The organism is Rahnella sp. Larv3_ips (assembly GCF_003697865.1).
Classification (GTDB): domain Bacteria; phylum Pseudomonadota; class Gammaproteobacteria; order Enterobacterales; family Enterobacteriaceae; genus Rahnella; species Rahnella rivi.
Window position 1 is genome coordinate 193,940 of the sequence record NZ_MJIB01000008.1, and the last position, 49,328, is coordinate 243,267.

41 protein-coding genes and 3 tRNA genes (1 of these 44 cut by a window edge) are annotated in these 49,328 nt (G+C 54.1%); 12 read left to right on the top strand and 32 right to left on the bottom strand.

The window, feature by feature from the left end:
- The 3 genes in view from ED901_RS14185 to ED901_RS14195 are tightly spaced (at most 31 nt apart) and all read right to left on the bottom strand, a layout consistent with a single transcriptional unit that may run on beyond the window.
- A protein-coding gene (locus tag ED901_RS14185) for a gamma-glutamylcyclotransferase (RefSeq protein WP_122096280.1) crosses the window boundary here: on the bottom strand, positions 1–74 show its beginning. Its footprint begins 277 nt before the window's first position; only the first 74 of its 351 coding nucleotides appear in the window; its start codon is at positions 72–74; its stop codon lies beyond the left edge, outside the window.
- Between the two features lie 31 nt (positions 75–105).
- Complete coding sequence (locus ED901_RS14190; RefSeq protein WP_122096281.1) at positions 106–3,921, bottom strand: translocation/assembly module TamB domain-containing protein; 3,816 nt, start codon at positions 3,919–3,921, stop codon at positions 106–108.
- Positions 3,918–5,597, bottom strand: a complete 1,680-nt coding sequence (locus ED901_RS14195) for an autotransporter assembly complex family protein (RefSeq protein ID WP_221298267.1) — start codon at positions 5,595–5,597, stop codon at positions 3,918–3,920. Before ED901_RS14195 ends, ED901_RS14190 begins: the two co-directional genes overlap by 4 nt.
- Positions 5,598–5,912: 315 nt before the next feature.
- On the opposite strand from ED901_RS14195, the gene msrA reads away from it, so the two are divergent.
- Both msrA and ED901_RS14205 read left to right on the top strand, forming a co-directional pair.
- On the top strand, positions 5,913–6,548 hold the full coding sequence (gene msrA, locus ED901_RS14200) for a peptide-methionine (S)-S-oxide reductase MsrA (RefSeq protein WP_056782523.1): 636 nt from the start codon (positions 5,913–5,915) through the stop codon (positions 6,546–6,548).
- A gap of 240 nt (positions 6,549–6,788) precedes the next feature.
- Positions 6,789–8,147, top strand: coding sequence for a hemolysin family protein (locus ED901_RS14205; protein ID WP_056782463.1), 1,359 nt, complete (start codon positions 6,789–6,791; stop codon positions 8,145–8,147).
- Between the two features lie 111 nt (positions 8,148–8,258).
- On the opposite strand, the gene ED901_RS14210 is transcribed toward ED901_RS14205, so the two are convergent.
- A complete protein-coding gene (locus tag ED901_RS14210) occupies positions 8,259–8,465 on the bottom strand; it encodes a DUF1107 domain-containing protein (RefSeq protein WP_056782464.1) in 207 nt (68 codons plus the stop codon).
- A gap of 311 nt (positions 8,466–8,776) precedes the next feature.
- On the opposite strand from ED901_RS14210, the gene ED901_RS14215 reads away from it, so the two are divergent.
- Positions 8,777–9,334: a YtfJ family protein gene (locus ED901_RS14215; RefSeq protein ID WP_122096283.1), complete on the top strand. Its 558-nt coding sequence runs from the start codon at positions 8,777–8,779 to the stop codon at positions 9,332–9,334.
- Between the two features lie 53 nt (positions 9,335–9,387).
- Here the strand turns inward: ED901_RS14215 and cysQ are convergent, their stop codons facing one another.
- Positions 9,388–10,134: a 3'(2'),5'-bisphosphate nucleotidase CysQ gene (gene cysQ, locus ED901_RS14220; RefSeq protein WP_056782466.1), complete on the bottom strand. Its 747-nt coding sequence runs from the start codon at positions 10,132–10,134 to the stop codon at positions 9,388–9,390.
- Between the two features lie 198 nt (positions 10,135–10,332).
- On the opposite strand from cysQ, the gene ED901_RS14225 reads away from it, so the two are divergent.
- Together ED901_RS14225 and ytfE are read left to right on the top strand one after the other, a co-directional pair.
- Positions 10,333–12,282, top strand: a complete 1,950-nt coding sequence (locus tag ED901_RS14225) for a bifunctional 2',3'-cyclic-nucleotide 2'-phosphodiesterase/3'-nucleotidase (RefSeq protein WP_122096284.1) — start codon at positions 10,333–10,335, stop codon at positions 12,280–12,282.
- Positions 12,283–12,403: 121 nt separating this feature from the next.
- The gene (gene ytfE / locus ED901_RS14230) at positions 12,404–13,069 is read left to right on the top strand and encodes an iron-sulfur cluster repair protein YtfE (protein ID WP_056782468.1); all 666 of its coding nucleotides are present in this window, start codon (positions 12,404–12,406) and stop codon (positions 13,067–13,069) included.
- A gap of 64 nt (positions 13,070–13,133) precedes the next feature.
- Here the strand turns inward: ytfE and fklB are convergent, their stop codons facing one another.
- The gene (gene fklB / locus ED901_RS14235; protein WP_056782469.1) at positions 13,134–13,754 is read right to left on the bottom strand and encodes an FKBP-type peptidyl-prolyl cis-trans isomerase; all 621 of its coding nucleotides are present in this window, start codon (positions 13,752–13,754) and stop codon (positions 13,134–13,136) included.
- Positions 13,755–14,009: 255 nt separating this feature from the next.
- On the opposite strand from fklB, the gene ED901_RS14240 reads away from it, so the two are divergent.
- Positions 14,010–14,720 carry a LysM-like peptidoglycan-binding domain-containing protein gene (locus ED901_RS14240; RefSeq protein WP_056782470.1) on the top strand — a complete coding sequence of 237 codons (711 nt, stop codon included), beginning with the start codon at positions 14,010–14,012 and terminating at the stop codon, positions 14,718–14,720.
- Between the two features lie 130 nt (positions 14,721–14,850).
- Here ED901_RS14240 and rplI read toward each other — a convergent pair whose 3' ends face one another.
- The 5 genes from rplI to yjfP form a co-directional block, all read right to left on the bottom strand.
- On the bottom strand, positions 14,851–15,303 hold the full coding sequence (rplI, locus tag ED901_RS14245; protein ID WP_013573778.1) for a 50S ribosomal protein L9: 453 nt from the start codon (positions 15,301–15,303) through the stop codon (positions 14,851–14,853).
- A gap of 39 nt (positions 15,304–15,342) precedes the next feature.
- Complete coding sequence (gene rpsR / locus ED901_RS14250; protein ID WP_004392491.1) at positions 15,343–15,570, bottom strand: 30S ribosomal protein S18; 228 nt, start codon at positions 15,568–15,570, stop codon at positions 15,343–15,345.
- A 4-nt stretch (positions 15,571–15,574) separates the two neighbouring features.
- Positions 15,575–15,892 (bottom strand): primosomal replication protein N, encoded by a 318-nt coding sequence (gene priB, locus ED901_RS14255; RefSeq protein ID WP_072158217.1) that lies wholly within the window; start codon positions 15,890–15,892, stop codon positions 15,575–15,577.
- 5 nt (positions 15,893–15,897) lie between these two features.
- The gene (rpsF, locus tag ED901_RS14260) at positions 15,898–16,290 is read right to left on the bottom strand and encodes a 30S ribosomal protein S6 (protein ID WP_013573776.1); all 393 of its coding nucleotides are present in this window, start codon (positions 16,288–16,290) and stop codon (positions 15,898–15,900) included.
- 151 nt (positions 16,291–16,441) lie between these two features.
- A complete protein-coding gene (gene yjfP, locus ED901_RS14265; RefSeq protein WP_122096285.1) occupies positions 16,442–17,191 on the bottom strand; it encodes an esterase in 750 nt (249 codons plus the stop codon).
- 278 nt (positions 17,192–17,469) lie between these two features.
- Between yjfP and ED901_RS14270 the strand changes: the two genes are divergently transcribed.
- Both ED901_RS14270 and bsmA read left to right on the top strand, forming a co-directional pair.
- The gene (locus tag ED901_RS14270; protein ID WP_122096286.1) at positions 17,470–19,419 is read left to right on the top strand and encodes a methyl-accepting chemotaxis protein; all 1,950 of its coding nucleotides are present in this window, start codon (positions 17,470–17,472) and stop codon (positions 19,417–19,419) included.
- A 95-nt stretch (positions 19,420–19,514) separates the two neighbouring features.
- Positions 19,515–19,826 (top strand): biofilm peroxide resistance protein BsmA, encoded by a 312-nt coding sequence (gene bsmA, locus ED901_RS14275; protein WP_056782474.1) that lies wholly within the window; start codon positions 19,515–19,517, stop codon positions 19,824–19,826.
- A gap of 16 nt (positions 19,827–19,842) precedes the next feature.
- Here the strand turns inward: bsmA and ED901_RS14280 are convergent, their stop codons facing one another.
- The 15 genes from ED901_RS14280 to nnr all read right to left on the bottom strand — a co-directional run bounded on the left by ED901_RS14280 (position 19,843) and on the right by nnr (position 38,226).
- Positions 19,843–21,474, bottom strand: a complete 1,632-nt coding sequence (locus tag ED901_RS14280) for an isovaleryl-CoA dehydrogenase (protein WP_122096287.1) — start codon at positions 21,472–21,474, stop codon at positions 19,843–19,845.
- 134 nt (positions 21,475–21,608) lie between these two features.
- Positions 21,609–22,352: a 23S rRNA (guanosine(2251)-2'-O)-methyltransferase RlmB gene (gene rlmB, locus ED901_RS14285; RefSeq protein WP_056782476.1), complete on the bottom strand. Its 744-nt coding sequence runs from the start codon at positions 22,350–22,352 to the stop codon at positions 21,609–21,611.
- 131 nt (positions 22,353–22,483) lie between these two features.
- Complete coding sequence (gene rnr, locus ED901_RS14290) at positions 22,484–24,982, bottom strand: ribonuclease R (RefSeq protein ID WP_122096288.1); 2,499 nt, start codon at positions 24,980–24,982, stop codon at positions 22,484–22,486.
- A 41-nt stretch (positions 24,983–25,023) separates the two neighbouring features.
- Positions 25,024–25,449 carry a nitric oxide-sensing transcriptional repressor NsrR gene (nsrR, locus tag ED901_RS14295; protein WP_056782478.1) on the bottom strand — a complete coding sequence of 142 codons (426 nt, stop codon included), beginning with the start codon at positions 25,447–25,449 and terminating at the stop codon, positions 25,024–25,026.
- Positions 25,450–25,677: 228 nt separating this feature from the next.
- Positions 25,678–26,976, bottom strand: a complete 1,299-nt coding sequence (locus tag ED901_RS14300) for an adenylosuccinate synthase (RefSeq protein ID WP_056782479.1) — start codon at positions 26,974–26,976, stop codon at positions 25,678–25,680.
- 144 nt (positions 26,977–27,120) lie between these two features.
- A complete protein-coding gene (locus ED901_RS14305; RefSeq protein WP_122096289.1) occupies positions 27,121–27,327 on the bottom strand; it encodes a DUF2065 domain-containing protein in 207 nt (68 codons plus the stop codon).
- A 95-nt stretch (positions 27,328–27,422) separates the two neighbouring features.
- Positions 27,423–28,421 (bottom strand): protease modulator HflC, encoded by a 999-nt coding sequence (gene hflC, locus ED901_RS14310; protein WP_056782481.1) that lies wholly within the window; start codon positions 28,419–28,421, stop codon positions 27,423–27,425.
- A gap of 2 nt (positions 28,422–28,423) precedes the next feature.
- Entirely contained in the window at positions 28,424–29,713 is a 1,290-nt protein-coding gene (gene hflK / locus ED901_RS14315) for an FtsH protease activity modulator HflK (protein ID WP_122096290.1), read from the bottom strand.
- 33 nt (positions 29,714–29,746) lie between these two features.
- Positions 29,747–31,051: a ribosome rescue GTPase HflX gene (gene hflX, locus ED901_RS14320; protein ID WP_056782483.1), complete on the bottom strand. Its 1,305-nt coding sequence runs from the start codon at positions 31,049–31,051 to the stop codon at positions 29,747–29,749.
- A 98-nt stretch (positions 31,052–31,149) separates the two neighbouring features.
- Positions 31,150–31,461, bottom strand: a complete 312-nt coding sequence (hfq, locus tag ED901_RS14325; RefSeq protein WP_056782484.1) for an RNA chaperone Hfq — start codon at positions 31,459–31,461, stop codon at positions 31,150–31,152.
- A 114-nt stretch (positions 31,462–31,575) separates the two neighbouring features.
- The gene (gene miaA, locus ED901_RS14330) at positions 31,576–32,517 is read right to left on the bottom strand and encodes a tRNA (adenosine(37)-N6)-dimethylallyltransferase MiaA (RefSeq protein WP_122096291.1); all 942 of its coding nucleotides are present in this window, start codon (positions 32,515–32,517) and stop codon (positions 31,576–31,578) included.
- Positions 32,510–34,429 (bottom strand): DNA mismatch repair endonuclease MutL, encoded by a 1,920-nt coding sequence (gene mutL, locus ED901_RS14335; protein ID WP_122096292.1) that lies wholly within the window; start codon positions 34,427–34,429, stop codon positions 32,510–32,512. Before mutL ends, miaA begins: the two co-directional genes overlap by 8 nt.
- Positions 34,430–34,465: 36 nt before the next feature.
- Positions 34,466–36,226, bottom strand: coding sequence for an N-acetylmuramoyl-L-alanine amidase AmiB (gene amiB / locus ED901_RS14340; RefSeq protein ID WP_122096293.1), 1,761 nt, complete (start codon positions 36,224–36,226; stop codon positions 34,466–34,468).
- Between the two features lie 7 nt (positions 36,227–36,233).
- Positions 36,234–36,701, bottom strand: a complete 468-nt coding sequence (tsaE, locus tag ED901_RS14345) for a tRNA (adenosine(37)-N6)-threonylcarbamoyltransferase complex ATPase subunit type 1 TsaE (protein WP_056782488.1) — start codon at positions 36,699–36,701, stop codon at positions 36,234–36,236.
- Entirely contained in the window at positions 36,688–38,226 is a 1,539-nt protein-coding gene (nnr, locus tag ED901_RS14350; protein ID WP_122096294.1) for a bifunctional ADP-dependent NAD(P)H-hydrate dehydratase/NAD(P)H-hydrate epimerase, read from the bottom strand. The genes tsaE and nnr overlap by 14 nt, the downstream gene beginning before the upstream one ends.
- Here nnr and queG point away from each other — a divergent pair.
- The gene (gene queG / locus ED901_RS14355; protein WP_122096295.1) at positions 38,225–39,382 is read left to right on the top strand and encodes a tRNA epoxyqueuosine(34) reductase QueG; all 1,158 of its coding nucleotides are present in this window, start codon (positions 38,225–38,227) and stop codon (positions 39,380–39,382) included. The two genes, nnr and queG, sit on opposite strands and share 2 nt — an antisense overlap.
- Before the next feature lie 313 nt (positions 39,383–39,695).
- Here the strand turns inward: queG and ED901_RS14360 are convergent.
- The 4 genes from ED901_RS14360 to orn form a co-directional block, all read right to left on the bottom strand.
- A tRNA-Gly gene (locus tag ED901_RS14360) sits at positions 39,696–39,771 on the bottom strand.
- A 50-nt stretch (positions 39,772–39,821) separates the two neighbouring features.
- Positions 39,822–39,897, bottom strand: a tRNA-Gly gene (locus ED901_RS14365).
- 59 nt (positions 39,898–39,956) lie between these two features.
- A tRNA-Gly gene (locus ED901_RS14370) sits at positions 39,957–40,032 on the bottom strand.
- A gap of 194 nt (positions 40,033–40,226) precedes the next feature.
- The gene (orn, locus tag ED901_RS14375) at positions 40,227–40,772 is read right to left on the bottom strand and encodes an oligoribonuclease (RefSeq protein WP_056782491.1); all 546 of its coding nucleotides are present in this window, start codon (positions 40,770–40,772) and stop codon (positions 40,227–40,229) included.
- 124 nt (positions 40,773–40,896) lie between these two features.
- Between orn and rsgA the strand changes: the two genes are divergently transcribed.
- The 3 genes from rsgA to mscM all read left to right on the top strand — a co-directional run bounded on the left by rsgA (position 40,897) and on the right by mscM (position 46,540).
- On the top strand, positions 40,897–41,934 hold the full coding sequence (gene rsgA / locus ED901_RS14380) for a small ribosomal subunit biogenesis GTPase RsgA (RefSeq protein ID WP_056782492.1): 1,038 nt from the start codon (positions 40,897–40,899) through the stop codon (positions 41,932–41,934).
- Positions 41,935–42,135: 201 nt separating this feature from the next.
- Positions 42,136–43,125, top strand: a complete 990-nt coding sequence (asd, locus tag ED901_RS14385; protein WP_056782524.1) for an archaetidylserine decarboxylase — start codon at positions 42,136–42,138, stop codon at positions 43,123–43,125.
- 46 nt (positions 43,126–43,171) lie between these two features.
- Positions 43,172–46,540 carry a miniconductance mechanosensitive channel MscM gene (gene mscM, locus ED901_RS14390; RefSeq protein WP_122096296.1) on the top strand — a complete coding sequence of 1,123 codons (3,369 nt, stop codon included), beginning with the start codon at positions 43,172–43,174 and terminating at the stop codon, positions 46,538–46,540.
- Positions 46,541–46,583: 43 nt separating this feature from the next.
- Here the strand turns inward: mscM and ED901_RS14395 are convergent, their stop codons facing one another.
- Entirely contained in the window at positions 46,584–47,942 is a 1,359-nt protein-coding gene (locus tag ED901_RS14395; protein WP_122096297.1) for an 8-oxoguanine deaminase, read from the bottom strand.
- A 94-nt stretch (positions 47,943–48,036) separates the two neighbouring features.
- Positions 48,037–49,328, bottom strand: a 1,292-nt coding sequence (locus ED901_RS14400) for a nucleobase:cation symporter-2 family protein (RefSeq protein WP_162997874.1), incomplete at its 5' end; no start/stop codon positions are given.

The following is a 49,328-nucleotide window of genomic DNA, read 5'->3' on the forward strand; positions in this document are numbered from 1 at the left end:
AGCCATTGAGCGTTAGTCATCCAATGACTGTTGCCTTGCTTGCGTCGCAGACTACCGTAAACAATTATTCGCATGTTTATATTCGTATAGTAAAAGTCACATGAATTAAAACTCAAACTGATAGAGCAAATCCAAGGCCTGATCGATGCCCGATACCGCCTGCAGATAGAGCTTCGGCATCAACCTGTAGCGTAAAGTGAGTGTTGCCAGTGAGTCGAAGATCCCGACACCATATTTCACCTGTAAACCCGGTAAAACATAACCACTGACCACCACCTGGGAACTGTCTCCCACGCCCTGAGTATCCAGTGCCAGATTGCTGACACCAAACGCCTCGCCGATTTTACCCACAAGTTTACCACTTTGCGCAACCCCCAACCCGATAAGAGCTGAGGTCATTGCGCCGCTGTCACCGCCAGAATTGTCTAATCCCTGCCCGCGAAGCAGGTAGGACAAGGCTTCCTGCTGTGACATCGCCGGATCTGAGAATATCTCAAGTTTCGGTGCATCGGCCTCGCCGGTCACCCGTAAACCGGCCACAACGTCGTTTTCTGTCGCTTCCGGATTACGAATCGCTTCCAGATTCAGCAGTGGCTGATCCGCCGGACCGGAGAACAGTAACTGGCCTTTACGCACAATTAAGTCCTGCCCGTACGCATGGAACCGGCCCGAAGGAATATTAATCTGCCCATTCAGCCCCAGACCGCGACTGTCCTGCGCCACTTTCAACGCCCCTTCAAGCCGGGCTTTCAGGCCGAACGCATCCAGACGCACATCTTTGCCGATATTCACCATCAGATTGCTGTTGATCGGAATTGACGCTGACACAGGTTCAATCGGCTGACGCTGATCGTTGAGCATCACCTCATCTGATGAAACCCCGACCGCGCTTTCCGGCAACTCCTGCACCGTGATGCGTGCCCAGGGAATATCCACCGAACCGTTCAGCGAGAACAGCTGCGGCGTGGCATCAAACACCAGATCCGGCGAGACGTCGAGACGCACCATCGGCGGTACCGACACCCGCACGCGATCGCCGCGTGCGGCAATGCGGGCGCGCCAGGCGTTCAGCTCGCTCCAGTCGGCGTTGCCGTTAAGCTCCAGCTGGCCGTGCGCCGTTTTAATCACCCCTTCCATCAGCGATGACATGCCGTTGAAATTGATATTGATGTTCGCGTCGGTGATATCAAACGGCATGAACTGACCGTCGAAATCGACGCCGCTCAACGCCAGTTTGCCAAACACCTGCGGTTTCTGTGCGTCGCCTCCCAGTCGCAGATTCGCGTTCAGGATGCCGGACGCCTTTTCTCCGTCCATCAGGGCTGGCTGCAACAGCGCCATTGAGATGCGGGTAATATTGACGTTGCCGGTCAGATTACGTTTTCCCTGCGGATCGGCAATCTGAATACTGCCGTCCAGCTGGCCGTTATTGGCAATCTTGATCAGCCAGTCCAGCGTCGCCCGGCCATTATTAAGACCGGCATTCAGGTTCAGCGTGTCAAACGCCACCGGCAACGGACTACCCTGCACCAGTTGCTGTACTTTCACGCCCTTGCCCACCAGCGAGACGCTGGCCTGAGGCAATCCGCCCTCTGCTTTCCAGCTCACATCGGCCTTACCGGTGAAAACGCCGCTGAGCTGCGTGTCATCGGTCAGGAAGGGTTTAACCATCGCCAGATCAAAGCGGTTAAGCACCACGCTGGCCTGTCCGCTGGCACCGGCATCAATGGTTTTCGGCACGCAAAGACTGGCGTTCGGGTTCTGCCAGCAATGCGGCCCCACGGTGATTCGTTGCTCTTTGTTGAAATACTCCAGTGCGATCGTCCTGTTGAGACGCCATTCACCGACCGGCGTATCGAACAACGTGTTATCGACGGTGCCCTTCCATTCCTCGGTCGCGCGGTCGAAACTGCCTTTCAGCGCCAGACGCCCGGAAACGGGTTTACCCTCGACTTTCAGCGTCATCTGATGCTGTTTTTCGTTACCCTTGGCGTCCAGACTGATATCGGAGATATCCAGCGCGTCCTGTTTCAGTTGCTGCACGCGCACCGCCAGATTGCCCTGAATCTGATCGGTGGAGCTGACATCGCCTTTGACGTCAACGCGGCGGACGGTCAGTGCCTGCCATTTCAGCCCCGTTGCGGTCAGATCCGCCAGCAGCTTCGGCGCTTTCAGATCGCCGCGCAGTTGCAGCATCCCTTTCGCCACGCCGCCCAGCCCCGGCAAGGCGCCGTCCAGATGTGGCGCATCCACTTTGGCATCCAGATCCCAGGTATCGCTGAGCTTACCTTTCACATCCAGATTGTTGCGCCCCAGTTCGAGGTGAAGCTGTGGAATATCCCACTGACCGTAACTGTTTCCGCGCACATTGCCCTGCGCTTTGACGGCGTTTTGTTTCACGTTACCGCTCAGATCCAGCACCGGTACCTGCACCTGCCATGTGCCGCCATACAGGCTGCCGCGCGTGGTGATTTTACCCTGCAACTTCGCCGGCCAGTCCGGATACTGTTTAGCAGTATTAATGCCGGTCAGCGTCAGTTGGCTGTTCCAGCTGATGGCTTTACTCCAGTCCACCACGCCGGTCAGATCGGTATTGCCTTGCAGCGCTGCCAGACGCAACAGCGTCAGGTTGAACTGCTCAACGTTACCTTTGCCGTCAAGGGTCAGCGTGGCGGGCGGGATCTGATCGCCTTTGAAATCAGAACGCAGCGACAGTGCGTAATCGGTCGCTTTTCCGCTGACGTTAAATGTAAAGCCTTTCACCTGATACTGCGGCGTACCGGTCAGCGGCCACTGCAAAGCGTCACTGGTCAGTTTCAGGTTAAGGGGTAAGCCGGCTTCCGCCAGCTGGGTTTGCAACGCCAGCTGCGCACGTACAGGCCCGGAGAGATTGAGGCCAACGTCGAGTTTGTCACGCAAACCGCCTGCGACCTTCAGTTTGACCTTCTCGCCTTTAAGCGGATCGACATTCATGGCGGTGTTGATGGTCATGTCCACCGGCCAGTTTTGATTCAGCGTCGCCTGCCCGGTCCCGTCCAGCGTGCCCTGCGGCGAGCGGATCTGTAATTTATCTAACCTGACAACCTGATCCTGCGTACTGGCCTTTAATTCGAAACGGGTGATCAGCATATCGGTATCACCGGTCAGACGCAGGTTTTCCCCGACAATCTGCTGAATATCGAGGTCAACCGGCAGCCGGTAATCGGGTAACTCAGGCAGCAGGGGTTTCGCAAACAGTTCCTGAAGCGTCTCACTCAGCGGTTTTTCCGGCACGAAGACCGCAGGTTCCGCCGGTTTACCGGTGGCTTTTTCCACCGCTTTGTCCTGCGCGGCCTGCACCACCTCCGGCAACGGATTGACCGGTGTTTTCGGCAACGCGATCAGTAATCCGCCAATGTTTGTTGGCATCAGCTGAATCGCACGGCCTTCCCAGTGCGCACCGGTCCGAAATGACGCCAGAGAAATGGCACGGTCATCAAGGGTTACATTGATATTTTCCAGGGTCAGGACGCGCAGCGTGATGGGATATGGCGTACTGAGATTGGTCAGCGGCTCGCTGTTTTCTGGTTCAGGCTGCGGCTGAGCAGGCGTCATTTCTTTGGTGTTCACCACCACGTTGACGTCTTTTACCCGCAGCGCATTCACGCACAACGCACTGTTTTTCAGGCAGGAGAAATCGAGGGAAAGATGAAACTCCCCGGCTTTCACATCCACACCCGGCATTTCGTAATGCACGCCTTTCAGCGTCAGGTCGCGCCATCCGCCTTCGGTACTGGCGATGTTCAGCCCCGGCACGAACCGGTTGGCGCCGTTGATCATCAGATGAAGACCGGTTTGCGTACCGATCAGGAAGGCCACCAGGCCAATCAGCAGCACCAGGAAGATCAGCGTTCCCAGGCAGATTTTCTTAAATAAACTCATAATTCCGGACCCAGGCCGATGTAAAACTGCAATCCATGCTCATCTTTATCGCCAACCGGCGCGGCGACGTCTAATTTCACCGGACCGATCGGTGAAGCCCAGCGCACACCCACACCCGCGCCGGTTTTGAAATCGTTTTTCGTGATGTCATTTACCGCTTCGCCGGAATCGACAAAGACCGCTCCCCACCATTTTCCGGTGACGTTGTACTGATATTCCAGCGAGCCAGTGCCCAGATAGGAGGCACCGGTCAGTTTGCCTTCATCATCGCGCGGAGAGATTGATTTGTATTTGTAGCCGCGAATACTGCGATCGCCACCGGCAAAGAAGCGCAGCGATGGCGGTACGCGTTCGAAATCGTTGGTTTCGATCCAGCCCAGATTGCCGCGCATAACGAAGCGGTGTTTCTCTTCCAGCGTACGGATCCAGACGTTTTGCGCCTGAACCACGGCGAAATCGACGTCGGAACCCCAGGTAGTGTCCGAGACATCCAGAGAATAACGCTGAGAGTCGCCCCAGGTCGGCATCAGGCCGCCGCGCTGACGCGTACGGTTGAGGCTGACGCCCGGATAAATCAGCATCGTGGTGTTGGTGACACTGCCCTGCGTAAAGTGGTCAAGGCTCCAGCGCAGATTTACCGCGTGTTGCCAGCCGCTGGAAAGATCCCAGTAGCGCGCCAGATTCACCGTGGTGGAGTCCGAATTGGTGTCGTTGAGGTCTTCACGTTTGAAGCCGCCCTGAACCAGATAATATTGTTCGAGAGGTGACTTCAGCAGCGGAATTTTATAGCTGAGATCTAAAGACTGTTCCGGGCCGGACAGCGTGGTCGAGGTTTCAAAGCTCTGGCCGCGATCGTTCACCCACGGTTTTTTCCAGTTGGCCGTCACACGCGGCCCGATATCCGTCGAATAGCCGACACCCGTCTCGATGGTGTTTTCGGTGCGCGGCGAGACTAAGGCGTTCAGCGGTAATGTTTTACTGGCTTTAGCATCGGTGAAATCCGGAGAAACCACGACGGAATTAAACCAGCCCGTGGCAGACAGGCGGCGGTTCAGCTCGGCCAGCTGGGCGGAGGTGTAATAATCCCCTTTGTGGAAAGGCACCAGATTTTGCAGGTAATCATCACGGATTTGCGAGCCCTGATAATGCACATCTCCAAAGCGGTAACGCTGGCCGCTGTCGAACTGGATATCCCAGAACGCTTTATGCTCATCTTCGATGACGCCCAGCTGGCTTTTCAGCATGTTGGCATCAAAGTACCCTTTGCGCAGTGCCACACCGGTAAGGGAACTTTTAAAATGCTCGTAGGTTCCGTGGTTCAGAATGGTGCCCACGGCGGGAACCTGAGTTTTCTTCAGTTGTTCGAATTCATTATCTTTATCCGCCTGGCCGGTGATCACCACGGTGGTGCCCGCGATTTTAACCGGTGTGCCCGGCGTCACTTTGGCAATCAGCACCGGACGTCCCGGCGGGGGCGTCTCACGGTAGTCGAAATCAATCGTCGGGGAATAATAGCCCAGTGGCCGCAGCCCCTGTTCAATCGCGGCACTGACGCGCGCACGGAACCGCCCGTTTGCGCCGACTTCATCACTTTCTATTGACGATAAACGCACGCGGACGTTTTTTTCCAGATCGCCATCCAGGCCTTCCAGCTGCAAACGCACTTTCGCTGCCATGGAAAGTGAGGGGGCGAGCAGTACACATAACAAACCCAGTTCACGATATCGTGGCACACGCACTCCTGCTAATTTTGCTGTCCTGTTAAAATATCAGATGCCCGCCGGAGAAAATCCGCCCATCTTTGGCAGATTCCTCTTTCTAATGTCTGATGAAGGCAGTTTAGTGCCAATCTTCTGAAAATGTTCAACGACGGCGCAACGTTCCTCGTATTGTGTGCAAAGACGCAATCAGATACAACTAAGAGTGACCCGTTGGTCACTAATGTCTGTTACTAATTTTGTTCACTAATGCAACAAATGGAGTCTCCTGTGGTGCAACTTTCCGACAAAACGCATGTGGTTAATCAAGAAGATGCGTTGACTGGCAGAACAACCCCGATGCCTGTGGCAACCACTCACGCCGTGAATGGTCATTCGATGACATATGTTCCTGACAATATGGAAGTCGCTCTTTTTGCGATGGGATGCTTCTGGGGTGTGGAGCGTTTGTTCTGGCAACTGGAAGGGGTTCACAGCACGGCGGCCGGTTACAGTGGCGGTTTTACGCCTAACCCGACCTACCGCGAAGTCTGCACCGGCCAGACCGGCCATGCGGAAGTGGTGCGCGTGGTCTTCGATCCTTCCGTTATCAGCTATGCGAAGCTGTTGCAGATCTTCTGGGAGAATCACGATCCGGCACAGGGCATGCGTCAGGGGGGTGATATCGGCACTCAGTATCGTTCGGCGTTGTATGTGCTGAGCGCGGCGCAGCAGGATCAGGCACTGGCCAGTCTGGCGAGTTTCCAGCAGGCGATGGACGAAGCGAACGACAAACGCACCATCACGACAGAAATCAGCGAAGCCCTGCCGTTCTATTACGCCGAAGACGATCATCAGCAATACCTGTTTAAAAACCCGGAAGGCTACTGCGGTTTAGGCGGTATCGGCGTCTGTCTGCCACCGCAATAATGCGGGATTTTTAAGCGCTGGCGGCAGTCTCAGTGCTGCTGCTATACTATGCGGGTCACAAATGTGGCCTATTAAAACTATTTCTGGCAATTATCTTTGTTTTTTCATCCTTAATGCTTCTTTCTTCTGAACCGACTTTTAATCTGTTAGTAAAACGATGTTGAGTTAAGCAATAAATAAGCAACAAAAATAATACGTGCCTTTCCCTGCTGGTTCATACCGGTGTTAAACGGATAGATTATGTTAAACAGTATCTTACTGATTCTCTTACTCATCGCGATCAGTGCCTTTTTCTCGCTTTCTGAGATATCGCTGGCCGCGTCCCGAAAGATAAAACTCAAACAGTTGGCAGACGAAGGAAACGTCAATGCCTCCCGCGTCATGAAACTGCAGGAAACCCCTGGCCTGTTCTTCACCGTGGTACAAATTGGCCTGAATGCCGTTGCCATCCTCGGTGGTATTGTCGGCGATGCCGCTTTCTCCCCTGCGTTCCAGTCCTTTTTCATTCGCTTTATGTCGCCGGAAATGGCGGATCAAATCAGCTTTATCTGTTCCTTCGTCCTGGTCACCAGTCTGTTTATTCTGTTCGCTGACCTCACTCCGAAGCGCATCGGTATGATTTCACCTGAGTCGGTTGCGGTCCGTATAGTCAACCCGATGCGTTTCTGCCTGCTGGTGTGCCGCCCGATGGTGTGGTTCTTCAACGGCATGGCGAACATGATTTTCCGCCTGTTTAAACTGCCAATGGTGCGTAACGACGACATCACCTCTGACGATATTTATGCGGTGGTGGAAGCCGGCGCACTGGCCGGTGTGTTACGTAAACAGGAGCACGAGCTGATTGAAAACGTGTTCGAGCTGGAATCGCGTACCGTTCCCTCTTCCATGACCTCGCGTGAAAGCGTCATCTTCTTCGATCTGCGCGAAAGCGAAGAAAGCATCAAAGAAAAAATCTCGACGCATCCGCACTCCAAATTCCTGGTCTGCGACGGCCATATCGATCAGGTGGTGGGTTACGTCGATTCCAAAGACTTACTGAACCGTGTGCTGGGTAATCAGAGTTTAATGCTGAGCAGCGGCGTGCAGATCCGCAACGCGCTGATCGTGCCTGACACACTGACGCTGTCGGAAGCGCTGGAAAGCTTTAAAGCCGCCGGTGAAGACTTCGCGGTGATCCTCAATGAATACGCCCTGGTGGTCGGCATCATCACGCTCAATGACGTGATGACCACGCTGATGGGCGATCTGGTCGGCCAGGGTATGGAAGAGCAGATTGTGGCCCGTGACGAGCACTCGTGGCTGATTGAAGGCGGTACGCCAATCGAAGACGTGATGCGCGTGCTGCACATTGAAGCATTTCCGCAGGCAGGTAATTACGAAACCATCGGTGGTTTCATGATGTTTATGCTGCGTAAAATTCCTAAGCGTACGGACTTTGTGAAATTCTCAGGCTACAAATTTGAAGTGGTCGATATCGACAGCTACAAGATTGATCAGCTGCTGGTGACACGTATTGTCGATCAGCCCGTGACTCCGTTGCTGCCGAAAACGCCGCAGGAGATCAAAGACGAGAAGAAAGCGCAGGCGCAGTCTTCATAAAACATCCCCGCGCAATATTCCGTATACCAGAAACACGAACGGCCCCTTTCAGAGGGGCCGTTTTTTTTGCGCCTGCTGCGCCAGTGGGGGCAGCGACTACGCGCAGGGCGTTTAACCCATTTCTGTCTGCAAATGCGTAACCTGACGGTTAACTTCAGACATCACGCTAAAATGGCGCTTATCACGAACCTTTGGCAATAAAATTTTGCCTTGGTCAAACTCAAAAGCGCCGACGTCTTTGATGTACAAACGTCCACGAAACAGTGTCTTAACGTACTTTGCGACTTTCATCGGATTGTAACGCTGAAAGATTCTCATTTTTCTACTTTTCTCCGTTAAATCACTGCATGCGCCGGCCACGTCGCAAGGCGACAGATACCGGAACAGAAAAGGAACATTTGCAGTGATGAGACATATAACATAGCAGGGCACTCAGGTATTGCCAGTGTATTTAACTGCTTTTACATTGCTTTTCAGTATTGTCTTAATCCCTGACACTGCTTGGCAGTATAACCCTGCTCTATGTGTCAATTTTGTAACCAGCAACACAAATTTAACAAGCCAACAGGACAGACCACTTGAGCGATCCTATGATGAGCAGGTCTGCCCTTTTGTGCCCCGGAGAATCTATGCTTTTAAAAAGTCTGTGTGTGATCAGTTTTATGACATTTTCGCTTTTTGCCTCAGCCCATAACTTTACGGTTGGTCAGCGTCTGGCACCGGTCGGCGTCGACGACAAAGGCGAGCTGAATGACGTGAATGACACCTTCAGCTACAGCAAATGGAACAGCGCCAGATTGCCGGGAAAAGTACGTATCGTGCAGCATATGGCGGGCAGAAGCAGTGCAAAGGCGCTGAACGAGCCACTTATTGAGGCCATCAGGGCGGCGAATCTGCCGCACGACCGCTACCAGACCACGACCATCGTCAACATTGATGACGCGATAATCGGCACCAGTCTGTTCGTGCGTAAAAGTATTGAGAGCGGTAAGCGGGAATTCCCGTGGTCGCAGATCATCGTCGACAGTAACGGCGTGGTGAAAAAGGCGTGGCAACTGCAACCGGAAAGCTCCGCTGTCGCCGTGCTGGATAAAAACGGGGTAGTTAAATTCGCCAAAGACGGGCAGCTGTCGCCGCAGGAAGTTCAGCAGGTGATTACGCTGGTCGATCAACTGGTCAAAGAATAACAGCATAAAAAACCCCGGCGCGCAGGCCGGGGCAGGAACAGTGCGGGCCTGCGTCAGAACAGAGAAACGCGGAAGCCCGGATTCAGGAACGATTCGCGCGGCGTGTACAGCAGCGTCTGCCCTGTCCAGTCATTCACTTTTGCACCCGCGGCAATGGCAACCGCATGTCCGGCTCCGGTATCCCAGATGTTCGTTGGTCCGAAACGCGGATAAAGTTGCGCCGAGCCCTCGGCAACCAGACAGAACTTCAGGGAGGAACCGACAGAAACCGTCTGATGTTCACCCAGCTGGGCCAGATAGTCTTTCAGTTCCTGATCGTTGTCGTAATGTGAACGGCTCACCACAACCAGCGGCGGATGCGCTTCGCTGACGTGAATCTGACGGCGCTGACCCTGATCTTCTTTCCAGGCTTTTCCTTCTGCCGCGCTGTACATCACTTTCGTGACCGGCACATAGACCACGCCGAGCACCGGCACGCCGTCTTCGATAAGCGCGATGTTCACTGTGAACTCGCCATTACGTTTGAGAAATTCCTTGGTGCCATCCAGCGGATCAACCAGCCAGTAACGCGTCCAGTTCTGACGTTCACTCCAGCTTTGCGGATCTTCTTCCGAGAGCATTGGCGTGTGCGGATCCAGCTGTTGCAAACCGGCTTTGATCACATCATGCGCGGCAATATCAGCCGCCGTCACCGGTGAATCATCTTTTTTCTGACGTGCGTCGAGCGGCTGCTCGCCGTCATAGACCGCCATGATCGCATCGCCTGCATCACGCGCCAGCTGACAAATTTGCTCTAACATCTTTTACCTCAGTGCTTTGATTCTCATTTCTCAAGCCTAGTTTTTTTTGTCCTGAATAGCCATCCCGTCATGCTAACGATTCATAAAGTTGTTACATCTCACATTTATTTATGACAACTGATTACATTCTCAGCAAATTTTGAGATACATATCCGGTTTTTTATTCCGGGCATCATCTTTTTCTCTGGAGGCAAGGCAATGAATACGCGTCATCTGACGTTATCCCTGCTGGCGACACTGACGGCGGCATCCGTTCAGGCGTCACAGGTGGATCTGCGCATCATGGAAACCACGGATCTGCACAGCAACATGATGGACTTCGACTACTACAAAGATAAACCGACCGAGAAGTTTGGGCTGGTACGTACTGCCAGCCTGATCCACGCGGCGCGTAACGAAGTCACCAACTCCGTGTTAGTCGACAACGGCGACATCATTCAGGGCAGCCCGCTGGGCGATTACATGGCGGCAAAAGGCCTGAAAGAAGGCGATGTGCATCCGGTGTATCTGGCCATGAACACGCTAAATTATGCGGTCGGTAACCTCGGCAATCATGAGTTTAACTACGGTCTTGATTATCTGAAAAAAGCGCTGGCTGGCGCGAAATTCCCTTACGTGAATGCTAACGTCATCGACGATAAAACCGGGAAACCGCTGTTCACGCCGTTCCTGATCACCGACAACGCAGTAAAAGACCGCGACGGCAAAACCCATAATCTGCGCATTGGTTACATCGGTTTTGTGCCACCGCAGATCATGGTCTGGGATAAAGCCAATCTGCAGGGCAAAGTGACCGTGGCAGATATCACCGAAACCGCCAAAAAGTGGATCCCGGAAATGCGTAAACAGGGTGCTGACATTATTGTCGCCATCCCGCACTCCGGCCTGTCGGGCGATCCCTACAAAACGATGGCGGAAAACTCGGTCTATTACCTGAGCCAGGTAAAAGGCATCGACGCCATCATGTTCGGCCATGCGCATGCTGTTTTCCCGAGTGAGGAATTCGCCAGCATCAAAGGGGCAGATATCAAACAAGGTACGCTCAACGGCGTGCCTGCCGTGATGCCGGGCATGTGGGGCGACCATCTGGGCGTTGTCGATATGGTGCTCAGTAACGACGGCGGCAACTGGAAAGTCGAAACCGCCAAAGCCGAGGCGCGGCCGATTTACGACAAAGAACAGAAAAAATCGCTGGCGGCGGAAGATCAGGATCTGGTGAAAGTGCTCGCCCCTTCTCATGACGCCACGCGTGAATTTGTCAGCAAGCCGATCGGTAAATCTACCGACAACATGTACAGCTATCTGGCGCTGGTGCAGGACGACCCGACGGTGCAGATCGTCAATAATGCGCAAAAAGCCTATACCGAACACTTCATTCAGGGCGACCCGGATTTAGCCGATCTGCCGGTACTGTCGGCAGCAGCACCGTTTAAAGTCGGCGGACGTAAAAACGATCCGGCCAGCTTCGTCGAAGTGGAAAAAGGCGAGCTGACCTTCCGTAACGCGGCAGATTTGTATCTGTATCCGAACACGCTGGTAGTGATGAAAGTCACCGGGCAGGAAGTGAAAGACTGGCTGGAATGTTCCGCCGGGCAGTTTAATCAGATTGACCTGAACAGCACCAAACCGCAGTCGCTGATTAACTGGGACGGTTTCCGTACCTATAATTTCGACGTCATCGACGGTGTGAATTATCAGATTGATGTCAGCCAGCCTGCGAAATTCGACGGTGAATGCACGCTGGTCAACAAAGATGCCGAACGCATCAAAAATCTGACTTACAACGGCAAGCCGATCGACCTGAAGGCCACCTTCCTGGTCGCGACAAATAACTACCGGGCTTACGGCGGGAAATTTGCGGGTACCGGCGATAAGCACATTGCTTTCGCATCACCGGATGAAAACCGTTCCGTTGTCGCCGCCTACATCAGTGCTGAAACCAAAAAAGCTGGCGCGGTCACCCCGACGGCGGACAATAACTGGAAGCTGGCAACCCTCAACGCCCCGCAACCGCTGGATATCCGCTTCGAAACCTCGCCGGGTGACAAAGCCGCGGCTTTCATTAAGTCTCATGCTCAGTATCCGCTGACCGCAAAAGGCACAGACGCTATTGGCTTTGAGATTTATCAGGTCGATTTGCAAAAATAACGCCCCTTCAAACGCCCTGCGGGGCGTTTTTTCTTTCTGTACTTCCTTTGAGCTATAGCTTCGCTTAAAACATGCATTTATAATGCATGTTATAGATTCTTTCATTTAACGAGGCTTCATCATGGACTATCGCGACCAACCCCTTGGCGCTCTGGCTGTTGCCATTCCACGCGCTACCCGTCTGTTCCGTCAGTACGATCTCGATTTCTGCTGTGGCGGGAAGCAAACGCTGTTACGCGCCGTCACTAAAAAAGATCTGGATATCGATCTTATCGAGCAGCAAATTGCAGAGATTGCCCAACTGCCGGACACCTCGACCGACTGGAAAACCGCTCCGCTGGCGCAGATCATCGATTTCATTATTCCGCGCTACCACGATCGTCACCGTCAGGAATTGCCTGAACTGGTGCTGATGGCAGAGAAAGTGGAAAAGGTCCATGGCGATAAAGCGCCTTGCCCGCACGGTCTGGCGGTTCAGCTGCAACTGATCCTCGAAGAACTGACCAGCCACATGATGAAAGAAGAGCAGATCCTGTTCCCGATGATCCGTGGCGGAATGGGCCGTCAGGCTGCCGGTCCGATTTCAGTGATGGAACGTGAACATGATGATGCGGGGCTCATTCTGGAAGAGATTAAACGTCTGACCAATAACGTGACGCCGCCGGAAGGCGCCTGTGTGACGTGGCGGGCGCTGTACGCCGGGATTAACGAATTCATCACCGACCTGATGGAACATATCCATCTGGAGAATAACCTGCTGTTCCCGCGCGCGCTGCGTGGCGAATAAGCCAGGTTCCGGACGTAAAAAAGGGCGCATTAGCGCCCTTTTCATTTCTGTTATCTGCAGAGAATTACAGAATTTCCAGCAGCTCAACTTCGAAAATCAGAGCGCTGTATGGCGGGATGGACGCACCTGCGCCACGCTCGCCGTAAGCCAGGTTATGAGGGATGTACAACTCCCACTTAGAACCCACCGGCATCAGGGTCAGTGCTTCGATCCAGCCTGCGATTACGCCGTTAACCGGGAATTCAGCCGGTTCGCCACGCTGTACGGAGCTGTCGAAGACAGTGCCGTCGATCAGTTTACCGGTGTAGTGAACGCGTACACGATCCTGACGGCCCGGAATAGCGCCCTCGCCCTGGGTAATCACAGAGAATTGCAGACCGGACTCGGTGCTGCTCACGCCTTCGCGCTGTACGTTCTGAGCCAGGAATTCCTGCCCCTGAACAGCCAGTGCTTCCTGACGTTCACGACGAACAGCATCAGCACGTTCATGGACTTCACGCAGTGCGCGGTGAACCACGTCAACAGGAACGGCTGGCGTATTCCCTTCCAGCGCGTCGCGTAAGCCTGCCAGCAGTGCGTCAGGCTCTAAGCCCTGCAAACCTGATTCCTGCAACTGTTGACCGACCTGCAGGCCGATACCGTAACTTGCCTGCGCTTCTACGCTGTCAAATGAAGGGGTAGTCATGAATTTTCCTTAGCTCTTAAAAATGTCGAAGGCGCAGCATAGCAGCGCAAAGCTTTTGGGTAAAATCCTCTGTGAGCCAACATGACGGCGGGCGCAGTTCATCCCACTTTTCGATAAATTTTTCGCATTTGACGCCATTTAGCGCATCGTTTGGATGATATTTATGCTTTGTCCCTTTCCGCATCAAGCAGTTAAACAGCTATACTAGGCAGCAACAGACAGTCGAAAATGCGACAGTTAACAAGAGAGGTCGTCATGGGCAGAATCCCGCCCAGGAGAAGGAAAGCCATCCGTATTTATCAACCCATGTTGAGATCCTGGATTGCCATTATGAAAAGGCCGATGCGAGACACGACAGCACCGCAGAGCGAAAGCGAAAGTGAAATCACTTCTGCTGAAACTGAAACCGGAACGTCTGCTGCAACCAGAGGCAAAACGTTGCTGAGCAGGATCTGGCACATAAGCGACGGCTTCCACTGGATGTCGCCACTCCCTTACCCCCATCGTCGCGGCATTATTTTGGCTGTGCTGGTCATTCTTCTGGCACTGCTGTGGCCGTATACGCCGGAAAATACTTACGCGCCGTCACAACCGCAACAGCCGACCAGCATCCCGATGCAGGCCGATTTGCGCAACGATCAGGGCCGTACCACGCAAATGGCGCAGCCGGAACCTGTGCAGCCGCAGAGTAATGACAACGGCGGCACATGGCGTAGCTATCAGGTGCAGTCTGGCCAGACACTGGCGCAGCTGTTCCGCGATAACAATATGGCTGTGAACGATGTGTTTTCTATGGCGCGGGTAGAGGGCGCGGAGAAACCGCTGAGTACGTTGAAAACCGGACAGGAAGTGAAGATACAGCGTGATGCTCAGGGTGTGGTGAAGGCATTGCAGGTCACGACCGAACAGAACGTCACCGTGACGTTTACCCGCCAGTCAGACGGCAGTTTTCAGCGCGAAAACTGAGTGAATTCAGTAAAGGGTTCGCCTCTGAAATACTCCGCCCGTTCTTAATGCTTGTGGGCTCAGCATTCCCTGATGCAGAAAAGCAAAACGCCGGCACTAGGCCGGCGTCTCAGGGTTAACTTCAGCGTTATTACGCTTCAGCAACCACAACGACATTCAGTTTAGCGAATACGTCGCTGTGTACCTGGAACTCAACTTCGTGTTCACCAGTGGTACGCAGAACGCCATTCGGCAAACGAACTTCGCTTTTTGCAACTTCAACGCCAGCTGCAGTCACTGCATCAGCAATATCGCGAGTACCGATAGAGCCGAACAGTTTGCCTTCGTCGCCTGATTTAGACGCGATGGTGACTGAACCCAGTTCGTTGATTTTAGTTGCACGAGCTTCAGCAGCGTTCAGAACGTCAGCCAGTTTGGCTTCCAGTTCAGCACGACGTGCTTCGAAGAACTCAACGTTTTTCTTGGTAGCAGGAACAGCTTTGCCCTGTGGTACCAGGAAGTTACGAGCATAGCCCGCTTTAACGTTAACTTGATCACCCAGGCTGCCCAGGTTTGCTACTTTATCAAGCAGAATAACTTGCATTACCTTAACCTCTCAAAGTCGTTTATGGACAGTGGCCTATTACTGATGACGATCAGTATATGGCAACAAAGAAAGGTAGCGAGCGCGCTTGATACAACGAGCGAGCTGGCGCTGGTATTTTGCACGAGTACCGGTAATACGGCTCGGGACAATTTTACCGCTTTCGGTAACGTAGTTTTTCAGCGTAGCGATATCTTTGTAATCAATCTCTACAACGCCTTCCGCGGTGAAACGGCAGAACTTGCGACGACGGAAATAACGTGCCATTAGGCTAGTCTCCAGAATCTATCAATTCAATCTGCTCGGCATGTAACACCACTTTGTTCAGTCCATTGCGCCCTTGATGGCAACTAATGAATCCAGAAACAGTGAGTTGCGTGCCGACCGTTATACTGTGAGTTAATGCTTGTGACGCTTGTCCACTGACAACCACAGGCATTCTGCACCATGTTTGTCGGTTAAATCCGGCTTCCTGCTGCTGCGAGCGGTGCTCTAGCACGAACTGGCAGTGAGGAATGCCCGAAGGACTGACTTTACGAATGGGGGTCTTGCACACTGTGCCGGACAACACCAGACGATTCGCCGTCACGGCAATTACTCTTCAGAATCCCCAGCTTCAGCATCATCATTAGCTTCAGCGAAATCTTCACGACGATCACGACGTTCGTCTTTCGCTTTAACCATTGGAGATGCTTCAGTTACCGCGTGTTTAGTACGCATAACCATGCTACGGATAACGGCGTCGTTGAAGCGGAAGTTTGTTTCCAGCTCATCGATCGCTTCCTGCGGGGCTTCAACGTTCAGCAGAACGTAGTGAGCTTTGTGCAGTTTGTTGATCGGGTAAGCCAGTTGACGGCGGCCCCAGTCTTCCAGACGGTGAATCTGACCAGCAGCGTTAGTGATTACTGCACTGTAACGCTCGATCATGCCCGGAACCTGTTCGCTTTGGTCAGGGTGTACCATAAATACGATTTCGTAATGACGCATAGAATTGCTCCTTACGGATTATTCAGCCTCCTGTCAGGGTCAACCGCGGCCCATGGAAGCAAGGAACGTGTTATGTGTGCGGTCGAAAAAATGACGCGCAATTATATGTACAGCCACTGTGAAACTCAAGGAGAAAGGCAGATTAATTTCTCTACAGCTTTTGAGCGAAGAAAGCGGTGGCTTCTGACAATGCGTGCACCGTGACTTTATGCTTCGCCTCAGACTCAGAAATGAAGGTCAGATTGGCGGTCGCTTCGCTGGCAGCCAGTTCCTGTTGCAACCGCAGGCTTTCGCCAAACGGCACCACGTCGTCCTGCTCGCCGTGCCAGACAAACAGCGGTTTATCGGCGAATAATGCCGATTTACCGGTGACATCCAGGCTAAGTAGCGGAGCAACCTCACGTTCAAAAACGTCGCGCTGTGCTGTGTCACCGGCGCTAAATGCAGGGAAAAGATGGTGTGATAAACGCGAAAAGTAGCCCGACCCCATCAGGTTTGCCGCAACCTTGACCCACGGGTATTTCACCAGCGCGGCCATGGTGGTCATTCCGCCCATCGATACCCCGCCGACGCCCAGGCGTTGAGGATCCGCCAGACCGCGTCCGACAAACAATTCCTTCAGCATCGCCAGCTCTTCGACGTTGTTTTGTAAAATACGCCAGAAATGGGCCACGCATTTGGCTTCGTCACTTTCTGCACGGGCACCGTGCATGAGTGCATCCGGCAGAATGACGCGAAAACCCGCCTTCGCCAGCGTATAGCCGAAATACGAGTACATTTCTTTGGAGGATAAAAAGCCGTGATAGAAAAAAATCGTCGGAAGCTGCTGCTGATACTGTCCGGCAGGCACAGCATGAATCACCTGGATCCCTTCAATATTCTCTTCATACATCTCAACCATCGTAACTTCCCCTGCGCATTTGGAAAAAATATCGGCCTCAGTGCGAACCGACATTCTACGGGTCTGAATACCGGCGACTACAACCTTTTTCGTATGATTTATAACCGGTTACTTCACATCGGCCATATTCTTCTCACCGGCCTTAATTCAAATTCATACATTCATAATTATTTCATTGATTCAGATCAATTTTTATTGAAATAAGTGGTTACATTTGATCATTAATCCTTTCCGTTTTTACGCCGTTAGTGCGCTATCGAAAATTAACGGGAAACCCCATGAAAACGGCATCAAAACGCTCATTTCGCCGATGGAGCATAGGGGCAAAACTGGCAAGTTTCGCCTCCCTGCTGGTCGGCCTCTTATTTATTATTTTCACCTTGTCACTGACGCATTCCGCTGGCAGGCAGGTCAATGAACTGGCGGTTAACGCCATTTCCGAGCAGGTGACCGGCGTGGTGGACATGATAGAAATGTACAACGCCAGTCTTAACGCCGAAGTAGACAGTTATACGCGTCTGTTCAGCCATTTCCTGCCGGAAAATTTTGAACTGGACACCGGCAACCCGGTGATGATCGGTGAACAGTCTGCACCGGTTATCAAAGCGGGCGGCAATCCGCTGAATCTGGACAGTAAAATCCCCGATGATTTTCTGGCGCGCACCGGCGCGATTTCCACCATTTTCGCCCGCCGTGGCGATGATTTCATCCGCGTGACGACGTCCCTCAAAAAGCAGGACGGCACCCGCGCCATCGGTACCTTGCTCAACAACACCAGCCCGGCTTATGCAAAAATCATGGCAGGCGAATCCTTCAGCGGGCTGGCGACGCTGTTCGGCAAAAAATACATCACTAAATATCAGCCGGTACGCGATGCGCAAGGCAGCGTGATTGGCATTCTGTTTGTGGGCGTGGATATCACGTCAGAATACGCGGACATGCGGGCGAAGATCCTCTCCAAACGCATCGGCGAACAGGGCTATTTCTTCGTGCTTAACAGCGCGCCGGGCAACGATTTGGGGAAATATCTGGTCCATGCCACCGAGGAAGGAAAAACCCCGGCATGGCCAGAGGGCGTGCTGGAACAGGTGATGTCGCAATCGCGCGGTGAACGTGAATACACCGACGTCACCAGTCAGCATCAGCAATTTATCGTTTATGCCAACGTCCCCGCCTGGCATTGGGTGGTGGTCGGCAGCACGGACAAAGACAGCCTGATGGAACAGGTGACCCGCACGCGTAACCATTTCCTGATGATAAGCCTGCTGGCACTGGCCTGTTTTGCCGCACTGTTCATCTGGCTGACGCGTAAGCTGGTCAGCCGTCCACTCAGCGACGTCGTCCACATCGCTCAGCAGTATGCCAGCGGCGATCTGCGTGCGCGGGCACAAACCCGGCGCGTTGACGAAATTGGTGCGCTGATGCACGCCATCGACGGCATCGGACACGGACTGGAGAAAATTGTCGGCGAAGTGCGTCAGGTGTCATCTGAAATCATGCACAACACCCAGGCGCTCTCCTCAGACAGCGATCAGATAAACCAGCAGATCGGCACTCAGGCCAGCAGCCTGGAAGAAACGTCGGCCAGCATGGAGCAGATCACCGCCACGGTTCAGAACACGGCGGATAACGCCACACAGGCCACACAACTGGTGCAACAGACCGATAAAGCCGCCACCGTCGGCGCCGATGCGGTAGATCAGTCAGTTGAAAGTATGGAAGCCATCCGGCACGCTTCCACCCGTATCGCGGCCATTACCACGGTCATTGAGGGTATCGCCTTCCAGACCAACATTCTGGCGCTGAACGCTGCCGTGGAAGCCGCGCGTGCCGGTGAGCACGGGCGCGGCTTCGCCGTGGTGGCGTCAGAAGTCCGGGCACTGGCACAGCGCAGTTCGAATGCGGTGAAAGAGATTGAAAATCTGGTGGCAGATTCCCTGAGTAAAGTGGAAGAAGGCCATCTGAGTGCGGCCAAAACGCAGTCGAACATGAACCATATCCTGCAGGGGATCCGTCAGGTAAAAGTGCTGATGAGCGATATTGATATCGCTTCACACGAGCAGTCGTCAGGGATTTCTCAGGTGAACATCGCCATCATGCAGATCGGCAAAGCGACGCAGGAGAACGCCACGCTGGTGGAAAACTCACAGCAAACGGCCGCCGCGCTCAGTGAACAGGGTCGCCATCTTTCTCAACTGGTCAGCGTGTTTAAGATTTCCGAACGTTAGGACGTGAAGGGCGCGGCAATAAACGCCGCGCAAACTCGCCAGCAGACCGGTGAAAGGGCTACACTTACGCTATCGCCCTTTTACCGGATATCACGATGAAATCCCTCCGAATCCCTGCCGCACTGCTTTTACTGGCAGCGCTTAGCGGTTGCAGTAACCTGATGAAAACCACGCCGGTTCCTCCGCCTGCGCCAGCGGCCAACGCGCAGGAAATCACCCGAGCTCAAACGTCCACACTGACCAAAATCGGCAGTATCACCGCAGATGTCATTGGCAGCCCGATGGATGCAGAAGCAGAAATTCAGCGCAAAGCCGATGAAGCGGGCGCACGCTATTACGTCATCATGTTTAACAGTGAAACCATTGTGCCCGGACGCTGGTATTCCCAGGCCACGCTTTACCGTTGAGACGCCGGTTTCAGCCCTACTCTGCGCCAATTGCCCGGTTGATCAGCAACTGACACAACCGCTCCGGCAGCAACGTTTCACCGCGCGGATCGAGCACCATCCGGCACCAGGCATCGGCCATTGGCGGTGATGCAAATTCCAGCATTTGCGTCGCCGTCAGCAGCTGACATAACTGGCCGGTCAGCCACCGGCCCTGCGCTTCCTCCGGCTGGCGCAGGCGTTGCAGAAACTGACGGGCGGCGCGATCGAATACCCGGTTTTGGCCCCGCGCCTGATGCAGCAGCTGTTGCAGCATCTCTCCGCTGGCTGGCAGCTTGCGAAGCGTACGTAATACATCGAGGCACATAATGTTGCCCGAGCCCTCCCAGATGCTGTTGACGGGCATTTCACGGTACAAACGCGGCAACTCGCTGTCTTCGCAATACCCAATCCCACCCAGCACTTCCATCGCCCCGGCGACAAAAGGCATGCCCTGACGACAGATCTCGAATTTTGCGGCGGGCGTCAGCAACCGGCAAAGCAGTTGTCCGGCGGAGTGATTTTGTTCACCCGAAGCGGCGGCGAGATGCATCAGTAACAAGGTTTGCCCTTCCAGTTGCAGCGCCATGCGGCTCAGCGTCTGGCGCATCAGCGGTTGTTCGATAAGCGGCTTGCCGAAAACCTGACGCTGAAACGCATGGTATAGCGCCACAGACAGCGCCCGCCGCATCATGGCGTGGCTGCCCAGCGCGCAGTCAAAGCGCGTATGACCGCCCATTTTCAGGATATGGCGGACCCCTTCGCCCTCTTCGCCCAGCAGCCAGCCGGTGGCATTCTGAAACTCCACTTCGCTGCTGGCGTTGGAGCGATTGCCCAGTTTGTCTTTCAGGCGCTCAATCCGCACGGCGTTACGCTCGCCGTCCGGCAATACGCGCGGCAGAAAGAAGCAGGAAAGCCCGCCATCGGCCTGCGCCAGCACCAGATGCGCATCACTTTGCGGCACCGAGAAAAACCATTTATGCCCGACCAGATGATAGGGTTTGCCGCTGCCCCTTCCTTCCAGTGCGCTCGCCCGCGTGGTGTTGCTGATCACATCCGACCCGCCCTGTTTTTCCGTCATGCCCATGCCGATCAGCACGCCTTTTTTCTGATCGCCGGGTTGCAGATGCGGATCGTAGCGGTCGGATAACAACGGCTTCATCCAGCCACGAAATTCTGCGGGTAAATATTCTTGTAGCAGCGGGACAGCGCCGTAAGTCATGGTCACCGGGCACAGCGTCCCGGCCTCAACCTGCGCATGGAGAATAAACCGCGCAGCGCGCGACACCGTCGAACCGATTCGCGCATCTTCCTGCCACGGCAGATTGTGTACGCGGTTAGCGATTAACCCCTGCATCAGCAAATGCCACGCCGGATGAAAACGCACATCATCGATCCGCTCGCCGGTGGTGTCATATCGCAGAAGATCGGGCGGATTGGCATTGGCCAGCCGGCCAAGCTCGAGCGACTCCGCGGAACCTAACTGCTGCCCCAGAGAGGCCAGCACATCGGCATCCCATCCGGCCTGATGCCGCATAACAGCCTCACGAAGCGGAGTATCGGACAGAAATAAATTGCTGTTGCTCAACGGTTTGGGCTGATTGAAAACCCGGTGTGTTTCCCAGTTCATCGCCTGCTCCTTTTAAAGGACATGGCATCAGTATGGTAAAAATCGGGGAATTAACAGGCGGGCAGATCACAAAGACAGGAATGCAAACGGGAGCCCGAAGGCTCCCGTTGAAGGCACAGCTGAAGAAACTGAAATCAGCTCTTCTTCAGACCGCGCTGGCGCACGGCTTCGAACAGACAGACGCCGGTCGCCACAGAGACGTTCAGTGAAGACACGCTGCCCGCCATCGGAATACTGATCAACTCATCGCAATGTTCACGGGTCAGACGACGCATACCTTCACCTTCTGCACCCATCACCAGCGCCATCGGGCCGGTCATTTTGCTCTGATACAGGTCGTGATCGGCTTCACCGGCGGTACCGACAATCCAGACATTGTGCTCCTGTAAAACGCGCAGCGTGCGCGCCAGGTTGGTCACGTTGATCAACGGCACGTTTTCAGCCGCACCGCTGGCGACTTTTTTGGCGGTCGCGTTCAGTTTGGCAGAACGGTCACGGGGAACGATCACCGCGTGAACACCGGCCGCATCTGCGGTACGCAGACATGCACCGAGGTTATGTGGATCAGTCACGCCGTCCAGGACCAGCAGGAACGGGGATTCGAGGCTTTCCAGCAGCGCTGGCAGGTCGTTTTCCTGATACTGACGGCCTTCACGGACGCGGGCGATAATCCCCTGGTGTACGGCACCCTCGGATTTTTCATCCAGCCACTGACGGTTCGCGACCTGAATAACAATCCCGCTGGCTTCCAGTTCGTCGATCAGCGGTTTCAGACGTTTATCATCGCGGCCTTTCAGAATGAAAACTTCCAGAAAGCGTTGCGGATCGTTGTCGAGTAAAGCTTTAACGGAATGAATACCGTAGATAATTTCGCTCATGATGCTCTTTAAAATAGACTTGCGGACAGCATGCTGTCCGCAATTTAACGAAGGATTGCGGGCGATTCTATCATCGACTGAAAAAAGCATCAGTGAATAAATGACCGCCCGTTAGTGCAGACGCGTGACCGTCAGCTTTGCGCCGGTTTTTTCTTCGCGCGCTTGGCTTTGGTCGCGGAAGCGATTTTCTGCGTCTGGTCAGACGGCTTTTTAGCTTTCTTCGGCTTGCCGTCTTTACCGACTGCGCCCACCGCTTTTTCTTTCTTCGGCTTAGCAGGCTTCGCATCGTCTTTACGGAACGCGCTGTCCGGCTCGAAGTTAGCGCCTTTCTTGCCTGTGCGACGACGTCCTGCATTGGCGGGCGCCGTGGAACGCATGGAGCGCTCCCCTCCTTGTTTCGCGCGATCGCGTGCGGTTTTGCCTTCACCACGTGCTTTACGGGTGCTGGAAACCAGAGCGAAGTCGATTTTACGCTCGTCCATATGCACGGCTTCAACACGAATTTCAACCGTATCACCCAGGCGGTAAACCGCGCCGGAAGATTCGCCCACCAGACGCTGTCCGATGTTGTCGTAACGGTAATAATCGTTGTCCAGTGAGGAGACGTGCACCAGACCGTCGATGAACAGATCGTTCAGACGCACGAAGAAACCAAAACCGGTCACGCTGGCGATGGTGCCGGTAAAGACTTCACCGACGTGATCTTGCATAAAGTCGCATTTCAGCCAGTCAGCCACGTTGCGGGTGGCTTCGTCGGCGCGGCGTTCTGCCATCGAACAATGCTCGCCCAGCTGCAACATGTCTTCATAATCACTGTGCCAGCCACCGGTTGGCGTCCAGCGTTCTTTCAGCGTGCCGTGCTCTTTCGCCAGCAGATATTTGATTGCGCGATGCAATGCCAGATCCGGATAACGTCGGATTGGCGAGGTAAAGTGGCCGTATGACGCCAGCGCCAGACCGAAGTGACCCCGGTTTTCCGGATCGTAAATCGCCTGTTTCATCGAACGCAGCAGCATAGTTTGCAGCATTTCGCGGTCAGGACGATCCGCCAGTTCATCCATAATCTGGGCATAGTCTTTCGGCTCAGGCTTGAGGCCGCCACCCATCACCAGACCCAGTTCACCCAGCACGCTTCGCAGCGCGGAGATGTGATCATCGCTTGGACGGTCATGAACACGGAACAGCGCGGGTTCGTTATGTTTTTCAACAAACCGCGCCGCCGCGATGTTAGCGAGGATCATGCACTCTTCGATCAGTTTGTGTGCGTCGTTACGCACAGTCGGCTCAACACGTTCGATACGGCGTTCGGCATTGAAAATGAACTTCGCCTCTTCGGTTTCGAAGGCGATACCGCCACGCTCGGCACGCGCCTGATCGAGCATTTTGTACATGGTATGCAGTTCTTGCAGATGTTTGACCAGCGGCGAATATTGCTCACGCAGCTCTTCGTCACCATCAATGATGCGCCAGACTTTGTTGTACGTCAGACGGGCGTGAGAACTCATCACCGCTTCATAGAATTTAGAACTGGTCAGCTTGCCCTGCGCGGAGATAGTCATCTCACAGACCATACACAGACGGTCCACTTGCGGGTTCAGGGAACACAGGCCGTTAGACAGCACCTCCGGCAGCATCGGGACTACCTGCGACGGGAAATACACAGACGTCGCGCGGCTGCGTGCTTCATCGTCCAGCGCAGTGCCGTGGCGGACGTAATAACTGACGTCAGCAATCGCCACCCAGAGACGCCAGCCGCCACCACGTTTTTTCTCACAGTACACGGCGTCATCGAAATCGCGGGCATCTTCACCATCGATGGTGACCAGCGGCAGACTGCGTAAATCCACGCGGCCTTTTTTCGCTTCTTCAGGCACCTGTTCACTCAGATCTTCGACCTGTTTCAGAACCTGCGGCGGCCAGACGTGCGGAATTTCATGGGTGCGCAGTGCGATATCCACCGCCATGCTGGTGCCCATTTTATCGCCCAGCACTTCGACGATTTTACCGACCGCTTTGGTACGGCGGGTCGGACGCTGAGTCAGCTCGACCACGACCATATATCCCATGCGCGCACCATTGATGGCGTCGGACGGGATCAGAATATCGAAGCTCAGACGGCTGTCGTCGGGGACGACAAAACCGGCGCCTGCATCAGTAAAGTAACGGCCGACGATCTGGCTCATTTTCGGCACCAGCACACGCACGATGCGCGCTTCGCGGCGGCCTTTACGGTCGGTGCCGACCGGCTGTGCCAGTACCACGTCGCCGTGGATGCACATTTTCATTTGTTCAGCAGACAGGTAGACGTCATCTTTCTTCACGCCTTCAAGGCGCAGGAATCCGTAACCGTCGCGATGACCGATGACCGTGCCTTTCAGCAAGTCCAGGCGTTCAGGCAGTGCGTAACACTGGCGGCGCGTAAAGACCAGCTGACCATCACGCTCCATGGCGCGCAGTCGACGGCGTAAGGCTTCCAGCGCCTCTTCACCAGACAGATTCAGTTCGTTACCGATTTCTTCCCGGCTGGCTGGTGTTTCACGTTTCGCGAGGTGTTCCAGAATAAATTCACGGCTGGGAATAGGTGAGTCGTATTTTTCTGCTTCTCGTTCCAGGAATGGATCTTGTGACATAGCGGTTCCTCCGTTGCCATCAGCAGTTTGTTGAGAGTCTTTCATTCAACAAGCAATAATTTATAGAGCGGCGAGTTATCTTTGACCATATCGGCCAGAGTGTACTGATTCAGCTCATCAAGAAAATGTTCTACAGCAGTGTGCAGGACTTGTTTTAGCCGGCATGCGGGCGTGATGTGGCAAAAGTCACTGTCACAGTTGACCAGTGAAAGCGGCTCGAGTTCGCGAACCACATCGCCAATGCGGATTGTTTGTGCCGGTTTACCCAGTTTTATGCCACCGTTCTTGCCGCGAACGGCGGTGACCAGACCTGCGCGGCTTAACTGATTAATGATTTTCACCATGTGGTTTCGCGACACACCGTAAACATCGGTAACCTGCGAGATATTGGTCATCTGATCGTCAGGCAACGACGCCATATAAATCAACGCTCTCAAACCATAATCAGTAAAACTCGTTAACTGCACACATACCTCTGGGTAGTTTTTTACCCGCTCTTCCCGCGTCGACCGAGACGAAGGGAAAAATTGATTTTTTTAAGAAAGCACAATGATGATAAACCAGCCTGCAAGTTTGCGGCTAATCATTTAAATAGTGGATGCTTTATGGGAAGTAAACAAGCGCAGACAGGCAGAAAAAAATAAACCGGGCAAATTTGCCCGGTTATGACGTTTTTACATACTCAGCTCGCGCTGTTATGCATCAAACGGGTCACGCAGAATCATGGTTTCGCTACGGTCAGGGCCTGTTGAAATGATATCAACCGGCACTTCGGTCAGCTCTTCGATGCGTTTGATGTAGTTAAGTGCCGCTTGTGGCAGTTTATCTACTTGTTTCACACCAAAGGTCGTTTCGGTCCAGCCTGGCATGATTTCGTAAATTGGCTCGATACCTTCCCAGCCTTCTGCTGCCAGCGGAGTGGTGGTCATTTCGCGGCCATCAGGCATACGGTAACCGATACACAGCTTCACTTCTTTCAGACCGTCCAGCACGTCCAGTTTGGTCAGACAGAAACCAGACAGGGAGTTAATCTGCACAGAACGACGCACAGCCACGATGTCCAGCCAGCCGCAACGACGGCTACGACCCGTGGTCGCGCCAAACTCGTTACCTTGCTTACGCAGGAACTCGCCAGTTTCATCGAACAGTTCAGTCGGGAACGGACCTGCACCCACGCGGGTGGAATAGGCTTTTACGATACCCAGGACATAATCGACATAACGTGGACCAATACCAGAACCGGTAGCGACGCCGCCTGCGGTGGTGTTGGAAGAGGTTACGTACGGATAAGTCCCGTGGTCGATGTCCAGAAGCGTGCCTTGCGCGCCTTCAAACATGATCAGATCGCCACGCTTACGCGCGCCATCCAGCAGCTCAGACACGTCAACGACCATTGCGGTCAGGATGTCGGCGATAGCCATGACATCGTCTAACGTTTTCTGGAAATCAACGGCTTCTACTTTGTAGTAGTTGACCAGCTGGAAGTTATGATAATCGATGATTTCTTTCAGCTTGATAGCGAAAGTTTCTTTGTTGAAGAGATCACCTACGCGCAGACCGCGACGGGCAACTTTATCTTCATAAGCAGGACCGATGCCGCGACCGGTGGTACCGATAGCTTTATCGCCACGCGCTTTTTCGCGCGCCATGTCTAATGCGACATGGTAAGGCAAGATCAGCGGGCAGGCTTCAGAGAGTAACAGACGTTCGCGTACAGGGATGCCACGAGCTTCAAGTTCGCCCATTTCTTTCATTAAGGCGTCAGGCGCCAGAACAACACCGTTACCGATGATGCTGGTGACATTTTCACGCAGAATGCCAGAAGGAATTAAATGAAGAACGGTTTTTTCACCGTTGATAACCAGAGTGTGACCGGCGTTGTGACCGCCCTGATAGCGCACAACATATTTAGCCCGTTCAGTAAGCAGGTCTACGACCTTGCCTTTCCCTTCATCACCCCATTGAGTGCCGAGTACGACGACGTTCTTACCCATCTCAAGAATCACCAGGTTGCTTAAAAAAGGATTCTAACATCTCATTCTGTGCTTTCCAGTACTTTTAGCACACGTTTGCGGGAAAAATTTCAATTGCGTGCTACTCGTCTCTGCCAGACGTGACACGCGGGATGTAACAAAAGCTCAGCCACCCAGACGACCACGCAACATGTAGTAAATTACGAAGCCGGCAACCACAAGTGCCCCTCCAAAACGGCGTAAAACCGGGTCTGGAAGATTTGCCAGAGCCAGGATCATTTTTCTCCATGATTTTGGATAAATCATCGGCCCCAGGCCTTCAAGAACTAAAACTAATGCCAGCGCCAGCGCCAGCAAAATAGTGGAATTCATGGTCAGTGTTTCTCTGTGCTTCCCCTGATTTAAAACAGCAGGGTTTTAGAAAAGACAAAAGGCCCCGCAGGGCCTTTTGGAAATTGCATCAGCAATTATTTATTTTTTTCAGGTGACTTCATGAAACGGAAGAAATCGCTGTCAGGGCTTAACACCATGACATCATTACCGCTCTTGAAACTGGCCTCGTAAGCACGCAGGCTACGAATGAATGCATAGAAGTCAGGATCCTGGCTGAATGCATCAGCAAACAGTTTCGCCGCTTCAGCATCGCCTTCACCGCGGGTAATACGTGCAGTACGTTCCGCTTCTGCAACAGTACGGGTTCTTTCGTAATCCGCAGCTGCCTGAATCTTGGTGGCTTCTTCTTTACCCTGAGAGATGTGACGCAATGCAACCGCATTACGCTCAGCACGCATACGATCGTAAATCGCGCTGGACACTTCTTCCGGCAAGTTGATCTGTTTCAGACGCACATCGACCACTTCAATACCCAGCGCGGCCATGCTGTTCGGGTTCACCGCAGGCTGTTTGCCTTTAGTTTCCTGCTCAACACGTTTCGCTGCAGACGCGATAGCATCATCGGCTTCTGTGGTCGCTTCAGGCTCATCGCCTACGCTACCGGTGTTCAGTGCATCACGGACATCCATCGTCAGACGACCACGGGAATCGGTCACGATGTCTTTCACATCAAGACGACCGATTTCAGAACGCAGACGGTCACTGAATTTACGTTTCAGCAGAATTTCAGCCTGAGAGACGTCACCGCCGCCCGTAGCCAGATAGTAACGGCTGAAATCGCTGATACGCCATTTCAGGTAAGAATCGACGATTAAGTCTTTCTTCTCGCTGGTAACGAAACGGTCAGCCTGGTTATCCATGGTCTGAATACGTGCGTCGAGCATTTTAATGGATTCCACGAAAGGAACTTTAAAATGCAGGCCCGGCGCATACACCAGAGGTTTGTTATCGTTGTCACGCAGGACTTTGCCGAAACGCAGCACGATGCCACGCTGGCCTTCCTGAACGACGAACAGTGAAGCATAAAGCGCCACCAGCACCACAACGACGATAAGTAAAATGGACTTACGCATTGTTATTCTCTCCCTACGCGAAGTGTATCGTCACGTTGTGCATTCACACGACGCTGATCCATGACACTGCCAGACGAACGGGAACTGCTGTTATCGGCACTGCTTTTGCCATTATTGCCAGTTAAACCCGGAACGGAAGGCAACAAACCTGTTTCGTCACTCTTGGTATCATTGGCCGCTGCATTAGCGCCACGCAGCATTTGATCAAGAGGTAACACCATCAGGTTGTTCCCTTTGTCACTCACCAGAACTTTACGGGTGTGACTGAGAACTTTTTCCATTGTCTCGATATACAGACGCTCGCGGGTAATTTCCGGCGCGGCTTTATATTCAGGCAACAGTTTTGCAAAGCGGGCAACTTCACCCTGCGCTTCAAGCACGGTACGGTCTTTATAAGCTTTCGCGTCTTCAAGCAGGCGCTGTGCTTCACCGTTTGCCAGAGGCTGGATTTGGTTAGCGTAAGCTTCTGCTTCACGAATAGACTGTTGTTCCCTTTCACGGGCAGCAATCGCGTTATCGAAGGAGGCTTTGACTTCTTCAGGCGGACGCGCCGTCTGGAAGTTGACGTCCTGAATGGTAATACCCATTTTGTAAGGACGAATGGTTTCTTCCAGTACGCGTTGGGTGTCGCTACGCACGGTGGTACGGCCTTCAGTCAGGATTTTATCCATCGTGTATTTACCGATAACACCACGTAATGCGCTGTCCGTTGCCTGGCTCAGGCTGTCGTCAGGGTTGGCGACGCTGAACAGATAGGCTTCAGGGTCGGTCACGCGGTACTGTACGTTCATCTCAACACGCACCACGTTTTCATCAGACGTCAGCATCACGCCAGACGCGGCCAGCTCACGTACCGATTCTACGTTCACGGCGCGGACCTGATCGATGAAGGTTGGCTTCCAGTTCAGGCCCGGTTCAACCAGATGGCTGAACTTACCAAAACGGGTGACCACGCCACGCTCGGCTTCTTTAATGGTATAGAAGCCAGTTGCAGCCCAGATAACCACCACCGCGGCGACCGCGATGCCTGCTATCCGGCTACCACTCATTCCGTGACCGGAACCCGATGGCGTGCCGTTGTTATTGTTGTTGCCTGAACCTTTTCCACCGAAACCGCCCAGCTTTTTGCTGAGTTTCCGGAAGATATCATCCAGGTCAGGTGGCCCCTGATTTCGGCCGCCTTTGTTGTCATTATTACCACCAGAATTTCCACCAGAGTTGCCGCTATTATTATTGCTGCTGCCCCAGGGGTCGCGGTCCTGTCCGTTATTACCGGGCTGATTCCACGCCATGTTATAGCTCCATTATTCTATGATTGGTGTTCTTCAGGACAAATCAGACAGACTCTGGTTGCGGATATAGCTGGCCAGTTCCTGCTCTTGTTTGCAGAGGCGGTGCCAGTCAACAATGGGCATTCGCACCATAAGACCAAAACTACCATCCTCTTCAATCCATTCTTTTTCTATCGCCTGAAGCTGGTAAAAACGGCTACGAAGGCGTCCTGCTTCCGGCGGCAGGCACAATTCATGCTGCGCGATTTCGCCAGAGAGTCGCTCCGTTAATGCCTGAAAGAGCAACGGAATACCTTCCCCGGTCACGGCTGATAGCCACACCCTGATCGGCAAATTCTCCTCGTTGCGATCGATACGCGGAACAAAATCATCCAGCATATCTATTTTGTTCATCACTAACAGCGCAGGAATTTCATCTGCTTCGATCTCTGCCAGCACCGTATTCACCGCGTCAATATTTTCCTGAACACGGATGTCCGCTGCATCGATGACATGTAATAACAGAGATGCCTGTTGGGTTTCCTGCAATGTTGCTTTAAAGGCGGCAACTAAATCATGGGGCAGGTGACGAATAAACCCTACGGTGTCCGCCAAAACTGTTTCCCCGACATCCGCAACCATAATGCGTCGCAGCGTAGGATCCAGCGTAGCAAACAACTGATTGGCCACGTAAACATCGGCCTGAGTGATACGGTTAAAGAGTGTGGATTTTCCGGCGTTGGTATACCCCACCAAAGACACCGTTGGAATATCCGCACGGACGCGCGAACGACGACCTGTTTCACGCTGCTTAGCCACTTTCTCAAGACGGCTGAGGATCAGGGTAATTCTGTCACGCAGTAAACGGCGGTCAGTTTCGAGCTGGGTTTCACCCGGGCCACGTGCCCCGATGCCTCCCCCCTGACGCTCAAGGTGTGTCCAGCCACGAACCAGTCGGGTAGCAATGTGGCGTAATTGCGCCAGTTCTACTTGTAACTTACCTTCGTGTGTTCGTGCCCGCTGGGCAAAGATATCTAAAATCAATCCTGTGCGGTCGACAACTCGACATTCGCATAATGCTTCCAGGTTACGTTCCTGGGCAGGAGATAACGAGTGATCAAAGAGAATAACAGAAGCGCCCGTTGCTTTGACTGCGTCTGCAATTTCCTGGGCTTTTCCTTCACCGACAAAGTATTTTGGGTGCGGTGCCTTACGGCTCCCGGTGACGACTTGCAGCGCCTCTACACCGGCAGAAGAAACCAGCGATTCGAATTCGCTCAGGTCTTCCGTGTCTTTGTCTTGCGAGAAATAGATATGAACCAGAACGGCCTGTTCGCCGCCTTCATAACGGTCAAACAAGCTTGCGACCTCTCATTTGGATTAAATTCGACAGCCGGGGGTGCATAAGCATAATCGGAATACTTATGAACCCCTTCGTGGTTGACCAACGTTGCGCTTTATTCAGCGTCATCGTTTTCCTGCTGCGGCTGTTGCTGCGCAGACGGAGTACTGCCTTGATGATAGTTGTTGGTGCTGCCCGTACCTGGATTATTGCTATGATGTGACACCGGGCGGGAAGGCACTACGGTGGAGATAGCGTGTTTATACACCATCTGGCTTACCGTATTTTTTAACAGAATGACAAACTGGTCAAAAGACTCAATCTGGCCTTGCAGCTTAATACCATTCACCAAGTAAATAGAAACCGGAACACGTTCACGACGCAATGCGTTCAGGAACGGATCTTGCAAAGATTGCCCCTTAGCCATTCTATCTTTTCCTTATTAGTTTGTTGTTTGTAACTTTGAGCCTATCGGCTCGAAAATAAATCACATAAAAAATTTGCGCGCTGAGTACTGATCAATTGTACACAATCACCCAACCTATGCACTAACAACCTGAATTACACGGCTTAAGGCATCGTCCGGCTTTTCGGAATCCAGCCATTCCACGTTATCCCACCCTCGTAACCAGGTCATCTGACGTTTGGCCAGCTGTCGTGTCGCGCAAACACCACGATAAACCATTTCATCGTAATCGAATTCACCAGATAAATAGGACCACATCTGGCGATAGCCGACACAGCGAATGGAAGGCAAATCCGTATGCAAATCGCCCCGAGCTAACAGCGTTCTGACTTCGTCTTCAAAACCATTGGACAACATCTGACTAAAACGTTCCTCAATCCGCGAATGTAATAATTCACGGCGCGTTGGAGCAATCGCAAACTGGTGAACGCGGTAGGGCAACGTTTCACCCGAAATTTTAGTCAGTTCCGTTAAAGTTTTACCCGAAATATAAAAAACTTCCAGTGCTCTGGACAGTCTCTGCGGATCATTCGGATGAATTCGCATAGCGGCAACCGGATCAATCTCGCTTAACTGATCGTGTAACGCGTTCCAGCCCTGCTCTTCCGCCTGCTTTTCAATGCGCTCACGCACGGCGGCATCGGCCTGCGGTAAAGGTGACAACCCTTCGAGCAACGCCTTGAAATAAAGCATAGTCCCACCCACCAATAACGGGATCTTATTGCGTGCAGTTATTTCTGCCATTTCGCGCAAAGCGTCAGCTCGAAAATCTGCCGCCGAATAGGCCTGGGTAGGATCAAGGATATCAATCAGACGATGGGGAGCATCCGCCAGCTCTTCCGCTGTGGGTTTGGCAGTACCGATGTCCATTCCGCGATAGATAAGTGCGGAATCGACACTGATCAGTTCAACCGGAAGATGTTTCATCAGCGACATCGCCAGTGCGGTTTTACCGGATGCGGTCGGCCCCATAATAAAGATCGCCGGGGGAGCGGAGTGTTTTTCAGAATCAGTCATGCTTAAAAGCCGCCAGCGCGGGCTGTAAATCAAGAGGTTGCAGAAGTCCGGACGGAGGTGATTTCACCAACTGCGGGCAAAGACGCTCAACATCCGTGAGTAATTGTATGGCTTGGGAAATGGTCCAGACCTCGTGCTCGCAGCCACAGTGGCGGGCAAACCACATAGCTACCGCATCAGAAGTCACCTCCTGCTGAACAGCAAGGTAATCTAACAGGTCGGGTATCAACTTTTGTAAATTTTGTTGGCGTAATGGTAAAGGTACTGCGCGTACCGTCACACGCTGCGACTCACTGAACATTTCTAAACCAAAATGCTGTAAAAGCGGCTGATTTTTTGCCAGCACGGCAATTTCATCTTTGCTGACTGTCAGCTTCAGTGGAATCAAAAGGGGCTGCGGACGTAACCCTTCATCAGGTGGCGTCATCTGTGCCCATTTAAGCCAGCGATCGGCGACAGGTAACGCCAGCATCACCAGTTGTTTGCCTCTTTCGAGCAACGCATATTCTGCCGCACACACCGTCAGGACACGCCCGAAACTTTGGCTATGCGATTCCAGAGCCGGTTCAGCGAGTGTACGAGCCGCCGGCGCTACCGGCTTAGCGGCCTGTGCCGCGTCGGGCGCAGGTTCCTGCAAGGAGAATACGTCGGATGAAGGCTGCAACAACCGTTGATAGGCTTTACCTTCTGAGCGGTTATATGCCGGTTCATTGCTGTGGCTAATGGGTTCGCGCGGATGGCTGGCACGGGACGTTTCAGGAAATACGTTCTCACGCGCTGCTGGCTTTTCACGTTGCGAGTTCACCGGTTTTTCTGCGGGTTGTGAGAAATGATTACCGCCAGCGGCCTGACGATTCTCCGGTTGCCAGCGCGGTGCGTCTTCCTGGGTCTGCTGTTGTGCCAGAACAGGATTGCCGGCTTGTTGTAATACCGACATCACCGCCTGGTAGATAAAATCGTGCACCAGCCGGGACTGATGGAACCGCACTTCGTGTTTGGCCGGATGCACATTCACATCGACCTGATGCGGATCGACATCCAGATACAGCACATACGCAGGCTGCTGATCGTCTTTTAACTGATCCTGGTATGCCTGACGGATCGCATGATTAATCAGGCGATCTTTCATCATGCGGTTGTTCACATAACAATATTGCATATCGGTGAGACTGCGCGATCCGGCTGGATCGGCGACCCAGCCACGGATCCCCAAATCACCGTGAGTCCATTCGACTTCCAGTGCATGTTCAACAAACGTCGGGCTGCAGATGCTGGCCAGACGCCGCGATGACTGGGAGGGATCTTTCACTGCGCGGTACTGCCGGATGAGTTTGCCGTTGTGACTCAGATTGACGGAAACGTCAAAACGCGCCAGTGCGATCCGGCGGACGACTTCATCAATATGGGTAAATTCGGTTTTCTCGGTGCGCATAAACTTGCGTCGGGCGGGCGTGTTGTAAAACAGATCCAGCACTTCGACGGTCGAGCCCTGCGGATGCGCCGCCGGTTTCACCGTCACCGCCATATCGCGCCCTTCCGCGTAAGCCTGCCAGGCTTCACTTTGATCTGCGGTGCGTGAGGTCAGAATCAGACGTGAAACAGAGCTGATACTCGCCAGCGCTTCGCCACGAAATCCGAGGCTGAGAATCGCTTCCAGATCGTCGAGACAGGTAATTTTGCTGGTGGCGTGACGTGCCAGCGCCAGCGCTAAATCATCTTTGCCTATTCCGCAGCCGTTATCGCGAATACGGATGAGCTTGGCACCACCGCGATCGATATCGATATCAATGCGCGTGGCTCCGGCATCAAGGCTATTTTCCACCAGCTCTTTCACCACGGAAGCCGGCCTTTCGACAACTTCACCCGCGGCTATCTGATTAGCCAGTTGCGGGGGCAGTACCTTGATCGGCATAGCGGCTCCTGTGGAAAGCGGTCTGTCAGACCGCCGTTAAGACTGTGGAATAGTTAAGGTTTGGCCGAGCTGTACCTCGCCAGACTTCATGTGGTTCGCCGTTTTAATTTCCGTCATGCTGACACCGTATTTGCTGGCAATCGCCGACAGCGTATCGCCGCGTTTGACGGTATGTTTCGACGGTTTTTTCGTGGCTTTCGCCGTCGAGGCCGACGCGCCGGTGACAGAAGATGTGCGGGTACCTGCGGGAACTTTCAATCGCTGGCCGACCCAGACACCGTCTTTTTTCAGTTTGTTGAGATCGCGCAGCGCCGCATTGGTCGTACCGTAACTGTTCGCAATCCCCGTCAGGGTTTCGCCACGGGTCACTTTGTGGATCTGCGTGGCACCGGCTGCACCGGCCGTCACTTCAATCGGGCCCGGCTGATTACTGGTCTTTGCGCTACTGTCTACCGCCGCTGCTGATGAGGCCAGCAGCGGACGGTTTTCGACCTTTGGGCCGTTTTGTATCGGATGCGACTGGAAATAATTACGCAGACCGACGTGAATGGCCCTCGCAATTTTATCCTGGTACGCGCTGCTGCCCAGCAGCCGCTCCTCAGTTGAGTTACTGATAAAGCCGGTTTCCACCAGCAGGGAAGGAATGTCCGGCGAACGCAACACCCCTAAACTCGCGTGCTCAGGTTTCGCTTTATGCAACGAACCGACGCTGCGCAGTTCGCGCAATACGCGGGTGGCGACGTCATAACCGACGCGTTGTGAATGGCCGAATTGCAAATCCAGCACGGCCTGACTCAGATACGGGTCAGAGGCGGTATTCGCCAGCACATCCCCCGCACCGCCCAGCAGTTCGGATTGTTTCTCGTGCTGCTCGAGCCAGTTACCCATTTCACTGTTGGCGCGACGGTTAGACAGCACCCAGACGGATGCCCCGCGCGCACTGCGGCTTGGCGCAGCATCGGCGTGAATAGACACCAGCACGTTGGCATTTTTCTTACGCGCCACATCAGAACGCCCCATCACGGAAATAAAGTAATCGCCGTCGCGGGTTAATACCGGCTGGAACATCGGGTCAGCATTTAAAATCGCCTGTAATTTACGGGCAATCGCGATGGTCACGTTTTTCTCTTTCAGGCCACCCGCGCCGATAGCGCCCGGATCCTGCCCGCCGTGTCCGGCATCTATGGCGACAATGATTTTGCTGTCGCTGGTGGAGATCGTGGAAGAACGCGAGTTGTCTGACGCCACGGCCGTCGAAGCAACCGTGGTTTTATCATTGGTAAACGGATTTGATTTCGCGGAAGGCGTGACTATTCTGCCTGCGTTTGGCGAAGGCGTGTTCGTTGCCACGGTAACCGGCGCGCTCTGGCGTGCCGGAGCCGACGCATTCATGGTCAGCACCACGGTGTACTGGCTGCCATCTTTCTGTTTGGTGGCGTTGGTTCTGACCTTTTGATTCAGTTCAAACACCAGACGCTGACTTTGCGCGTTCGGCGGGGTACTGGCGCGCACGCGCGTCACCAGATTCTGTCCGTTAAAGGTCAGCGGTAAACCTTTCATCACGCCATCCTGACGAATATCCATCACCACGCGTTCAGGATTATGCAGCGGGAAAAAGGAATAATCAGGCGAACCGTCAAAGGTAATGGTGACGGTAGATTGCGATGGACCATTGGAAACATTGATGTTTTTCATGCCGGCCGCAAAAACGGCGGACGACGTCAGTCCGGCAAAAAGCATCAGCGCCGATAAAAACATCGTCGCTGTAGAAAAGAGAGAAGTGATACGTGAATTCATCGCGTGATCATCCTTGCTGTTGAACACGATGCAGCAAATTTATGCCAGATTCAGAAACGGCCACCAGCGTCGCCGTACGCCCCTGAGGCTGATAGTCCAGCGTCAGTTCGATATCAGGTTCAGGCAACACGCCCTCACCTTTTTGCGGCCACTCGACCAGACAGATGGCGTCTTGCGCGAAATAATCGCGAATGCCCATAAATTCGAGCTCTTCCGGATCGGCAAGACGGTATAAATCGAAGTGATACACCGCGATATTTTCCAGCTGATAGGGCTCGACCAAGGTGTAAGTCGGGCTTTTCACATTACCCTGATGCCCTAATGCCTGAAGAAAACCCCGGCTAAAGGTGGTTTTACCGGCACCCAGATCGCCATAGAGATGGATAACCGTTGAGCCCTCGCAAGCTTTCGCCAGTGAAGCACCTAGTTGCAGCGTCGCCGCTTCGTCGGGTAATGAGATATTAAGTTGATTCATTCAGTGATATCGATTTCTTCAGGTCTGGATTAACTAACGGGGCAATCACCGCTAAAAGATCAGTCGCCAGCATACCGCGCGTTCCCTGCTGCCGGGCGATTTCGTCTGCGGCAGCGCCGTGAACCACCGTTCCCGCGCAGGCCGCATCAAATATATTCAGTTTTTGAGCGAGCAGGCCGCCGATAATACCAGAAAGCACGTCACCCATACCGCCTGATGCCATACCGGCATTTCCTACATCGGCAATGGCCATCTCACCCTGCTCCGTGGCAATCAGTGTGCCGGCGCCTTTAAGCACCACCACGCCACCGTATTGCTCAACCAGTTTCCTGGCAGAAAGTAAGCGGTCACTCTCAATTTCCTTCACGGTACAACCGAGCAGACGGCTGGCTTCACCAGGATGAGGCGTCAACACCCGATTTTGCCGTTTCTCCGGTGTGATTGCCAGCAGGTTCAGCGCATCGGCGTCCCATAAGGCCGGTTTCTCGCATTTTGCCACCCGCTCCAGCGCCTGTTTACCCCAGGCTTTCTGGCCCAGCCCCGGCCCAATCACCACCACGTCCGCCCATTCAAGCGCTTCATCAAGCGACTCCGCGCTGAGTTCCTGCACCATCAGTTCAGGTCTGGCGGTCAGTAAGGGGCCTGCGTGTTCTTTGTGAGTAAGCACTCGCACCAATCCGGCTCCGGCACGCAGCGCGGCTTCCGACGCCATGCGGATCGCGCCCGCAAAGCCGGTATCTCCGCCAATCACCACCAAACGCCCATGATCGCCTTTATGAGAACACGGGCGTCGCGGATGCAACCAGGTGCTTAATTGTGACGCATCAAGCCGTTGTAACACTGCACGATGTCCAGCCAGCCAGCTTTCCAGCCCCAGGGCATCGCAGTGTAATTTGCCGGTGTAATCGCGCGCCTGCCCGGTCAGCAAACCCGGCTTCAGGGCAATGAAACTGACCGTGTGCGTGGCCTCTGTCGCTTTACCCGCGGCCTGGCCGGTTTGCGCATTCAGACCCGAAGGAATATCCAGAGAGAGGACAGGCAATGACGACGCGTTGATAGCATCAATCAACGCGTCATAAGGGGCGCGCGGCGCGGAGGATAAACCGGTACCGAGCAGGCCATCAATAATCAGATCGGCGTCGTGCGGCCAGGCAGAATCTGCCGGGTTAACCATGCCGCCACTTTTCAGCCAGCCCTGACGCGCGGTTTCCGCTTCGTCAGGCAAGGGCTTACCGCCTTCGACGGCCAGCAGCGTCACGCGTATACCCGCGCTTTTCGCCAGACGCGCCATTTCAAAACCGTCGCCACCGTTATTTCCGTGGCCGCATAAAATCAGCCAGTGTCGCGATTGCGGAAACTCACGCTGAGCAAGCGAAAAAGCCGCGCGTGCTGCACGCTGCATCAGCGAAAACAGAGAAATCCCCGTTTCCTGCGCAGCATGACCTTCATTCTGACGCAGCCAGTCAGCAGAAAAGACGGAATGTGGTAAACTCGCCTCGTTTCGTTTTTCACGTTGGTTCGTCATGACACTCCCTCTCGATCTCGTTCAACTGGCTCAACATATCAAGCAATGGGGCCAATCGCTAGGCTTCCAGCAGGTTGGCATCTGCGATACAGACTTATCTGCAGAAGAGCCCAGACTGCAGGACTGGCTTGATAAACAATATCATGGCGAGATGGACTGGATGGCGCGCCACGGCATGTTGCGCGCCCGTCCACATGAACTGCTGCCCGGTACGTTGCGGGTGATCAGCGTGCGCATGAACTATTTGCCTGCCAACGCTGCCTTTGCCAAAACCCTTAACAACCCGCAACTCGGCTACGTCAGCCGTTATGCGCTGGGTCGTGACTATCATAAAGTGCTTCGTCAGCGCCTGAAAAAGCTTGGCGACATGATTCAGACCTACTGCACGGAACAACAATCTGATCATCAGGTGGCATTCCGGCCATTTGTTGATTCTGCTCCGGTGATGGAACGCCCTCTGGCTGCGAAAGCCGGACTGGGCTGGGTTGGTAAACACTCACTTATTCTGAACCGGGAATCCGGTTCCTGGTTTTTCCTCGGCGAACTGCTGATTGATTTGCCCCTGCCCGTTGATCAGCCGCAGGAAGAGAAGTGTGGAAAGTGTGTCGCCTGCATCACCACCTGCCCGACCGGCGCCATTGTCGCGCCTTATACCATTGACGCCCGTCGCTGTATTTCCTATCTGACCATCGAGCTGGAAGGTGCGATACCAGAGGAATTCCGGCCAATGATGGGCAATCGCATCTATGGCTGTGACGACTGTCAGCTGATTTGTCCGTGGAACCGTTATTCGCAGCTGACGGATGAAGAGGATTTCAGCCCGCGCGCCGCGCTGCATGCGCCGGAACTGATAGCGCTGTTCACCTGGACGGAAGAGAAATTTTTGCGCGTTACCGAAGGCTCACCCATCCGACGCATTGGCCACCTGCGCTGGCTGCGTAATATTTCTGTGGCGCTGGGCAATGCGCCGTACTCGGAAGAGGTGTTGAATGCGTTGCAGTCACGGGCAGGTGAAAATGTGTTGCTCGATGAACATATCGACTGGGCCATCCGGCAACAAGTGGAAAGAAGAAGTGAACATCGGGTCGAAGTGCAAACATCACAGCAGAAACGACTGATCCGCGCGGTGGAAAAAGGTTTGCCGCGGGATGCATAACGCGTCGTGAAGCGCTCAGATTAAAAAGCCAGATTTTCTGTGCATAAAAATAAAAATGCTTTGCCAATCAAGTGCAAAAAAAAGAGCAAGTGATCACCATAACGTTTCGTTATAAATTTATTTTGTTTTAAAACAAGTGATTACAAATTGGCAATATGGAGGGTGCAAAAAACAGACAGTTTAAAAAAACAGCTAAACCTGTGGATAAGTCTGTTTAAAACATTACTACAAATCGTGTAAGGATCGTATTAATCACGCACGAATTATGCATGGGGGAACTGACAGGAAATGATTGTGTACTGAAGATGAAAATTGGAGCGGGAAACGAGACTCGAACTCGCGACCCCGACCTTGGCAAGGTCGTGCTCTACCAACTGAGCTATTCCCGCTTTGAGATGCTAGGTGCATCGGCTGTAAACTTACAGCATTTGAAATTTTTTGGAGCGGGAAACGAGACTCGAACTCGCGACCCCGACCTTGGCAAGGTCGTGCTCTACCAACTGAGCTATTCCCGCGTCGCATGGCACTGCATTTTTTACGTCTTAACTCTTTAAATCTTCACAACTTAAAAATTTGGAGCGGGAAACGAGACTCGAACTCGCGACCCCGACCTTGGCAAGGTCGTGCTCTACCAACTGAGCTATTCCCGCTCTGCGCACTCAACGAAATTCTTCATCGGTACGGGGTGCGCATTATACGAGAAATCCTTTTAGCCGCAACCCCCTGAAAGCAAAAAAATGAATTTTTCGTTCAAGTGCCGATTAAACCATCAAAGCGGCGATTTAAGCGGCGAAACCCGGCGGTTTTGTGTTCCGCGGCGCAATAAAAAAGATTTCAGGTATTTTTAGAGATTAATAAAATGTTCGCGGTAATACGCCAGTTCAGCTACGGATTCACGAATATCATCCAGAGCCTGGTGGGTATTTTGCTTTTTAAAGCCGCCCAGTATTTCCGGTTTCCAGCGACGCGCCAGCTCTTTCAGCGTGCTGACATCCAGATAACGGTAATGGAAATAGGATTCCAGCTCCGGCATGTACTTAAACAGGAAACGGCGATCCTGCCCGACGCTGTTGCCACAAATAGGCGATTTGCCTTCCGGCACCCACTCGCGCAGGAACTCAATGGTTTTCAGCTGTGCTGCATTGTCATCAAACGGGCTGGCTTTCACACGGTCAACCAAACCGCTGCCGGTGTGCGTACGCACATTCCAGTCATCCATCAGCGCCAGTTGCGCATCAGACTGATGCACAGCCATCACCGGGCCTTCGGCCAAAATGTTTAAATGCGCGTCGGTCACCAGCGTGGCGATTTCAATAATACGGTCACGTTCAGGATCCAGACCGGTCATTTCCAGGTCGATCCAGATTAAGTTCGAGTCATTAGCAGCCATGATGTGTCCTGTTAAAGTAGAGAGTTGACGGAGATCTCCGTCATTCGGGCAATTAATATAAAATAGCTGGTATCATAGTCGTTTTGGTCGCACCGAGCGATTAAAGCCAGTTAAGTGAGGCGCAGTGACTAAATCAAAACTGTCTAAAGGGCAACAACGTCGCGTTCAGACTAACCACCAGCGTCGTCTGACTCAGACCGACAAACGCAAAGAGCTGGACGATTCTCTGCACGGCGAACCGCAGGACGGCATTGTCATCAGCCGTTTCGGGATGCATGCGGACGTTGAAGCGGCCGACGGCAGCCAGCACCGTTGCAATATCCGCCGTACCATTCGCTCTCTGGTCACCGGTGACCGCGTTGTATGGCGCGCCGGCGAGAACACCAGCGTCAAAGGTATCGTTGAAGCAGTGCATGAACGCACATCCGTGCTGACCCGCCCAGATTTCTACGACGGCGTGAAACCAATCGCCGCCAACATTGACCAGATCGTCATTGTCTCCGCCATCTTGCCAGAGCTGTCGCTGAACATCATCGACCGCTATCTGGTGGCGTGCGAAACCGTTGAAGTTGAGCCGCTGATTGTGCTCAATAAAATCGATCTGCTTGACGACGAAGGCCGTAAGTTCGTCGAAGGTATGATGGATATCTACCGCAGAATTAACTACCGCGTACTCGAAGTCTCCAGCCAGACCGGTGAAGGCATGCCTGCATTTGAAACCGCACTGACCGACCGCATCAGCATTTTCGCCGGTCAGTCAGGTGTGGGGAAATCCAGCCTGCTGAACGCCTTACTGCCGCCGGAAGAGAAACAGATCGTGGTCAATGAAGTGTCAGACAACTCCGGTCTGGGCCAGCACACCACCACCGCGGCGCGCCTGTACCACTTCCAGCGCGGCGGCGACGTCATCGACTCCCCCGGCGTACGTGAATTCGGCTTGTGGCACCTTGCGCCAGAGCAGATCACTCAGGGGTTCGTCGAATTCCGTCCTTTCCTCGGCTACTGTAAATTCCGCGACTGCAAACATGGCAGCGATCCGGGCTGTGCCATCCGTGATGCCGTAGACCGTGGCGACATCGCTGAAGAGCGTTTCGACAACTACCATCGTATTCTGGAAAGTATGGAAGACGTAAAAACGCGTAAAAACTTCGACGCACTTTAACGTTAACCCGTTGAGTTCATGAGCAAATCAGAAACGAGTGAGATTAACGGAAGTTGAACCGTTGATTTCTCATCGTTACAATCGGCGTCGATTAACAGGCTCCTGCGCAATCATACAATGTGTGACCGTCCCGCTGATGGACGGTCCCCTGCAAAATGGCCGGTCATGCCGGCCATTCATACCATCCAAGAGGTTTTTCCCGTGCTGGACAGTATCAAAATCAAACTTCAATACTTACTTCCTAAACAAGGTCTGACCCGTCTGGCGGGCTGGGGTGCGGAAAAACGTGCAGCCACGCTGACCCATTGGGTCATTAAAGCCTTTGCGCGCTTTTACAGCGTGGACATGAAAGAAGCACAAAATCCGGATATCAAATCTTACGCGACGTTCAATGAATTCTTTGTTCGCCCACTGCGTGACGGCGCGCGCCCTGTTGTCAGTGGTCTGGATATGCTCTGCCTGCCTGCCGACGGTGCAGTCAGCCAGTTGGGTGCGATCACTGACGGCAAGCTGTTCCAGGCAAAAGGCCATTTTTACAGTCTCGAAGCGTTGCTGGCGGGAAATTATCAGCTGGCCGAGAAGTTCCAGGGGGGTCAGTTCGCCACAATCTATCTGGCACCCCGTGATTATCACCGCGTGCATATGCCGTGCAACGGCGTTCTGCGCGAAATGATTTATGTGCCGGGCGATTTGTTCTCAGTGAACCCGCTGACCGCCGCCAACGTCCCTAACCTGTTCGCCCGTAATGAACGCGTCATCAGCGTGTTCGATACTGAATTTGGTCCGATGGTACAGATTCTGGTCGGTGCGACCATTGTCGGCAGCATCGAAACCGTGTGGGCGGGCTGCGTTACGCCACCGCGCGAAGGCATCATCAAGCGCTGGACCTACCCTGCTGCCGGTGAAGAAGGCGCCATCGCGCTGGAAAAAGGCCAGGAAATGGGCCGTTTCAAACTGGGCTCCACCGTGATCAACCTGTTTACCGCCAGTCAGATTCGCTTCATGCCGAACCTGAGCAACGGTACCGTAACCCGCATGGGCGAACCTTTCGCCGAAGCGCTGCGTGCATCCGCAGTAGTGCCTGAAGCGCCTGAAGTAACTGAAATACCTGAAGTTACTCAAGCAACTGAAGTGCCTGAAGTACCTGCAGGTGTGGCAACGGCTGAACCGCAAGTCCCTAAAGACTTCTGATTTCGCCCTGAACTGACGAAAAGAACTGAAAAAAGGATGTGACCGAGTGCGCCTGATCCCCGCCTTGCTGATGAGTTTACTGCTGTCTCTGCCGCTCATGGCAGGTGCCGCACCGACTGAAGATCAGCTCAAACAGGAACTGAAACAGGCGGAAGCCAATAAAGAAATGGCCAACCAGGCGCAGGTTGTTGAGGCGCTGCAAAGCGCCCTCAACTGGCTGAATGAGGCGAAAGTCTCTGCCGGGCGCACGGCGGAATATCAAAAAGTCATCGATGACTTTCCTAAACTGACGCAGTCTTTGCGTCAGGAACTGCAAAATCAGCCCGAAAAGCCGCCGGCGATCAGCACAGATTTATCCAGCGCCGAGCTCGACCAGCAAATTCTGCAAATCAGCAGCCAGCAACTGGAAGAAACCCGCCAGCTCCGCCAGGAGCAGGATCGCTCCCGCGATATCAGCGACTCGCTCAGCCAAATCCCGCAGCAACAGTCGGAAGCGCGTAACGCGCTCGGCGACATCGATCAGCGGATCCAGTCAGCCACTGCGGCGGCCACATCGTCCATCCTCGCACAAGCCCAGCTGAGTGCACTGCAGGCCGAATCTGCCGCACGCAAGGCGAAAGTGGATGAGCTTGAACTCGCACAGCTTTCTTCCAATAACCGGCAGGAGCTGTCGCGGATGCGCGCCGATCTCTACAAGAAGCGCGCCGATTATCTCGATCAGCAACTGCAGGCTCTGCGCAATACGCTGAACAATCAGCGCCAGCGTGAAGCGGAACAGGCGCTTGAAAAAACCGAGCTGCTGGCGGAACAGAGCGGCGAATTGCCCCACTCCATCAGCCAGCAGTTGCAATCCAACCGTGAACTGTCGCTGGCGTTAAATCAGCAGGCGCAGCGGATGGATTTGATCTCCTCCCAGCAGCGTCAGGCCGCCGCGCAAACGCAGCAGGTGCGTCAGGCGATCAATACCATTCGCGAACAGGCACAGTGGCTGGGCGCATCCAATCTGTTAGGTGAAACGCTGCGGGCGCAGGTTTCCCGTCTGCCGGACATGCCAAAACCGCAACAGCTCGACCGCGATATGGGTCAGTTGCGCGTTCAGCGTCTGCACTATGAAGATTTACTCGATAAGCAGGCGGTTTACCGCCAGGGGCGTCAGGACGACGGCAAACCGCTGACGGCTGCGCAGCAAAAAATTCTCGACGCGCAGCTTCGCACCCAGCGCGATTTGCTCAATTCACTGCTCTCAGGCTGTGATACGCAGATTCTCGAACTGACCAAGCTGAAAGTCGCCAACAGCCAGCTGGTGGAAGCGCTCAATGACGTTCATGAGGCCGCGCACCGTTATCTGTTCTGGGTGGCCGACGTCAGCCCGGTCGGGCTTTCCTACCCTGTCATGCTGGCGCATGACGTGAAACGCCTGGTGTCGCTCGATTCCCTGAGCCAACTCGGCGGCGCATCGATGATGATGGTCACCAGCAAAGAAACCCTGCTGCCGCTGTTTGGCGCACTGATTCTGGTCATTATCAGCATCAGCTCCCGTAAGCACTATTACGCCTTCCTGGCGCGAGCCAGCAGCAAAGTCGGCAAAGTCACGCAGGATCACTTCTCGCTGACAATGCGCACGGTATTCTGGTCGATTCTGGTGGCGATGCCGCTGCCGGTGCTGTGGGCGGCTCTCGGCTTCGGGCTACAAAGCGCCTGGCCATATCCGATTGCCGTGGCGATTGGCGACGGGGTGACCGCAACACTGCCGATTCTGTGGGCGTTCATGGTGAGCGCGGCGCTGGCGCATCCTCAGGGGTTGTTTGTCACCCACTTCGGCTGGCCGCAGCGCGCCGTTTCCCGCGCGTTGCGCTACTACGCGTTGTCTATCTGGGTGATAGTGCCGCTTATCATGGCGCTGATTACATTCGATAATCTCAATGACCGCGAATTCTCCAACACCCTGGGCCGTCTGTGCTTCGTCATTCTGTGTCTGGTGGTGGCGCTGGTCACTCACAGCCTGAAACGTGCGGGGATCCCGCTGTACCTTGATAAAAAAGGGAACAGCGAGAACATGCTCAACAATACGCTGTGGTGGATGCTGCTTGGCGCGCCGATTGTGGCGGCACTCGCCTCACTGATGGGCTTTCTCGCCACCTCACAGGCATTACTGGCACGTCTGGAAACCTCGGTCGCCATCTGGTTTGTGCTGCTGGTGATTTATCACATCATCCGCCGCTGGATGCTGATTCAGCGACGCCGCATTGCCTTTGAACGCGCCAAACAGCGTCGGGCCGAAATGCTCAATCAGCGCGCCCGTGGCGAAGAAGACGCGAATCACGCCAACAGCAGTAACGAAGGTACGGTTGAAATTGAAGAGCCGGTCGTCGATCTGGATGCCATCTCCGCGCAGTCACTTCGTCTGGTGCGTTCGCTGCTGACGCTTATCGCGCTGATCTCGGTGATCTTCCTGTGGTCGGAGATCCATTCGGCCTTCTCATTCCTGGAAAATATTCATCTCTGGCAGGTGGCGTCCACCGTTCAGGGCGTTGAGAGCATGCAGCCGATCACGCTGGGATCGGTGTTGATCGCGATTTTAGTGCTGATCATCACCACGCAGCTGGTGCGTAATTTACCGGCGCTGCTGGAACTGGCGCTGTTGCAACATCTGGATCTGACGCCGGGCACCGGTTACGCCGTACTGACCATCACCAAATATGTGCTGCTGTTGATCGGCGGGCTGGTGGGCTTCTCGCTCATTGGCATCGAGTGGGCAAAACTGCAATGGTTAGTCGCCGCGCTGGGTGTGGGGCTTGGATTTGGTTTGCAGGAGATTTTCGCCAACTTTATTTCCGGCCTGATCATTTTGTTCGAGAAACCGATCCGTATCGGCGATACCGTGACGATCCGCAACCTGACGGGCAGCATCACTAAGATCAACACCCGTGCCACGACCATTGCCGACTGGGACCGTAAAGAGATTATCGTGCCGAACAAGGCCTTTATCACTGAGCAGTTCATCAACTGGTCGCTGTCGGATTCCGTGACGCGTGTGGTACTGACCGTACCGGCTCCGTCGGAAGCCAACAGTGAAGAAGTGACTGAAATCCTGCTCAACGCCGCGCACCGCTGCTCCCTGGTGATCGACACGCCGGTGCCGGAAGCCTATCTGGTGGATTTACAGCAGGGGATCCAGATTTTCGAATTGCGTATGCATGCCGCTGAAATGGCGCACCGTATGCCCCTGCGCCACGAAATTCATCAGCTGATTCTGGCCGGATTCCGCGAGCACGGCATTACGCTGCCCTTCCCGCCATTCCAGGTGCGAATGGAAACATTGCACCGCGCACAAAATGGCAACAACGCGACCTTTACCAGCAGCAGCGGCAGTGGCCGCAGCGGTACAAGCTCGCGTTCGCCGGGCGATTTATAAACCTAAAAGGGCAGATTTCTCTGCCCTTTTTTACGCCCTGAGTTTACAGATCTGCGATCAGCGCCGCCGCGGCTTTACGGTGTCGTGATATCAGTGATGCCATATCCATATCCACAATCTGGCCGTCGATGACGCGCCATTTTCCGCCGACCATCACGCGATCGGCTTTCTCCGCGCCGCACAGTAACAAGGCGGCAATGGGATCATGGCTGCCGCTGAAACGTAACTCGTCGAGTTTAAACAGCGCCAGGTCGGCCTGCTTGCCTACCGCGATCTGTCCGATATCATCACGCCCGATAAGCGTCGCTGACCCCCGCGTCGCCCAGCCCAGCACTCTTTCCGGCGTCACATATTCCGCACCGTATTTCAGGCGTTGCAGATACAGTGCCTGCCGCGCTTCGTACATCAGGTTCGAGGCGTCATTTGATGCCGAACCATCAACGCCCAGTCCAATCGGCACGCCTGCGGCCTCCAGGTCACGCGTCGGACACATGCCGGACGCCAGCCGCATGTTCGACACCGGGCAATGGCAGATGCCGGTTCCCGCCGCGCCGAGACGGCGGATTTCATCGTCGTTAAAGTGAATTCCGTGCGCCAGCCACGTCCGGTCACTCAGCCAGCCGACGCTTTCCAGATAATCCACCGTGCGCAGGCCAAACATCTTCAGGCAGAACGCCTCTTCATCCAGCGTTTCCGCAAGATGCGTGTGTAAACGGACATCTTCCCGCCGGGCAAGCCGGGCGCTTTCGCGCATGATTTCTGTCGTGACGGAAAAAGGCGAGCACGGCGCCAGCGCAATCTGCATCCATGCCCCTTCGCCGCGCTGGTGATAGCGGTCAATCAACCGCTGACTGTCGCGCAAAATGGTTTCGCCCGACTGAACCGTCTGTTCCGGTGGCAGCCCGCCCTGCGCTTCACCGAGGCTCATTGAGCCCCGCGTCAGTAAAGCACGCATGCCCAGTTCCCGGACCACGTCCACCTGCACATCGATGGCCTCTTCCATCCCTTGCGGAAACAAGTAATGGTGATCTGTGGTGGTGGTGCAGCCAGACAGCAACAGTTCGGCCATCGCCACGCGGCTTGCCAGCCCGAGCGCTTCAGGCTGCAAACGCGCCCAGACCGGATACAATTTTTTCAGCCACGGGAATAACGGCACATTGACCACGGGCGCCCAGGCCCGGGTCAGTGTCTGATAAAAATGATGGTGGGTGTTAATCAGGCCCGGTAGCAAAACACTCTCTGAGGCATCAAAAATATGATCCACCGGTTGTGAAGGTGGCTGGCCGGGGGGCAGCAATTCGACGATTTTCGCGCCTTCGATGACAATGCCCCCGCGTGCTTCCAGGATGTTTGAGGTAAAAACAGCCAGCGGATTTTTGATCCACGTGCGTTGCTCTGACATATCTGACGTCCTTTTTTGGTCCGAAGGTAACTTCAAAAAGTGAGTCAGCTCAGTTATGCCCTGTCTGCTGATCCAGGGGCGCAGGCGCGGTGTATCAGTGAACTTTCATTTCCTCTGCGAGCACGCTGACGCGTTCAGCGGGCATCAGTAAATTGAGCAGGATGGCGACAACACCGCCGCTGGTGACCGCATGCCCAAAGATATTGCCGACGATCGGCGGGAATTGCCCCAGCGCTTCGGGTACCGCTTCAATGCCCAGGCCGATACCGAATGAAATGGCGATAATCAGCATTTCACGGCGTCCTACCGGCGATTGGGTCATGATGCGGATGCCCGCAGCCACCACGCTGCCAAACATCACCAGCGTCGCCCCGCCCAGCACCGGCGCGGGTATTTGCTGCAGAATGCCGCCGATAAACGGGAACAACCCCAGCACAACTAAAACGCCGCCGATGTACATGCCGACATAGCGGCTGGCGACGCCGGTCATCTGGATCACGCCGTTATTCTGCGCAAACGTGGTGTTCGGGAATGACGAAAACATCGCCGCAATCATACAACTGACGCCGTCCGCCAGAATTCCCCCCTTGAGGCGTTTACGGAAGCTTTCCCCTTCAATCGGCTGCTGCGAGAGCATGCAGTTTGCGGTCAGATCCCCAACCGCTTCCAGAATGCTGATAAAGGATACCAGCGCGATAGGAACGAAGATGATCCAGTCAAACCTGAAGCCGAAGCGGAATAACTGCGGCAGCGCAAACCAGTCCCCCTGTAGCGGTTTCAGTGGCAGATGCCCGCTCAGGTACGCCGCAACGCAGCCCACCACGATGCCTGAAACGATGGAAGACAGACGCACCCAGCGCACGTTGATTCGGTTACAGGCGACGATAACCAGCAGCGTCAGCGCCCCAAGGCCAATATTGACCGGTGCGCCGAAATTCGCCGCGCCGTGTCCGCCAGCCCAGTCAGTAATGCTGACTTTAATCAGGCTGATGCCAATCAGCGCGATAACGGTACCGCTCACCAGCGGGGTGAAAACCCGGCGCATCTGACCAATAAAACGGCTGACCAGTAGCGGAATGAAGGCTGCCACAAAGTTCACACCAAAAATCATCGCCATAATGTCTTCGGGGGATCCGCCACGGCTTTTCACCAGCAGCCCTCCGGACAAGATCACCCCCAGAAAAGCAAAGCTGGTGCCCTGCAGGCAAATCATGCCCGCACCAACCGACATAAACCGGCGCGCCTGAAGAAAGGTTCCGATGCCGGAAGCCAGCAGCGACATGCTGATCAGATAAGGTAAATAGGCGTTCAGCCCGAGAACCGAGCCGATAATCAGCGGCGGGGTGATGATCCCCACCACACTGGCAAGCACGTGCTGAACCGCCG

Excerpts from the sequence above, each read along its gene's own strand:
- ED901_RS14190 (WP_122096281.1), bottom strand. The coding sequence starts at position 3,921 with ATGAGTTTATTTAAGAAAATCTGCCTGGGAACGCTGATCTTCCTGGTG.
- ED901_RS14195 (WP_221298267.1), bottom strand. The coding sequence starts at position 5,597 with ATGGCAGCGAAAGTGCGTTTGCAGCTGGAAGGCCTGGATGGCGATCTG.
- ED901_RS14205 (WP_056782463.1), top strand. The coding sequence starts at position 6,789 with ATGTTAAACAGTATCTTACTGATTCTCTTACTCATCGCGATCAGTGCC.
- ED901_RS14210 (WP_056782464.1), bottom strand. The coding sequence starts at position 8,465 with ATGAGAATCTTTCAGCGTTACAATCCGATGAAAGTCGCAAAGTACGTT.
- ED901_RS14215 (WP_122096283.1), top strand. The coding sequence starts at position 8,777 with ATGCTTTTAAAAAGTCTGTGTGTGATCAGTTTTATGACATTTTCGCTT.
- cysQ (WP_056782466.1), bottom strand. The coding sequence starts at position 10,134 with ATGTTAGAGCAAATTTGTCAGCTGGCGCGTGATGCAGGCGATGCGATC.
- ED901_RS14225 (WP_122096284.1), top strand. The coding sequence starts at position 10,333 with ATGAATACGCGTCATCTGACGTTATCCCTGCTGGCGACACTGACGGCG.
- ytfE (WP_056782468.1), top strand. The coding sequence starts at position 12,404 with ATGGACTATCGCGACCAACCCCTTGGCGCTCTGGCTGTTGCCATTCCA.
- fklB (WP_056782469.1), bottom strand. The coding sequence starts at position 13,754 with ATGACTACCCCTTCATTTGACAGCGTAGAAGCGCAGGCAAGTTACGGT.
- ED901_RS14240 (WP_056782470.1), top strand. The coding sequence starts at position 14,010 with ATGGGCAGAATCCCGCCCAGGAGAAGGAAAGCCATCCGTATTTATCAA.
- rplI (WP_013573778.1), bottom strand. The coding sequence starts at position 15,303 with ATGCAAGTTATTCTGCTTGATAAAGTAGCAAACCTGGGCAGCCTGGGT.
- rpsR (WP_004392491.1), bottom strand. The coding sequence starts at position 15,570 with ATGGCACGTTATTTCCGTCGTCGCAAGTTCTGCCGTTTCACCGCGGAA.
- rpsF (WP_013573776.1), bottom strand. The coding sequence starts at position 16,290 with ATGCGTCATTACGAAATCGTATTTATGGTACACCCTGACCAAAGCGAA.
- yjfP (WP_122096285.1), bottom strand. The coding sequence starts at position 17,191 with ATGGTTGAGATGTATGAAGAGAATATTGAAGGGATCCAGGTGATTCAT.
- ED901_RS14270 (WP_122096286.1), top strand. The coding sequence starts at position 17,470 with ATGAAAACGGCATCAAAACGCTCATTTCGCCGATGGAGCATAGGGGCA.
- bsmA (WP_056782474.1), top strand. The coding sequence starts at position 19,515 with ATGAAATCCCTCCGAATCCCTGCCGCACTGCTTTTACTGGCAGCGCTT.
- ED901_RS14280 (WP_122096287.1), bottom strand. The coding sequence starts at position 21,474 with ATGAACTGGGAAACACACCGGGTTTTCAATCAGCCCAAACCGTTGAGC.
- rlmB (WP_056782476.1), bottom strand. The coding sequence starts at position 22,352 with ATGAGCGAAATTATCTACGGTATTCATTCCGTTAAAGCTTTACTCGAC.
- rnr (WP_122096288.1), bottom strand. The coding sequence starts at position 24,982 with ATGTCACAAGATCCATTCCTGGAACGAGAAGCAGAAAAATACGACTCA.
- ED901_RS14300 (WP_056782479.1), bottom strand. The coding sequence starts at position 26,976 with ATGGGTAAGAACGTCGTCGTACTCGGCACTCAATGGGGTGATGAAGGG.
- ED901_RS14305 (WP_122096289.1), bottom strand. The coding sequence starts at position 27,327 with ATGAATTCCACTATTTTGCTGGCGCTGGCGCTGGCATTAGTTTTAGTT.
- hflC (WP_056782481.1), bottom strand. The coding sequence starts at position 28,421 with ATGCGTAAGTCCATTTTACTTATCGTCGTTGTGGTGCTGGTGGCGCTT.
- hflK (WP_122096290.1), bottom strand. The coding sequence starts at position 29,713 with ATGGCGTGGAATCAGCCCGGTAATAACGGACAGGACCGCGACCCCTGG.
- hfq (WP_056782484.1), bottom strand. The coding sequence starts at position 31,461 with ATGGCTAAGGGGCAATCTTTGCAAGATCCGTTCCTGAACGCATTGCGT.
- miaA (WP_122096291.1), bottom strand. The coding sequence starts at position 32,517 with ATGACTGATTCTGAAAAACACTCCGCTCCCCCGGCGATCTTTATTATG.
- mutL (WP_122096292.1), bottom strand. The coding sequence starts at position 34,429 with ATGCCGATCAAGGTACTGCCCCCGCAACTGGCTAATCAGATAGCCGCG.
- amiB (WP_122096293.1), bottom strand. The coding sequence starts at position 36,226 with ATGAATTCACGTATCACTTCTCTCTTTTCTACAGCGACGATGTTTTTA.
- tsaE (WP_056782488.1), bottom strand. The coding sequence starts at position 36,701 with ATGAATCAACTTAATATCTCATTACCCGACGAAGCGGCGACGCTGCAA.
- queG (WP_122096295.1), top strand. The coding sequence starts at position 38,225 with ATGACACTCCCTCTCGATCTCGTTCAACTGGCTCAACATATCAAGCAA.
- nnr (WP_122096294.1), bottom strand. The coding sequence starts at position 38,226 with ATGACGAACCAACGTGAAAAACGAAACGAGGCGAGTTTACCACATTCC.
- orn (WP_056782491.1), bottom strand. The coding sequence starts at position 40,772 with ATGGCTGCTAATGACTCGAACTTAATCTGGATCGACCTGGAAATGACC.
- ED901_RS14395 (WP_122096297.1), bottom strand. The coding sequence starts at position 47,942 with ATGTCAGAGCAACGCACGTGGATCAAAAATCCGCTGGCTGTTTTTACC.